Source organism: Microbacterium sp. ZW T5_45, assembly GCF_044987415.1.
Classification (GTDB): Bacteria; Actinomycetota; Actinomycetes; order Actinomycetales; family Microbacteriaceae; genus Microbacterium.
This window is the reverse complement of sequence record NZ_JBJDRJ010000010.1, coordinates 1-53,659: the sequence shown is the minus strand read 5'-3', so window position 1 is coordinate 53,659 and position 53,659 is coordinate 1. Positions and strand designations below refer to the sequence as shown.

Annotated in this window: 59 protein-coding genes and 2 tRNA genes (1 of these 61 cut by a window edge); 23 read left to right on the top strand and 38 right to left on the bottom strand. The window is 67.6% G+C overall.

What is annotated here, in order from left to right; genetic code table 11:
* A protein-coding gene (locus ACI3KS_RS07250) for a hypothetical protein (protein ID WP_404916707.1) crosses the window boundary here: on the bottom strand, window positions 1–706 show its 5' portion. The gene continues 353 nt to the left of window position 1, outside the view; the window shows 706 of its 1,059 coding nt (coding positions 1–706); its start codon is at window positions 704–706; its stop codon lies beyond the left edge, outside the window.
* Window positions 696–968, bottom strand: coding sequence for a hypothetical protein (locus tag ACI3KS_RS07245; protein WP_404916705.1), 273 nt, complete (start codon window positions 966–968; stop codon window positions 696–698). Before ACI3KS_RS07245 ends, ACI3KS_RS07250 begins: the two co-directional genes overlap by 11 nt.
* Between ACI3KS_RS07245 and ACI3KS_RS07240 the strand changes: the two genes are divergently transcribed.
* The gene (locus ACI3KS_RS07240) at window positions 967–1,287 is read left to right on the top strand and encodes a hypothetical protein (RefSeq protein WP_404916703.1); all 321 of its coding nucleotides are present in this window, start codon (window positions 967–969) and stop codon (window positions 1,285–1,287) included. The two genes, ACI3KS_RS07245 and ACI3KS_RS07240, sit on opposite strands and share 2 nt — an antisense overlap.
* Before the next feature lie 72 nt (window positions 1,288–1,359).
* Here ACI3KS_RS07240 and ACI3KS_RS07235 read toward each other — a convergent pair whose 3' ends face one another.
* From ACI3KS_RS07235 to ACI3KS_RS07225, 3 genes are read right to left on the bottom strand one after another with little or no spacing between them, the layout of a single operon-like run.
* Entirely contained in the window at window positions 1,360–3,714 is a 2,355-nt protein-coding gene (locus ACI3KS_RS07235; protein WP_404916701.1) for an ATP-binding cassette domain-containing protein, read from the bottom strand.
* Between the two features lie 22 nt (window positions 3,715–3,736).
* Entirely contained in the window at window positions 3,737–4,147 is a 411-nt protein-coding gene (locus tag ACI3KS_RS07230) for a VOC family protein (RefSeq protein ID WP_404916699.1), read from the bottom strand.
* Window positions 4,148–4,152: 5 nt separating this feature from the next.
* Window positions 4,153–4,590 carry a helix-turn-helix transcriptional regulator gene (locus tag ACI3KS_RS07225; RefSeq protein ID WP_404916843.1) on the bottom strand — a complete coding sequence of 146 codons (438 nt, stop codon included), beginning with the start codon at window positions 4,588–4,590 and terminating at the stop codon, window positions 4,153–4,155.
* 140 nt (window positions 4,591–4,730) lie between these two features.
* Here ACI3KS_RS07225 and ACI3KS_RS07220 point away from each other — a divergent pair, with 140 nt between their 5' ends.
* A complete protein-coding gene (locus ACI3KS_RS07220) occupies window positions 4,731–5,303 on the top strand; it encodes an HdeD family acid-resistance protein (RefSeq protein ID WP_404916697.1) in 573 nt (190 codons plus the stop codon).
* Window positions 5,304–5,419: 116 nt separating this feature from the next.
* Here ACI3KS_RS07220 and ACI3KS_RS07215 read toward each other — a convergent pair whose 3' ends face one another.
* Window positions 5,420–6,184: an SDR family oxidoreductase gene (locus ACI3KS_RS07215; RefSeq protein WP_404916695.1), complete on the bottom strand. Its 765-nt coding sequence runs from the start codon at window positions 6,182–6,184 to the stop codon at window positions 5,420–5,422.
* A 122-nt stretch (window positions 6,185–6,306) separates the two neighbouring features.
* On the opposite strand from ACI3KS_RS07215, the gene ACI3KS_RS07210 reads away from it, so the two are divergent.
* The 4 genes from ACI3KS_RS07210 to ACI3KS_RS07195 all read left to right on the top strand — a co-directional run bounded on the left by ACI3KS_RS07210 (window position 6,307) and on the right by ACI3KS_RS07195 (window position 8,979).
* Window positions 6,307–6,780, top strand: a complete 474-nt coding sequence (locus ACI3KS_RS07210) for an NfeD family protein (protein WP_404916693.1) — start codon at window positions 6,307–6,309, stop codon at window positions 6,778–6,780.
* A 9-nt stretch (window positions 6,781–6,789) separates the two neighbouring features.
* Entirely contained in the window at window positions 6,790–7,716 is a 927-nt protein-coding gene (locus ACI3KS_RS07205) for an SPFH domain-containing protein (protein ID WP_404916691.1), read from the top strand.
* Window positions 7,713–8,489 carry a glycerophosphodiester phosphodiesterase family protein gene (locus tag ACI3KS_RS07200; RefSeq protein ID WP_404916689.1) on the top strand — a complete coding sequence of 259 codons (777 nt, stop codon included), beginning with the start codon at window positions 7,713–7,715 and terminating at the stop codon, window positions 8,487–8,489. Before ACI3KS_RS07205 ends, ACI3KS_RS07200 begins: the two co-directional genes overlap by 4 nt.
* 106 nt (window positions 8,490–8,595) lie before the next feature.
* A complete protein-coding gene (locus ACI3KS_RS07195; protein ID WP_404916687.1) occupies window positions 8,596–8,979 on the top strand; it encodes an RNA polymerase-binding protein RbpA in 384 nt (127 codons plus the stop codon).
* Here ACI3KS_RS07195 and lnt read toward each other — a convergent pair.
* Genes lnt through ACI3KS_RS07150 form a run of 9 tightly spaced genes read right to left on the bottom strand, consistent with a single transcriptional unit; the run spans window position 8,976 to window position 18,687 of the window.
* Window positions 8,976–10,499 (bottom strand): apolipoprotein N-acyltransferase, encoded by a 1,524-nt coding sequence (gene lnt / locus ACI3KS_RS07190; protein WP_404916685.1) that lies wholly within the window; start codon window positions 10,497–10,499, stop codon window positions 8,976–8,978. The two genes, ACI3KS_RS07195 and lnt, sit on opposite strands and share 4 nt — an antisense overlap.
* Window positions 10,500–10,510: 11 nt before the next feature.
* On the bottom strand, window positions 10,511–12,985 hold the full coding sequence (locus tag ACI3KS_RS07185; protein ID WP_404916683.1) for a DEAD/DEAH box helicase: 2,475 nt from the start codon (window positions 12,983–12,985) through the stop codon (window positions 10,511–10,513).
* A complete protein-coding gene (gene tatC / locus ACI3KS_RS07180) occupies window positions 12,982–13,743 on the bottom strand; it encodes a twin-arginine translocase subunit TatC (RefSeq protein WP_404916681.1) in 762 nt (253 codons plus the stop codon). The genes ACI3KS_RS07185 and tatC overlap by 4 nt, the downstream gene beginning before the upstream one ends.
* A 57-nt stretch (window positions 13,744–13,800) precedes the next feature.
* Entirely contained in the window at window positions 13,801–14,046 is a 246-nt protein-coding gene (gene tatA / locus ACI3KS_RS07175) for a Sec-independent protein translocase subunit TatA (RefSeq protein WP_404916679.1), read from the bottom strand.
* A 26-nt stretch (window positions 14,047–14,072) separates the two neighbouring features.
* Complete coding sequence (locus ACI3KS_RS07170) at window positions 14,073–15,062, bottom strand: helix-turn-helix transcriptional regulator (protein ID WP_404916677.1); 990 nt, start codon at window positions 15,060–15,062, stop codon at window positions 14,073–14,075.
* The gene (locus ACI3KS_RS07165; protein ID WP_404916675.1) at window positions 15,059–16,045 is read right to left on the bottom strand and encodes a helix-turn-helix transcriptional regulator; all 987 of its coding nucleotides are present in this window, start codon (window positions 16,043–16,045) and stop codon (window positions 15,059–15,061) included. Before ACI3KS_RS07165 ends, ACI3KS_RS07170 begins: the two co-directional genes overlap by 4 nt.
* Complete coding sequence (locus tag ACI3KS_RS07160; protein WP_404916673.1) at window positions 16,045–16,977, bottom strand: hypothetical protein; 933 nt, start codon at window positions 16,975–16,977, stop codon at window positions 16,045–16,047. Before ACI3KS_RS07160 ends, ACI3KS_RS07165 begins: the two co-directional genes overlap by 1 nt.
* A gap of 10 nt (window positions 16,978–16,987) precedes the next feature.
* Complete coding sequence (locus ACI3KS_RS07155) at window positions 16,988–18,007, bottom strand: tRNA (adenine-N1)-methyltransferase (protein ID WP_404916671.1); 1,020 nt, start codon at window positions 18,005–18,007, stop codon at window positions 16,988–16,990.
* Window positions 18,004–18,687 (bottom strand): HAD family hydrolase, encoded by a 684-nt coding sequence (locus ACI3KS_RS07150; RefSeq protein ID WP_404916669.1) that lies wholly within the window; start codon window positions 18,685–18,687, stop codon window positions 18,004–18,006. Before ACI3KS_RS07150 ends, ACI3KS_RS07155 begins: the two co-directional genes overlap by 4 nt.
* An 89-nt stretch (window positions 18,688–18,776) precedes the next feature.
* Between ACI3KS_RS07150 and ACI3KS_RS07145 the strand changes: the two genes are divergently transcribed.
* Window positions 18,777–19,625 carry a PAC2 family protein gene (locus ACI3KS_RS07145; protein WP_404916667.1) on the top strand — a complete coding sequence of 283 codons (849 nt, stop codon included), beginning with the start codon at window positions 18,777–18,779 and terminating at the stop codon, window positions 19,623–19,625.
* Here ACI3KS_RS07145 and ACI3KS_RS07140 read toward each other — a convergent pair.
* Together ACI3KS_RS07140 and ACI3KS_RS07135 are read right to left on the bottom strand one after the other, a co-directional pair.
* Complete coding sequence (locus ACI3KS_RS07140) at window positions 19,615–20,442, bottom strand: undecaprenyl-diphosphate phosphatase (protein ID WP_404916665.1); 828 nt, start codon at window positions 20,440–20,442, stop codon at window positions 19,615–19,617. The two genes, ACI3KS_RS07145 and ACI3KS_RS07140, sit on opposite strands and share 11 nt — an antisense overlap.
* A 40-nt stretch (window positions 20,443–20,482) precedes the next feature.
* Window positions 20,483–21,775: a M20/M25/M40 family metallo-hydrolase gene (locus tag ACI3KS_RS07135; RefSeq protein ID WP_404916663.1), complete on the bottom strand. Its 1,293-nt coding sequence runs from the start codon at window positions 21,773–21,775 to the stop codon at window positions 20,483–20,485.
* A 114-nt stretch (window positions 21,776–21,889) separates the two neighbouring features.
* Between ACI3KS_RS07135 and ACI3KS_RS07130 the strand changes: the two genes are divergently transcribed.
* Window positions 21,890–21,972 (top strand) — tRNA-Leu (locus ACI3KS_RS07130).
* 99 nt (window positions 21,973–22,071) lie between these two features.
* Here ACI3KS_RS07130 and ACI3KS_RS07125 read toward each other — a convergent pair.
* The 3 genes from ACI3KS_RS07125 to ACI3KS_RS07115 all read right to left on the bottom strand — a co-directional run bounded on the left by ACI3KS_RS07125 (window position 22,072) and on the right by ACI3KS_RS07115 (window position 25,794).
* Window positions 22,072–22,761, bottom strand: a complete 690-nt coding sequence (locus ACI3KS_RS07125) for a DedA family protein (RefSeq protein WP_404916841.1) — start codon at window positions 22,759–22,761, stop codon at window positions 22,072–22,074.
* A gap of 99 nt (window positions 22,762–22,860) precedes the next feature.
* Entirely contained in the window at window positions 22,861–23,952 is a 1,092-nt protein-coding gene (locus tag ACI3KS_RS07120) for a VIT1/CCC1 family protein (protein WP_404916661.1), read from the bottom strand.
* 99 nt (window positions 23,953–24,051) lie between these two features.
* Complete coding sequence (locus ACI3KS_RS07115; RefSeq protein ID WP_404916659.1) at window positions 24,052–25,794, bottom strand: DEAD/DEAH box helicase; 1,743 nt, start codon at window positions 25,792–25,794, stop codon at window positions 24,052–24,054.
* A gap of 125 nt (window positions 25,795–25,919) precedes the next feature.
* On the opposite strand from ACI3KS_RS07115, the gene ACI3KS_RS07110 reads away from it, so the two are divergent.
* Window positions 25,920–26,747, top strand: a complete 828-nt coding sequence (locus ACI3KS_RS07110) for an SGNH/GDSL hydrolase family protein (RefSeq protein ID WP_404916657.1) — start codon at window positions 25,920–25,922, stop codon at window positions 26,745–26,747.
* Here the strand turns inward: ACI3KS_RS07110 and ACI3KS_RS07105 are convergent.
* Window positions 26,732–27,544, bottom strand: a complete 813-nt coding sequence (locus ACI3KS_RS07105; protein ID WP_404916839.1) for a TrmH family RNA methyltransferase — start codon at window positions 27,542–27,544, stop codon at window positions 26,732–26,734. The genes ACI3KS_RS07110 and ACI3KS_RS07105 overlap by 16 nt on opposite strands.
* Window positions 27,545–27,614: 70 nt before the next feature.
* On the opposite strand from ACI3KS_RS07105, the gene ACI3KS_RS07100 reads away from it, so the two are divergent.
* Together ACI3KS_RS07100 and ACI3KS_RS07095 are read left to right on the top strand one after the other, a co-directional pair.
* Complete coding sequence (locus ACI3KS_RS07100) at window positions 27,615–28,454, top strand: Sir2 family NAD-dependent protein deacetylase (RefSeq protein WP_404916655.1); 840 nt, start codon at window positions 27,615–27,617, stop codon at window positions 28,452–28,454.
* A complete protein-coding gene (locus ACI3KS_RS07095; RefSeq protein WP_404916653.1) occupies window positions 28,451–29,038 on the top strand; it encodes a histidine phosphatase family protein in 588 nt (195 codons plus the stop codon). Before ACI3KS_RS07100 ends, ACI3KS_RS07095 begins: the two co-directional genes overlap by 4 nt.
* An 81-nt stretch (window positions 29,039–29,119) precedes the next feature.
* Here ACI3KS_RS07095 and ACI3KS_RS07090 read toward each other — a convergent pair whose 3' ends face one another.
* On the bottom strand, window positions 29,120–29,932 hold the full coding sequence (locus tag ACI3KS_RS07090; protein WP_404916651.1) for an HpcH/HpaI aldolase/citrate lyase family protein: 813 nt from the start codon (window positions 29,930–29,932) through the stop codon (window positions 29,120–29,122).
* Window positions 29,933–29,942: 10 nt separating this feature from the next.
* The gene (locus tag ACI3KS_RS07085) at window positions 29,943–31,091 is read right to left on the bottom strand and encodes an acyl-CoA dehydrogenase family protein (RefSeq protein ID WP_404916837.1); all 1,149 of its coding nucleotides are present in this window, start codon (window positions 31,089–31,091) and stop codon (window positions 29,943–29,945) included.
* Window positions 31,092–31,212: 121 nt separating this feature from the next.
* Here ACI3KS_RS07085 and ACI3KS_RS07080 point away from each other — a divergent pair, with 121 nt between their 5' ends.
* The gene (locus tag ACI3KS_RS07080; RefSeq protein WP_404916649.1) at window positions 31,213–31,809 is read left to right on the top strand and encodes a TetR/AcrR family transcriptional regulator; all 597 of its coding nucleotides are present in this window, start codon (window positions 31,213–31,215) and stop codon (window positions 31,807–31,809) included.
* Here ACI3KS_RS07080 and ACI3KS_RS07075 read toward each other — a convergent pair.
* Genes ACI3KS_RS07075 through ACI3KS_RS07065 form a run of 3 tightly spaced genes read right to left on the bottom strand, consistent with a single transcriptional unit; the run spans window position 31,802 to window position 35,357 of the window.
* On the bottom strand, window positions 31,802–33,232 hold the full coding sequence (locus ACI3KS_RS07075; protein ID WP_404916647.1) for a dihydrolipoamide acetyltransferase family protein: 1,431 nt from the start codon (window positions 33,230–33,232) through the stop codon (window positions 31,802–31,804). The genes ACI3KS_RS07080 and ACI3KS_RS07075 overlap by 8 nt on opposite strands.
* Window positions 33,229–34,239 carry an alpha-ketoacid dehydrogenase subunit beta gene (locus tag ACI3KS_RS07070; protein ID WP_404916645.1) on the bottom strand — a complete coding sequence of 337 codons (1,011 nt, stop codon included), beginning with the start codon at window positions 34,237–34,239 and terminating at the stop codon, window positions 33,229–33,231. Before ACI3KS_RS07070 ends, ACI3KS_RS07075 begins: the two co-directional genes overlap by 4 nt.
* Window positions 34,240–34,241: 2 nt before the next feature.
* A complete protein-coding gene (locus ACI3KS_RS07065) occupies window positions 34,242–35,357 on the bottom strand; it encodes a thiamine pyrophosphate-dependent enzyme (protein ID WP_404916643.1) in 1,116 nt (371 codons plus the stop codon).
* A gap of 168 nt (window positions 35,358–35,525) precedes the next feature.
* Between ACI3KS_RS07065 and ACI3KS_RS07060 the strand changes: the two genes are divergently transcribed.
* Entirely contained in the window at window positions 35,526–35,999 is a 474-nt protein-coding gene (locus tag ACI3KS_RS07060) for an Lrp/AsnC family transcriptional regulator (RefSeq protein WP_404916641.1), read from the top strand.
* Here the strand turns inward: ACI3KS_RS07060 and ACI3KS_RS07055 are convergent.
* Window positions 35,971–36,870 carry an alpha/beta fold hydrolase gene (locus tag ACI3KS_RS07055; RefSeq protein WP_404916639.1) on the bottom strand — a complete coding sequence of 300 codons (900 nt, stop codon included), beginning with the start codon at window positions 36,868–36,870 and terminating at the stop codon, window positions 35,971–35,973. The two genes, ACI3KS_RS07060 and ACI3KS_RS07055, sit on opposite strands and share 29 nt — an antisense overlap.
* 67 nt (window positions 36,871–36,937) lie before the next feature.
* On the opposite strand from ACI3KS_RS07055, the gene ACI3KS_RS07050 reads away from it, so the two are divergent.
* Window positions 36,938–37,669 (top strand): 3'-5' exonuclease, encoded by a 732-nt coding sequence (locus ACI3KS_RS07050; RefSeq protein ID WP_404916637.1) that lies wholly within the window; start codon window positions 36,938–36,940, stop codon window positions 37,667–37,669.
* 140 nt (window positions 37,670–37,809) lie between these two features.
* Entirely contained in the window at window positions 37,810–38,667 is an 858-nt protein-coding gene (locus ACI3KS_RS07045) for a helix-turn-helix transcriptional regulator (RefSeq protein WP_404916635.1), read from the top strand.
* A 110-nt stretch (window positions 38,668–38,777) separates the two neighbouring features.
* Here the strand turns inward: ACI3KS_RS07045 and ACI3KS_RS07040 are convergent, their stop codons facing one another.
* A complete protein-coding gene (locus ACI3KS_RS07040; RefSeq protein WP_404916633.1) occupies window positions 38,778–38,930 on the bottom strand; it encodes an LPXTG cell wall anchor domain-containing protein in 153 nt (50 codons plus the stop codon).
* The gene (locus tag ACI3KS_RS07035) at window positions 38,927–39,589 is read right to left on the bottom strand and encodes a hypothetical protein (RefSeq protein WP_404916631.1); all 663 of its coding nucleotides are present in this window, start codon (window positions 39,587–39,589) and stop codon (window positions 38,927–38,929) included. The genes ACI3KS_RS07040 and ACI3KS_RS07035 overlap by 4 nt, the downstream gene beginning before the upstream one ends.
* 330 nt (window positions 39,590–39,919) lie before the next feature.
* On the opposite strand from ACI3KS_RS07035, the gene ACI3KS_RS07030 reads away from it, so the two are divergent.
* Window positions 39,920–40,234 (top strand): hypothetical protein, encoded by a 315-nt coding sequence (locus ACI3KS_RS07030; protein WP_404916629.1) that lies wholly within the window; start codon window positions 39,920–39,922, stop codon window positions 40,232–40,234.
* 6 nt (window positions 40,235–40,240) lie between these two features.
* Here the strand turns inward: ACI3KS_RS07030 and ACI3KS_RS07025 are convergent, their stop codons facing one another.
* Window positions 40,241–40,444 (bottom strand): DUF6458 family protein, encoded by a 204-nt coding sequence (locus tag ACI3KS_RS07025; RefSeq protein WP_404916627.1) that lies wholly within the window; start codon window positions 40,442–40,444, stop codon window positions 40,241–40,243.
* A 243-nt stretch (window positions 40,445–40,687) separates the two neighbouring features.
* Between ACI3KS_RS07025 and ACI3KS_RS07020 the strand changes: the two genes are divergently transcribed.
* The 4 genes from ACI3KS_RS07020 to ACI3KS_RS07005 are packed head-to-tail and all read left to right on the top strand — an operon-like array spanning window position 40,688 to window position 43,135.
* Window positions 40,688–41,152: a peptidase inhibitor family I36 protein gene (locus tag ACI3KS_RS07020; protein WP_404916625.1), complete on the top strand. Its 465-nt coding sequence runs from the start codon at window positions 40,688–40,690 to the stop codon at window positions 41,150–41,152.
* 36 nt (window positions 41,153–41,188) lie between these two features.
* Complete coding sequence (locus ACI3KS_RS07015; RefSeq protein ID WP_404916623.1) at window positions 41,189–41,815, top strand: RNA polymerase sigma factor; 627 nt, start codon at window positions 41,189–41,191, stop codon at window positions 41,813–41,815.
* Window positions 41,796–42,779 (top strand): hypothetical protein, encoded by a 984-nt coding sequence (locus tag ACI3KS_RS07010; RefSeq protein WP_404916621.1) that lies wholly within the window; start codon window positions 41,796–41,798, stop codon window positions 42,777–42,779. Before ACI3KS_RS07015 ends, ACI3KS_RS07010 begins: the two co-directional genes overlap by 20 nt.
* Complete coding sequence (locus tag ACI3KS_RS07005; protein ID WP_404916619.1) at window positions 42,779–43,135, top strand: hypothetical protein; 357 nt, start codon at window positions 42,779–42,781, stop codon at window positions 43,133–43,135. Before ACI3KS_RS07010 ends, ACI3KS_RS07005 begins: the two co-directional genes overlap by 1 nt.
* Before the next feature lie 19 nt (window positions 43,136–43,154).
* Here ACI3KS_RS07005 and ACI3KS_RS07000 read toward each other — a convergent pair whose 3' ends face one another.
* Window positions 43,155–44,132, bottom strand: coding sequence for an oxidoreductase (locus ACI3KS_RS07000; RefSeq protein WP_404916617.1), 978 nt, complete (start codon window positions 44,130–44,132; stop codon window positions 43,155–43,157).
* Between the two features lie 47 nt (window positions 44,133–44,179).
* Here ACI3KS_RS07000 and ACI3KS_RS06995 point away from each other — a divergent pair, with 47 nt between their 5' ends.
* Window positions 44,180–44,590, top strand: a complete 411-nt coding sequence (locus ACI3KS_RS06995) for a MerR family transcriptional regulator (protein WP_404916615.1) — start codon at window positions 44,180–44,182, stop codon at window positions 44,588–44,590.
* Between the two features lie 21 nt (window positions 44,591–44,611).
* Here ACI3KS_RS06995 and ACI3KS_RS06990 read toward each other — a convergent pair.
* Both ACI3KS_RS06990 and ACI3KS_RS06985 read right to left on the bottom strand, forming a co-directional pair.
* A tRNA-Ile gene (locus ACI3KS_RS06990) sits at window positions 44,612–44,686 on the bottom strand.
* A gap of 8 nt (window positions 44,687–44,694) precedes the next feature.
* Window positions 44,695–45,252 (bottom strand): gamma carbonic anhydrase family protein, encoded by a 558-nt coding sequence (locus tag ACI3KS_RS06985; protein ID WP_404916613.1) that lies wholly within the window; start codon window positions 45,250–45,252, stop codon window positions 44,695–44,697.
* 141 nt (window positions 45,253–45,393) lie between these two features.
* Between ACI3KS_RS06985 and ACI3KS_RS06980 the strand changes: the two genes are divergently transcribed.
* Window positions 45,394–45,879, top strand: coding sequence for a Dps family protein (locus ACI3KS_RS06980; protein ID WP_404916611.1), 486 nt, complete (start codon window positions 45,394–45,396; stop codon window positions 45,877–45,879).
* A 74-nt stretch (window positions 45,880–45,953) separates the two neighbouring features.
* On the opposite strand, the gene ACI3KS_RS06975 is transcribed toward ACI3KS_RS06980, so the two are convergent.
* Genes ACI3KS_RS06975 through ACI3KS_RS06955 form a run of 5 tightly spaced genes read right to left on the bottom strand, consistent with a single transcriptional unit; the run spans window position 45,954 to window position 50,807 of the window.
* Entirely contained in the window at window positions 45,954–47,420 is a 1,467-nt protein-coding gene (locus ACI3KS_RS06975; RefSeq protein WP_404916609.1) for an amidohydrolase, read from the bottom strand.
* Entirely contained in the window at window positions 47,417–48,058 is a 642-nt protein-coding gene (locus ACI3KS_RS06970) for an FMN-binding negative transcriptional regulator (protein ID WP_404916607.1), read from the bottom strand. The genes ACI3KS_RS06975 and ACI3KS_RS06970 overlap by 4 nt, the downstream gene beginning before the upstream one ends.
* 9 nt (window positions 48,059–48,067) lie before the next feature.
* Entirely contained in the window at window positions 48,068–49,081 is a 1,014-nt protein-coding gene (locus tag ACI3KS_RS06965; RefSeq protein ID WP_404916605.1) for an Fpg/Nei family DNA glycosylase, read from the bottom strand.
* Window position 49,082: 1 nt separating this feature from the next.
* Window positions 49,083–49,568: a ribose-5-phosphate isomerase gene (locus ACI3KS_RS06960; RefSeq protein WP_404916603.1), complete on the bottom strand. Its 486-nt coding sequence runs from the start codon at window positions 49,566–49,568 to the stop codon at window positions 49,083–49,085.
* Window positions 49,569–49,622: 54 nt separating this feature from the next.
* Window positions 49,623–50,807, bottom strand: a complete 1,185-nt coding sequence (locus tag ACI3KS_RS06955; protein ID WP_404916600.1) for a ferrochelatase — start codon at window positions 50,805–50,807, stop codon at window positions 49,623–49,625.
* 125 nt (window positions 50,808–50,932) lie between these two features.
* On the opposite strand from ACI3KS_RS06955, the gene pepN reads away from it, so the two are divergent.
* Entirely contained in the window at window positions 50,933–53,485 is a 2,553-nt protein-coding gene (gene pepN / locus ACI3KS_RS06950; RefSeq protein WP_404916598.1) for an aminopeptidase N, read from the top strand.
* Window positions 53,486–53,659: the final 174 nt, after the last annotated feature.

Genomic DNA, 53,659 nt, shown 5'->3' with positions numbered 1-53,659 from the left:
GAACGGCGTCCACGATCTGGTCTTGACGTACGACCGCTCGTGTCGGTGTGGGTGTGGGTGTGGGTGTGGGGGGAGGATCCCAGCCACCCTCGCCAGACGAGGCCGTCGTGCACTCATGGCCAGCAAGCACTGGCAGCGACGACGTGTCCGCTGCCGCGCGTCCCGATTCGATCGCGTAGTCGATCTGCCAGTCATCGCCCACCCTCGTCACGGCATAGGTGCCCGCAGCGAAAGGCATGTACCCGTCGTCACCCGAAGATCGCCCCGCGGCGACGACGATGAATGGGCCATCGGGCCGGTAGATCGTGCCAGTCGACAGGAACAGGAAGGAGCGCTCGACCACGACATATCCGGTATCGCATCCATTCACCTCGATCGTTGTGACGCTCGTATCCGAGAGGACGAACGCGCCGAGCGCCGAGAACGCGCTCGCTGCGACTCCGAGAAGAAGGGCGAGAATGCGGACGGAAAGAAGAGATCCCGACAGCCACACCCCGATCGTCGCCGCGATCGTGCCGAGAAGGGTGCAGCCGACGATCAGAGCGTGTCCATCGAACGGGCCGAGCAGCACGGTCGCCGCACCAGCCGACACCTGCTCGACAGTGAGGACGACCAGCAGGAGTCCGACGGCCGCAGCGAGGACCACCGCGACGATCCGCGGGAAGACCCGCGGCCGCCCCGTCTCGGCCGTCAGCTCAGCCTTCACCTGGGCGTCCCCACGCCCCGCCTCCCGGCGGGGTCGGGCACGTCGCATCCGTGGTTATGGCGCCGCTCTCCGCCCGCAGCGCGGTTCCGTCCGGTATCGCGACGAAGGTGACCACCACACCTTGCTGCGCATCCACCGACGGCAGAAAGCCCCGTGTGAAGTTCTCGTATCCGGCGTCGAGCGGCTCCGGCTGAGCATGTGTCGCTGTCAGACCCGGCGTCGGGTTCTCGAGCATCCAGTTGAAGACCTCGACGGGCGTCATGCCAGGGACGGTCCAGTACGCGGATGCCGTCATCGTCGGCGAGCACACCCACTCCTGGTACGAGCTGAAACTGCCACCGCTCGAGGCCGCATCCGTTCGGGTCGTCCCCTCGGGCACGGGAGTCGTCTCGATCCATTCCTCCGCCCGTGCCCGCGCCTCGGCCTCCGCCGGCGAGATCGTGGATATCGCCTCCGGGCTCGGTGATGGGGCCGCTGCCTCTTCGTCTGTCGTGGCCGCCGGCGCTGCGATCGATCCTGACGCGCAACCGACGAGGACGGTGGCCGCCACAGCGACCCCCATGATCCAGATCCCCCCGTGAATCCTCATCGTCGGATGCTAGCGCATATGTCGACTGCGGTCGGGGCAGGTTCGAGGCGGGTCATGTTCGTCGTCACGCACCCACATACGCTGCGAGGTGCTCCCCCGTCAGTGTCGATCTCCCGGCGACGAGATCTGCGGGTGTCCCCTCGAACACCACACGACCGCCATCATGGCCCGCACCGGGACCCACGTCGATGATCCAGTCGGCATGCGCCATCACCGCCTGGTGGTGCTCGATGACGATCACGGTCTTGCCGGACTCGACGAGCCGGTCGAGCAGCCCCAGGATGTTGTCGACGTCCGCCAGATGAAGGCCAGTGGTGGGCTCATCGAGCACGTACACCTCGCCCTTCTCCCCCATCTGGATCGCGAGCTTGATCCGCTGCCGCTCGCCGCCCGACAGGGTCGACAGCGGCTGCCCCAGCGAGAGGTAGCCCAGACCGACGTCCTCCAGGCGGCGCAGGATCGCGGCCGCCGCCGGCAGCTTGGCCTCACCGTCGGAGAAGAACGCGTGAGCCTCCGAGACCGGTAGATCAAGAACCTCCGTGATGTCCTTGCCGCCGAGCTTGTACTCGAGGACCGCGGCCTGGAATCGCTTCCCGCCACAGTCTTCGCACGGCGTCTCGATCGTGTCCATGAAGCCGAGCTCGGTGATGATGACGCCGGCCCCCTTGCAGGTGGGGCAGGCACCCTCCGAATTCGCGCTGAACAGCGCCGGCTTGACGCCGTTCGCCTTCGCGAAGGCCTTGCGGATCGGCTCCAGCATGCCCGTGTAGGTCGCGGGATTGCTGCGCCGCGAACCCTTGATCGCGCTCTGATCGATCGACACGACGCCGTCGAGCGACGACACCGAACCGTGGATCAGCGAGCTCTTTCCCGACCCCGCCACGCCCGTCACAACGGTGAGCACCCCCTTCGGGATGTCGACGTCGACGTCGACGAGATTGTTCGTCGTGGCGCCGCGCACCTCGATCGCGCCGGAACCGGTGCGCACGGCATCCTTCAGCGACGCCCGATCATCGAGGTGCGTGCCCGTGCGGGTTCCGCTGGCCTTGAGGGCATCGACGGTTCCCTCGAAGCAGATCTCTCCTCCCGCGCTGCCGGCACCCGGTCCGAGATCGATCACGCGATCAGCGACCGCGATCGTCTCGGGCTTGTGCTCGACGACGAGAACCGTGTTGCCCTTGTCGCGGAGCTGCAGGAGCAGCGTGTTCATCCTCTGGATGTCGTGCGGGTGCAGACCGATCGTCGGCTCATCGAACACGTACGTGACGTCGGTCAGTGACGAGCCGAGGTGACGCAGCATCTTGATGCGCTGCGCCTCTCCTCCGGACAGCGTGCCCGATGGACGTTCGAGCGACAGATAGCCGAGGCCGAGCGTGACGAACGCATCGAGGTTCGACCGGAGCGCCTCGAGCAGCGGAGCGGCACCGGGAAGATCGAGGCCGCGCACCCACGCCGCGAGATCGGTGACCTGCATGCGGCACGCGTCAGCGATGCTCACGCCGTCGATCTTCGATGACCGTGCACCCTCGGTGAGTCTCGTGCCATCGCATTCCGGACACACCGCGAACGTCGCCACCCGCTCGACGAAAGCCCGCACGTGAGGCTGAAGGGCGTCGAGATCCTTCGACAGCATCGACTTGGTGATCTTGGGGATGAGTCCTTCGTAGGTCATGTTGATGCCGGAGATCTTGACCTTCGTGACCTCGCCGTAGAGGAACAACTGCCGCTGCTTCTCGGTGAACTGCGAGATCGGCTTGTCACCCGGATAGAACCCCGACTGCGAGAAGCCCTTCACCATCCAGCCGTCGGCGGTGTACCCCGGCACCATGATCGCGCCCTCGTCGAGCGACTTGGATTCGTCGACGATCTGCGAGAGATCGAGATCGGACACCGCTCCCCTGCCCTCGCAGCGCGGGCACATCCCGCCGAGGTAGATCGCGTCCTTGACGATCTTCTTCTCTCCGCCCGGACCGGTCATCACGCCGCTGGCCTTCTGCGTGGGGATGTTGAACGAGAACGCGGTCGGCCCGCCGATGAACGGCTGACCGAGTTTCGAGAACAGGATGCGCAGCATGGCGTTCGCGTCGGTGACGGTGCCGACGGTCGATCGCGGGTTGGCGCCGAGACGCTCCTGATCCACGATGATCGCGGTCGTCAACCCCTCGAGGACGTCGACGTCGGGTCGCGGAACGGACGGCATGAAGCCCTGCACGAAGGCGCTGTAGGTCTCGTCGATCATCCGTCGCGACTCGGCGGCGATCGTGTCGAAGACCAGCGAGCTCTTGCCGGAGCCCGACACTCCGGTGAACACGGTGAGCCGTCGTTTGGGGATGTCGACGCTCACATCCTTGAGGTTGTTCTCTCGCGCGCCCTGCACGCGGATGAGGTCGTGGGTGTCGGCGGGGTGTGCAGCAGTCATCGACGTCCTTCTGTCGGAGCCGTCAGGCGGCCTGGTTGATACGGAGCAGATTGCCAGCGGGGTCGCGGAAGGCGCAGTCTCGCACGCCGTACGGCTGATCCATCGGTTCTTGGACGACGTCGGCACCGGCGGAGACGAGACGCTCGAAGAGAGCGTCGAGGTCGTCGCTCGCCAGCGTCAGCGCGCCATAGCTGCCCTTGGCGATCAACTCGTGGATCGTACGGCGCTCGTCGTCGGTGAGGCCGGGGTCCGTTGCCGGCGGATGCAGCACGATCGAGGTCTCCGGCTGCCCCTCGGGACCCACGGTGAGCCAGCGGAGCCCCTCGTAGCCGACATCGCCGCGCACCTCGAATCCGAGGGCATCGCGGTAGAACCCGAGAGCCTCGTCGGCGTCGGTGTGCGGAAGGAACGCGTAGTGGATGCTGATCTTCATGCTGCTCACCCTAGGTTCGCCCCGCTGCGGGGCGCTTCTCGATTCCTGATCGGTCTGGTCACGAGCTTCACCTGGAATGGCGGGATGCCGTCCAGATCGGCTGCACGCTCACGGTACACGCGGGGTGGGACACCGACCAGCTCCGTGAATCGCGTGCTGAACGTGCCCAGCGAGGAGCACCCGACTTCGAAGCACACCTCTGTGACGCTGAGATCACCGCGGCGCAGCAGGGTCATGGCGCGTTCGATCCGCCGGGTCATCAGATAGGAGTACGGAGACTCGCCGTAGGTCTCGCGGAACCGCCGGCTCAGATGTCCGGCGGAGAGGTGCACCCCCGCGGCGAGTGACTCGACATCGAGGGGCTTCGCGTACTCCCGATCGATACGATCCCTCACCCGGCGCATGAGAACGAGTTCGCGCAGCCTTGCGTCGTCGGCGGACATCACCGACCGATCATCCCATGTCGTCTCATCTCGGCGGATGACGGCACGATGCAGAATTTGGTATATCCATATGCCACTCGATGTCGGTCCTCGCTACTGTGAGGGGCATCCGTCGCAGGATCCTCCCAGAAAGGGCCATCATGTCCGACACCCCCACGCCGCTCGCATCCGCCTTCTCCGCCATCCGCACCTCGCTCGCGGTGTCCGGTGCGGTCTCGCTCATCGCGGGCATCATCCTTCTCGCCTGGCCGCTGAAGACCGCGATCGTCGTCACCTGGATCTTCGCGGCGTACCTCGTCGTCGCCGGCATCGTGTACATCGGTCTCGGCATCTTCTCCCGCGCGAAGGGAGGATGGGCCCGAGTCGGCCACATCGTGCTCGGCGTGCTCTACGTCATCGCTGCCGTCATCGCCTTCGCCAACCTGAGCGAGGCGGCCGTCACGCTCGCCGTCATCACGGTCGTCTTCATCGGCATCAGCTGGCTGGTCGACGGAGTCGTGTCGCTCACGCTGCTCGGGAAGGACGGCTCTCGCACCTGGACGCTGCTCTACGCGATCCTCAGCATCATCGCCGGCGTCTATGTGCTGTTCAACGTCCTCGCGGCGGGGATCGTGCTGTGGGTCTTCCTCGGCGCGTCGCTCGTCGTGCTCGGTCTCGTGCAGATCATCCGCGCCATCACGCTCGGCAAGGAGGCGAAGGCAGCCGTCGCCTGAGGTCCCTTCACGCACGTGAGACCGTCGATCCTGCGTGAGTCGGATGCTGCGGGCATCCGACTCACGCAGAGTTCTCGGTCTCAGTCAGAAAGTCGGCCTCGTGCAGGGAGGCAGTCTCACTCGGAGGCGAAGCCGCTCACATCGCCGACCAGGCGCGTGTTGTCCGCCGGCACCGGGTCGATCGCGGCCTGTGCGACCTCGGCGGCGAACTCCGACACGTTGTAGAGCTTGCCTGCCGACTCGCGGCGCTCGGAGATCGCGCCGGGGTTCGCGCGCTCGAGGAGCGTCGCGGTGATGGTGCCCTCGATCATGTCGCCGGAGACCACGGTGAAGCCGACGCCCTTCTCGGCGAGACCCGGGATCAGTTCGCGAAGAGCATCCTCACCGGCGCGCTTCGAAAGGGCGACCGGCAAGTACTCGGGCATGGTGGGCGTGGTGCGGATGAAGTGCGCCTGATGGCTCGTGACGAAGACGACCCGCGCCCCGTCTCCGAGCAGCGGCGTCGCCGCGTTCAGGACGTTGAGCTGCGCATCGCGGTTCAGGGTGAGCGCGTAGTCCTCGGCCATCCCGGACTCCATGCCGCCGGAGGCGTTCAGCACGAGCACGTCGAGGCGGCCGAACTCGGCCTCGACCTGGGCGAACATCCCCGCGACCGACTCCGGGTCGGTCAGGTCGGCACCGACGACGAGCACACGCCGGCCGAGCTCGCGCAGTTCGTTCGCGAGCTTCTCGGCGCGCGGCGCCTTGTTGCGGAAGTTGATGACGACGTCGGCGCCGGCCTCGGCGAAGTACCGCACCGTGTCGGCGCCGATCCCCCGTGACGAACCGGTGACAAGAGCGACCTTGCCGTCGAGAGAACCAGCAGGAAGAACGTCGGACACAGGTGACTCCTCATGATGCGTGAAAGCCGCGATCACGCGGCCTTCCCAGCCTACCAACGGGCCTTCGCAGAGCCGGGTCCGCGTCGTCCCTGCGTGGTAGGTTGACGGCTAGGGAGGGCCTCATGGACGACTTCACGACATTCCTCACGTTCATCGATCAGTGGGCGTGGATCGGATGGCTCGTCCTCATCGCCGCGTTCCTCGTGATCGAGATGCTGACGCTCGACTTCACCTTCCTGATGCTGAGCCTCGGCGCCGCCGTCGGTCTCGTCACGGATCTCCTCGGCATCCCGATCTGGCTGCAGGTCCTCATCGCGGCAGCCGCCGCAGGTATCTTCATCTTCTTCCTTCGCCCGCCTCTCCTGAAACGGCTCCGGCGCGGCGAGGACCCGACGAAGTCGAACGTCGAAGCACTGATCGATCTGCGCGGCCTGGCGCTCGACGACATCACCCGGGTCTCCGGGCAGGTCAAACTCAGCAACGGCGACACCTGGACGGCACGCAGCGCAGCACCCGTCGCGATCCCGCGCGGATCGCACGTCGCGGTCAGCGAGATCAACGGCGCCACCGCCATCGTCCGTCCCGTCAACGACTAGGAGCAGATCATGAACGGCGCACTGTCCATAGGTTCGGTGATCGTGTGGATCCTCCTCGCGGTGATCGTCATCTTCGTCGTGGTGACGATCGCGCGGTCGATCCGGATCATCCCGCAGGCGACGGCAGGCGTCGTCGAGCGCCTCGGCCGCTACCACAAGACCCTCATGCCGGGTCTGAACATCCTGGTGCCGTTCATCGATCGTCTGCGACCGCTCATCGACATGCGCGAACAGGTGGTCTCCTTCCCTCCCCAGCCCGTGATCACCGAGGACAACCTCGTGGTCTCGATCGACACGGTCGTCTACTTCCAGGTCACCGACGCCAGAGCAGCGACCTACGAGATCGCGAACTACCTCGGCGCGGTCGAGCAGCTCACGACGACGACCCTCCGCAACGTCGTCGGCGGGCTGAACCTCGAGGAGGCGCTGACGAGCCGCGACAACATCAACGGCCAGCTGCGCGTCGTGCTCGACGAGGCCACCGGCAAATGGGGCATCCGCGTCGGACGCGTCGAGCTGAAGGCGATCGACCCGCCCGTCTCCATCCAGGACTCCATGGAGAAGCAGATGCGTGCCGAGCGCGACCGCCGGGCTGCCATCCTCACCGCGGAGGGCTCCAAGCAGTCGCAGATCCTCGAGGCCGAGGGTCAGCGACAGGCGGCGATCCTGCAGGCCGAAGGCGACAAGCAGGCGGCCGTCCTGCGTGCGCAGGGTGAGGCCGAGGCAATCCAGAACGTGTTCACTGCGATCCATCAGGGACGCCCGGATGACAAGCTCCTCGCCTATCAGTACCTCCAGATGCTCCCCAAGATCAGCGAAGGCCAGTCCAACAAGTTGTGGATCATCCCGAGTGAGCTGACCGAGGCGCTGAAGGGCATCGGCTCGGCGTTCGCTCCGAAGCCCGGCCAGCCGCCGACCGGCACCCCCGGCGCGTGACTCACCCGTACTTCGAGAAGGCGCAGCGTCCGCGGGTCCTCGCGCATCGAGGGCTCGTCACCGCGGAGGGTGAGGAGTCGGGGGTCTGGGAGAACACCGCGGTCGCGTTCGCCGCCGCACACGCGGCGGGCGCGGAGTACATCGAGACCGATTGTCGGGTCACCGCCGATGGCGACGTCGTGCTCTTCCACGATGAGACGCTCGAGCGTCTCGTGGACGATGGGCGCGAGGTCGCAGCGGTGACGACGAAAGAACTGCGGAGCATCTTCGCCGACCACGGTGGGCTTCTGACCGTCCGCGAGGCGCTGGAGACGTTCCCCACGATCCGGTTCAACATCGACGTGAAGACGGATGCCGCGGCAGAGCCCGTGGGGTCGATCATCGCTCCGCACGCACACCGCGTGCTCGTGACGAGCTTCTCGGATTCGCGCCGCCGACGTGCCGTCGACGCGGTACTGGCGGCAGGTTCCGAGATCCGTCCCGCCACCTCCGCGGGGAGCCGTACCATCGCCGCGGTCCTCGCGCTCACTACCCTCCGCCTCTCCCCTGCCGCGGTTCTGCGTGATATCGACGCACTGCAGGTACCCGAGAGGCAGGGCGTCATCCGCGTGCTCACTCCTGCGCTTCTGCGCGTCTGCCGGTCGCTCGGGGTCGAGGTCCATGTGTGGACGATCAACGAGCCCGACGACATGGAACGGATCATCTCCGCCGGCGCGGACGGAATCGTCTCCGACCGCGCCGACGAGGCGATCCGGGTACTGCGCCCCGTCTGACACGTTCGCGCTGGGATTCCGCTGTGAATCCCACGGGGAATCCGCCGCTGTGGATGAAGCGCACAGCCTGGAGCGTTATACCTGACAGCGACGAGAGGACCACACAATGGCAGATCGCAGCCTGCGCGGCATCCGACTCGGCGCCCAGAGCCTACAGAGCGAAGAGGGCGTCGTTTTCATGGAGCGCCGTGAAACCACCTATACCTGTGACGCGTGCGGCCACGTCACGAACCTGATGTTCGCGGCCGACGCCGAACCGCCCCAGACCTGGGAGTGCCGCACATGCGGTGCCGAGGCCCGACTGAACGTCGACGGCCAGGCCGTCACGCTCGAGGCGACCGATCAGAAGGCCGCCCGCACGCACTGGGACATGCTCATGGAGCGCCGCACCCGTGCGGAGCTCGAAGAGCTGCTCGAGGAACGCCTGGCGTTCATCCGCAGCCGCCGGGGAGCCGGCGAAGACCCCACGCGCCACAAGATCGGCGCCTAACGCCCCCGGGCGCGCCACCACCCGATCAGAAGCGCGCCCAGTCCGCCCCAGAGCAGCAGCTGCTGGATCCACGGGGTCAGGACCACACCCGCTGTGAGGCCGGTGCGGAGTTCGACATCTTCGAGCATCGCACCGGCCTCGTCCGCGTCCAGGCTCGTGACGGTCGATCCGTCGGCGCGGATGATCTGGCTGGTGCCGACTGTCGAGATGTTCACGACGCTGCGGCCCGTCTCGATCGCCCGCATGCGCGCGAACGCGAGCTGCTGCAGATTCTCGTCGGTGCCTCGGAAGTCGGCGTTGTTCGTCTGGAACACGAGCACCTGCGCCCCCTCCTCGATGCTCTCGTGGACGAGGTCGTCGTAGATGACGTCGAAGCAGATCGCAAGGCCGACGGCGATGCCGTCCACATCGACGATGGGAGGGTTCTCGCCCGGCGTGTACTCGCGGCCGATGAGCCCGATCAGGTCGGGGGCGAGCGCGTTGTAGAACTCCCGGTCCGGGACGTATTCGCCGAACGGCACCGGATGACGCTTGTCGTGGATCTGCTCGGCCGTGCCGTCCTGCTGCCACAGCATCGAGGTGTTGAAGAAGAGGTCTCCGCGACCGGTGGCCGTGTTCGCGAGCAGGGGTGCATCGATCCGGTTCGCGACCTGGGTCATCCGTCGTGCGACGGTGTCGTATTCGAACGGATCGGCATCGATCGAACCCTCGGGCCAGACCAGCAGATCGACGTCCTCACCGTAGAGAGCTTCCGTCGCCTCGGTCTGCGCGTCGATGAGAGAGAACGCCTCCCGTTGATCGAAGTACCCGTTCGGACCGTTGCCCTGCACCGCGGCGATGCGCATCGAACCGTTCGCGGTGGTGGGGAACAGAGGTGTGAACAGCAGCACGGCGGTCAGCGCGACCGGGACGATGAGCCGTAGCGGCCTCCGCCACATGCGCATCCGCGTCGTCTCGATGATCACCGCCACGAGCATCACCATGACGAAGCCGAGCCCGGTGACGCCGATCCAGGAGCTGACCGGAGCCAACGGACTCTCAGCCTGCGTCATGCCGATCCGTGCCCACGGGAAGCCGCCGTACGGCCAATTGCCGATGAACAGCTCCCGGCCGATCCAGATCGCGGCGACGATCGCCGGGAGGAGGACCAGACGTGCGGTCGTTCCGGGGAACGCCTTCGGGAGCCACCGGTAGGCCAGTGTCGTGAGTATCAGGGCGACCGCCGTGAGACCGCCTTCGACCACCGTCAGCGCCGCCCACGGGATCGGACCGAGATAGCGCGACGTGAAGGAGACCAGGATGCCGAACATGATCAGCCCGTACACCGCGCCGACGAGAAGCGCGCCCCCGGCCCGGCGACCGATCAGTGTGAGCAACAGCAGTGCGACCGCGGGGAACGCGAGGATCCACACCGCGGCGCCGGGGTAGGCGAGCGCCATCATCAGACCGGATGCCGCCGCTGCCGGCATCGCCGCCCACAACGGGACGAGCGGGCGCGGGCGCGCGGGACTGTGCGACATCGTGCGCATCCTCACATCGATGAGTAGGCGACGATGCCTCGACGAACGCCGTCGAGAGCCTGCCGAGCGGTACGGGCCAGGGTCGCGTCTTCGGCGACGATCGACAACTGATCGAGCAGGTCGATGGTCTGCTTCGTCCAGCGAACGAAGTCGCCGGCCGCCATGTCGGCATCCACGAGCACGCGATCGAGCATCCCGCCGCGCGCCCATGAGTGCATTGCGCCCGCCAGGCCGGAGGCCAGCGGCTCAGAACCCGGAAGCTGGTGGTCCTTCTCGAGGTCGTCGAGCTCCGCCCACAGCGTGGACGTCTTCTGATAGGCGATCCGGAACGCCCCGCGCGGCAGGTTCCGCTCTCCGGAGTTCGCCTCGTCCCTACGCGGTTCGTACACCAGACAGCACGCCATGGCGGCGAGAGACGGCGCATCGAGATTCCGCCACAACCCTTGACGCAGGCTCTCCGCCACGAGGAGGTCACGCTCTCCGTAGATGCGGCGCATCGTGCGTCCGGCATCCGTCAGCCGCAGTCCCCCGCCGGCGTCGTCGTCCCCGCGCTGCAGGTAGTCCAGCGTCTCGAGCACCTCCACGACCCGGTCGAACACGCGCGCGACCGTACCCGTCCGGGTCTCGATCTGACGGCGGATGCGGTCGGTCTGACGCTTCAGCTTCCAGTAACGCTCTGCCCAGCGGGCGTGCGCCTCACGATCGGGACAGCGATGGCAGCCGTGCCGCTGCATCTGGGTACGCAGCGACTGGATCCGCTTCATGCGCTTGTCGCGGGCCGCCCTTGGGGCCTGGGAGTCCTGTCGGTTCTTCTTCTCGAGGTCGCTCAGCTCACGGCGGATGGCCGAGTACTCGGCGAAGTCACCGTGGTCGCACTGCATGGACGCGAGATAGCCCTCGAGCGAGGCATCCGCTTCCCGGACCTGACGCGCGAGCCCGACGACCGCCCGGTCGGCCTGGAACTGGGCGAAGGACGACTCGAGGATCTGTCGCGCACGCTCGCGACCGAAGAGATCGATGAGGTTGACCGCCATGTTGTAGGTCGGGCGGAAACTCGAGTTGAGCGGGTAGGTGCGACGCGACGCGAGAGCGGCGACCGCCTGCGGATCCATGCCCTCGGTCCATTGGACGACGGCGTGGCCCTCGACGTCGATGCCACGGCGTCCCGCCCGACCCGTGAGCTGGGTGTACTCCCCCGACGTGATGGCGACTCTGGCCTCGCCGTTGAACTTCTCCATCTTCTCGAGAACGACCGTGCGAGCCGGCATGTTGATGCCGAGCGCGAGCGTCTCCGTCGCGAAGACGACCTTGACCAGTTTGCGCTGGAACAGCTCTTCGACGACCTCTTTGAAAGCAGGGAGGAGCCCTGCGTGATGCGCGGCGACGCCGCGTTCGAGATTCTCCAGCCACTCCCAGTAGCCGAGAACACCGAGATCCTCATCCTGCAGCGAGCGGGTGCGATCCTCGACGATGGCACGGATCTCGGCGCGCTCTTCCGTCGAGGTCAGACGCAGACCGGAGCGCCGCACCTGCTGGACTGCGGCATCGCAGCCGACTCGGCTGAAGATGAAGAAGATCGCGGGGAGCAGATTCGCTCCGTCCAGCAGATGCACGACGTCGGGCCGGTCCATCCGCTCGATGCGTCGGGCGTTCGGACGATGCCCCCCGCGCTGCGGACGATTCGCCTGGCGTCCGGCGTGCCGATTGCTGCGGTACGACTGAGCCTGCCGATTGCTCTCGAACCGTTGACCGGTGAAGGAACGCATGCGCACGAGCTCCTGATTCACCTGTGCCGTCGCGACGCCGGCTCGATCGTCGAACAGCGGCAGGAAATCGTCGCGCACGAGCACATGCTGTTCGAGCGGCACCGGCCTGATCTCCGAGACGATCACCTCGGTGTCGCCGCGAACCGTGTCCAACCAGTCGCCGAACTCCTCGGCGTTCGACACCGTCGCGCTGAGCGAGACGAGGCGCACGTGCGACGGGAGGTGGATGATGACCTCTTCCCACACCGCACCGCGGAAGCGGTCGGCGAGGTAGTGCACCTCGTCCATGACGACGAACCTCAGGTCGCGCAGCGCCGGGGAGTCGGCGTAGATCATGTTGCGCAGCACCTCGGTCGTCATGACGACGATCCGGGCGTTGCCGTTGATGTTCGTGTCGCCCGTGAGCAGCCCCACGTCGTCGGGCCCGTAGACGTCGACGAGCTCTCGGAACTTCTGGTTCGAGAGCGCCTTCATCGGTGTCGTGTAGAACGCCTTGTCACTCGGCGTCTGCATCGCCAGGTGGATCGCGAACTCGCCGACGATGGTCTTTCCCGCTCCCGTCGGGGCGGCGACGAGCACGCTGTTCCCGTTCTCGAGGGCGTGGCAGCCGGCGATCTGGAACTCGTCGAGATCGAATCTCTGACGCGCGGCGAACGCGCGCGTGTGCGGATGCTCTGATGCCTGACGCGCGGCCGCGTATCGCTCTGCCGGCGAACTCATGCGGAGTCGGTGGCGATGGTACCAGCGGCCAGATCGCGCTTGCGCTTGCGTCGGTCGAACAGCATCGACAGGAAGGTCGCTGCGAAGTAGAGCACGATCATCGACACCATGAGCAGGAGCATCGAAAACACGTCAGCCGGTGGCGTCGTGACGGCGGCGAAGATGGTGCAGATCAGTACTGCGATCCGCCAGCCCTTGAGGATCTCCCGACCGGAGACGATCCCCGCGAGGTTCAAGGCGACGAGGAAGACCGGCAGCACGAATGCGATTCCGACCACGAGAAGGAACTTGAACACGAAGTCGTAGTAGCCGGAGTAGTCGTAGAACTGCGCCATCCCTGTAGGCACGAAGGTCGCCATGATCTCGATCACATGCGGCAGCACGAGGAAGGCGACGGTGCAGCCGCCGAAGAACAGCGGGATCGCGGCCCCCAGAAAGCCCCAGGTGTACTGGGTTTCCTTCTTGGTGAGACCGGGCATGATGAACGCCCACACCTGCCACAGCCACACGGGTGCGGAGATGATCAGGCCGATGGCGAAGGCGATCCGCATGCGCAGATCGAAGCCGCTCGTGACGGTGGTGAAGTTCAGGGCCGTGTATTCACGGCCGGACTCCTCAGCGATCGTGTGGATCGGCACCGAAAGCAGATCGATGATCGGCCCGGTGATGATAAAGGCGATGACCATGCCGACCACGAGCGCCGCAGCAGCGATCATGAGCCGTTTCCGCAGCTCTCTCAGGTGCGCCGACAGCGACATGCGGCTATCGTGACTCGGCGTCGTTCCCTGATCCGCGGATTCCAACGCGGACACGCGTTATGCGGAACGTGGCGGCTGGCCGGGGTCGGCCTCACGAGCGAGCGGAACATCCGTCGCGGACGCAGATGCGGCCGGTGCAGCCGAGTCGTCGGTGTCGTCGTTCTTCATCGCCTTCATCTCGCCCTTGAAGACTCGAGCGGACTGACCGAGGCTCTTGGCGAGCGCCGGCAGCTTCGCCGCGCCGAAAAGCAGCAGGATGACGGCGAGGATGATCAGCAGATGTGGCCAACCGAAAGCGCCCATGATTCTCCTTCGTCGTTTTCTCAAGTCTAACCGGCGTCGGCCGCATCGGGGTACCGGTACAGCGCGAGTCCCGCATCCGCCCATTCCCGGGCGGCAGCGCGCGCCAGACCGGGTTCGACGACCTCGAGCGCTCCTCCGAACCGTGCGGCGATGCGCTTCACGCTGCGCGGATCGGCCATGCGCAGGCGCACGACGACGTCGTCGCCGTCGGCGCTGGCGTTATCGGCGGTGAGGAAGGCACCGAGCAGCGGAGCGAGTCGCGACGGCAGCCGGACCACGACCTCGCCGTCCTCGGCGTCGGTCGAGAAGGCGTCGGGGACGTGCTCGCCGTGGTGCGTGATCGGGATGTCGGTCAGCCGCGGATCGCTGACACGGTCGAGATGGAACGTGCGCATTGCCTGACGCAAGTGGCACCAGCCCTGCAGGTACCACTGCGCATTGGTGATGAGGATCTGCACCGGGTCGACCGTGCGTGTGGTGGGTTCGGCATCCGGCGCCTGATAGGTGAACGAGAGCGCCACACCCTCCTGAAGTCCGCGCGCGACCGCCTCGCGGACCTCGTCGACGCGGCTCGGAGCGACGACCACCTCGGCCGGAGCATCCGCCGCACCGCGCGACAGCTTCGAGATCAGTCCGCTGACGAGACCGGTGTCGGACACCGCCGGCACGGCGGCGACCATCTGCAGGCCGGCGAGCAGGGCCGCAGCCTCTCGCGCCGTGAACCGGGGGACTCGCCGCAGAGCCACGTCGTTCGTGATCTCGATGACGTCCTCATCGTCGAGCAGGTCCCAGTTGATGTCGAACATCTCCTGAGGTTGCTGCCAGAAGCCGGAATCGCCCGGAAGGCCGATCACGGTCAGCTTCTCGACCATCCGTCGCATCTCCTCTCGGGAGACGCCGAACTCGGCGGCGGCCTCGTCGAGCGACACCTGGCCGTGTTCGAGCAGGTACGGAACGAGGGTCAGATAGAGCCGCACCCGATCGGATGCGAGCAGGGGCTTGCGCGCGCGACTCATGCGGGTGCCTCCGAGTTCGCAGCGCTGACGGCTCGCAGGCGCCGGATGACCGCGTCGCGAAGCGTCTCGGGCTCGACGACACGCACCTCCGGCCCGTAAGAGGCGAGCTCGTCGGCCAAGATGTGCAGGTCGACGAACGGCACTCGGATGCCCTGCGGCGCGGGTGTGGCGCGACGACCGAGCCGAAGCGCAGCCTCGGTGCCCGGCGTGACCTCGAGCAGGGCGGAGTTGCGTGCGGCGACCTCTTCGAGGCCGGCGATCGCGCGCTCCCCCGCACCCTCGCGCAGCCGCGGGTCGAACTCCTCGTCGGTGATGGTGACGGCGCCGACGATGCGGCTGAGCAGGAACATCCGATCGTCGTGGACTCCGAGGTCTACGCCGAAGACGTGCCAGCGCGCCTCGTAGTCGACGAGAGCGAGCGGCTGGATGCGGCGGCGCCGTGCGCTCGGATCCCCGGGCTTGAGGTAGTCGAACCCGACGACGCGACTCTTCTCGATCGCCTCCTGCAGACCGGTGAACGACGGATCCTGCGCGGTGATGCGCGGCGCGAAACCGATGATGGGCTCGTCGCCGTCGATGCCCAGCGCGCGGATCTTGCGCACGCCAGCCTGAGCGTCGCCGGAGCCGGACTCCGCGCTCCACACGCTGCCGGCCAGCTGCAGAACAGCGAGCTCCGCCGCGGTGAACTCGATGTCGTCGGGCAGGTCGTATTCCGCCTGCGGAATGCGATAGCGGGCCTCGCGCAGGTCGTTCGGGTCGGCAGCATCGCCGATCGTCTCGACCGGGATGCCGAGGGCACGCAGATCGTCCTTGTCCCGCTCGAACATCTTCTCGAGCGCGTCCGCTCTCGTGCCGGCATCCGCTCGCTGGCGGTATCCGGAGACGTTGTCGAGGATCTGCTGCTTCGTGAGCCCCACCTCCGTCGCCATCAGAGCGACGACGAGGTTCGTCAGCCGCTCCTCCGCCGGGATGCGGGCCGCCATCACTGCCCCGGAGTCGTCACAGCACCCAGGATGTCCACGACGTAGGCGGTGGCACTCGCGCCATCGGCCGCGGGGGTGACCACGAGAACCTGCGAACCGACGGTCTCACCCAGGAGGGCTTCTGCCACGGTCGGAGCCGTGGACTGCAGATCGAGGATCGGCGTCGTGCCCCAGCTCGTGTTCTGGACCTTCTTGTCGTCCCAGCCCACGGCGGTGACGTTGAGGATGAGCGCCTGTGTCTCGTCGACCTTCGCGCCGTCGCCCTTGATGAGGGTCTGCTGGACCAGCTCGGTAGGGGCGTCAGCGTCGGGGATGATCACTCCGGGCGTGCCATCGGGGGCGCGTACGACTGTGGGGAGACCGCGCGCGTCGTTGAACTGCAGCGAGCCCTCGGCCTTGGAGAGATAGGTCTGCAGCACGTCGATCACGACGATCGCCCGGTCGTCGGCGCCGAGACCGACGCTCGAGGCCGAGGCTGCTCCGAAGTCCTCGGGGGTCAGGGAGGCGACCACGCGGGAGCCGCCCGTGATGCACTCGAACACGTCGGCCATGCCGGGCGACTCGGCGGCCCAGTTCGCAATGTTCGACAGGCTTCCGGATCCGGACTCGTAGGTCGTCGCGAACACCTGCTCACCGGTGCTGCCGCTGTAGATCGACATCTGCAGCTGCATGACCTGCTGATCGTCGACCACCGGGGCGCCGTCGCCGACGATGACATCGGTATACGCGCTCTCGGCGTTCTCGACGGGCGAGTAGATCGTGACATCAGGCGCATCGCCGAGCTCACCGGTCACGGTCACCGCGTTCTCGATGCCGTTCGCGTGCGAGGTGCGATCGCACGCGGCACCGGCGAAGTTCGCCGACGCGGAGCATCCGGTCAGAGCGATGGCGGCAAGGCTGAGAGAGGCCAGAACGGCGGACGTTTTACGCACGCTCTCCAGTCTATTCCGTCGCCGACGTCGAATCGCGCGAAGCGGTGGCCTGCCGCGCGCCGTCGGCCGCCTTCGCGGCCTCGCGCACCCGCTTGCGCAGGTTCTTGTCGCTGATCTCGCGGTCTCCGACAGCGCCGGGCGTCCACAGCTCGACGTCTTCGTCGCCATAGCTGCTCTTGGATGCACGACGCTTCACCGTCGGTGCGATCGCACCGGGAGCGAGACGTCGCGCCGTCAGCAGGAAGCCCGTGTGGGCGACCATACGGTGATCGGGACGCACCGCAAGACCTTCCACATGCCAGCCGCGCACCATCGTCTCCGAGGCGTCCGGCTCCGTGAACAGGCCGGTACCGCGGATGTACTCCGCGACACGCGACAGCTGCGTGGCCGTGGCGATGTAGCAGAGCACCACTCCCCCAGGGGTGAGAGCGTCGGCGACGACGTCCATGCACTCCCACGGGGCCAGCATGTCGAGCACGACGCGGTCGACGGATCCGGGTTCGAACTGCGTGGGAAGCTCCTCCGCGAGGTCTCCCACGACGACCTCCCAGGTGGAAGGGGTGTCGCCGAAGAACGTCGCGACATTGCCCCGTGCGACCTCCGCGAAGTCCTCGCGCCGCTCGAACGACACCAGACGACCCGCAGGTCCGACCGCGCGCAGCAGCGACAGTGAGAGCGCGCCCGAGCCGACGCCGGCTTCGACGACGACGGCTCCGGGGAAGACATCTGCCTGCATCACGATCTGCGCGGCGTCCTTGGGATAGACGATCGCCGCGCCTCGCGGCATCGACATCGCGAAGTCGCGAAGCAGGGGACGCAGCGCGAGATAGTCGTGACCCGAGCTGTTCGCGACGACGGAGCCGTCGGGCAGCCCGATGAGATCGCGGTGCCGCAGCACACCGTGGTGCGTGTGGAGTTCGCCGTCGGCGCGCAGCGTGACGGTGTGGAGCCGCCCCTTCGGGCCGGTCAGCTGCACGCGGTCTCCCTCACGGAAGGGGCCACTGGGGCGCTGGGCTCCGGGTTCGGTCATCGGGTGGCTCCTGTCAGAGTGGTCTGGCGGATGAACAGATCGGTGAGGTCGGTCGCCGTGCGGCCTTCGAGGGTGGGCCACAGCTCGTGCGCACCGACGTCGTCGAGTGAGACGATGTGGGGCACTCCCAATGTCACGGCTCCTGAGGCGAGGCCTGCGCGCAGCCCCGTGGGAGAGTCCTCGATGACGACGGCGTCGGCGATGTCGATGCCGAGCAGGCCGGCAGCGTGCAGATAGGGCTCCGGGTGCGGCTTCGGGTTGGTCACATCGTCTCCGGCGACGACCGTGTCGAAGGCGGTGAAACCGATGAGATCCACCACGCTGAGCGCCATACGCCGCAGCGACATCGTGACCAGGCCGGTGCGGATGCCGGCCTCGCGGAGGTCCTGAAGGAGCTCCCTCGCGCCGGGGCGGAACGGCACTCCCTCCGTGCGCAACAGCTGCTGAACGGCATCCGTCAGGTGCGCGATGATCTCCTCGGCGGCCATCGCGACACCTGCGCGCTGGAGGATCACCGCACTGTCGATGAGACCGTTCCCGACGAGCTGGAGAGCATCTTCGTGGGTCCACGTTCCGCCGAAGGATTCGACGAGCGCCGTCTCCGCCGCCATCCAATACGGTTCGGTGTCGACGAGTGTTCCATCCATGTCCCAGAGGACCGCGCTCGGCTTCCTGCTCACCGAACCATGTTAGCCGTGGCGCCGCCTCGGCCCTGCCGGGCCGACTAGCCTGGAAGGATATCCGTCCGACTCATCGAAGGGAGATCACGATGGATGTTCTCGGTTCACGGATCATCATCGCGGCCTTCGATGGCTGGAACGATGCGGGGGAGGCTGCCAGCGGTGCGATCGCCGCTCTGCGCGAGATGAGCGAGTACGACCTCGTTCACTCGGTCGATCCCGAGTTGTACTTCGACTACCAGTACACGCGTCCGGCGACCAGGATGGATGCCGATGGGCGCCGCCGACTCACCTGGCCCGAGGCCGGTCTGTGGCGTCCGCGGGATCCCGGCCCCGGCCCCGAGCTCTGGCTGCTCACGGGTGTCGAGCCCGCACGCACCTGGCAGGCGTTCGCCTCCGAGTTCATCGATGTCGCGCTCCGCGACGACGTGACGGGGCTCGTCACCCTCGGGGCGATGCTCGCGGACGTTCCGCACACCCGGCCGATCTCGGTCTTCGCGTCGAGCCAGAACGATGAGATGCGCGAGTCGCAGGCCCTGGAGAAGTCGACGTACGAGGGACCGGTCGGCATCCTCAGCGTCTTCGAGCACTTCGCCGAGAACGCCGGCATCCCCACGGCCAGTCTCTGGGCCAGCGTCCCGCATTACGTCGCGAGTGCGACGCCCTCACCCAAGGTCACCCTCGCGCTGCTCGATCGCCTCGAGGAGCTGACGGGTGTCGACGTGCCGCGCGATCGCCTTCGGACGGATGCCGCCGCATGGGAGGCGTCGATCGACGCGGCGGCCGCTGACGACGAGGACATGACCGAGTACATCCGCCAACTGGAGCGCACGCGCGACACCTGGGACTCGCCCGACGCGTCCGGTGACGCGATCGCGCAGGCGTTCGAGCGCTACCTGCGCCGTCGCGGCGAGGGCCCCGGCGACCTCAAGCGCTGATCACTCCGGTTCCGAGCAGGATCAGCAGCGCGGTTCCGAGCAGGATCCGGTAGATCACGAACGGCAGGAAGCTGCGCTTCGAGATCCAGTTCATGAAGAACGCGATCACGCCGAGCGCGACGACGAAGGCGATGCCTGTGGCCGCGAGCGTCTCGCCGAAGGAGAAGTGCTGGTTCGGCTCGTCCCAGCTCTTGTAGACCTGGTAGAAGCCGCTGCCGAACACCGCGGGGATCGCGAGCAGGAACGCGTAGCGGGCGGCGGCTGCGCGCTCGTAGCCGAGGAAGAGTCCCATCGTGATCGTTCCCCCCGAGCGGGAGACACCGGGGATCAGCGCGAGCGCCTGAGCGAAGCCGTACGCGACGCCGTGCGGGTAGGTCAGCTGATCGAGTTTCCGGCGCTTGGCGCCGACGTGATCGGCGACGCCCAGCAGCACACCGAACACGATCAGCATGATCGCGACGATCCACAGGGAGCGCAGCACGCTCTCGATCTGATCCTGGAAGAGCAGCCCGAGCAGGACGATCGGGATGCTGCCGATGATGATCAGCCAGCCCATGCGGGCGTCAGGGTCGTTGCGCGGGATCCTGCCTGCGAGCGAGCGGAACCAGGCCGACACGATGCGGACGATGTCACGCCAGAAGAACACCACGACGGCCGCCTCGGTGCCGATCTGGGTGATGGCGGTGAAAGCTGCTCCCGGGTCCTCTCCGGACGGGAGGAATCCACCGATGATGCGCAGGTGCGCGCTGGAGGAGATCGGCAGGAACTCGGTGAGTCCCTGGACGATGCCGAGGATGAGCGCTTCGAACAGGTGCATGGGGGCCTTCGGGTCGTGCCGGCGCAGCCGGAGCGGATGCTCAGTACGAGCGCAGCAGATCGGCCAGCACCCGCTGGCCGAAGACAAGAGAGTCTACGGGGACACGCTCATCGACTCCGTGGAACATTCCTGTGAAGTCCAGATCCGCCGGCAGCCGCAGTGGGGCGAATCCATAGCCGGTGATGTCGAGGGTGGCGAGAGCCTTGTTGTCGGTGCCGGCCCCGAGCAGATACGGGATCACCGGGACGCCGGGGTCGTGCTCACCGATGCTCGCGACCATCGCCTCGACGAGGCCGCCCTCGAACGGCGTCTCCATACCGATGTCCTGCACGACGATCTCGATCGAGATGTCATCGCCGACGATCTGGTGGAGCTCGGCCAGGACGTCATCCTCGGTGCCGGGGATCACCCGGACGTCGATCAGGGCCTCCGCACGCTCCGGGATCACGTTGTGCTTGTACCCCGCGGTCAGCGCCGTCGGGTTCGTCGTGGTGCGGAACGTCGAGCGCAGGAACGCCTCGGCCGGTCCCGCCGCAGCGGCGAGAGCATCCGGATCGTCCGTCGAACGCCCGGTGAGCTCGCCGAGACCGGCGAGCAGGGCCTCGGTCGTCGGGGTGAGCAGGATCGGCCACCGGGTGCGCCCGATCGCGGCGACCGCTTCGGAGAGCTTCGTGACGGCGTTGTCGTCGTGCAGGCGACTGCCGTGGCCGGCCCGCCCCTTGGCGACGAGGCGGATCCAGATCATCGCCTTCTCCCCCACCTGCAGGAGGTAGGCGCGGCGGTCGTCGACGGTGATCGAGTAGCCGCCGACCTCGCTGATCGCCTCGGTCGCGCCGGCGAACCACTCGGGCTTGTCACGGACGACGAGCGCCGACCCTTCGACCCCACCGTTCTCCTCGTCGGCGAAGAACGCGAGGATCAGGTCGCGCTCTGGTCGCTCCCCCGCCCTCAGGATGTCCGCGACAGCGGTGAGGATCATCGCGTCCATGTTCTTCATGTCCACCGCGCCTCGACCCCACAGCATCCCGTCACGCACTTCGCCCGCGAACGGGTCGACGGACCAGTCCTCCGCCATCGCCGGGACCACATCGAGATGGCCGTGGACGACGAGCGCCGGCTTCGTGCGGTCGCGTCCGGGTACGCGAGCCATGACGTTCGTCCGGCGGTCGATGGGCTCGTAGTACTCGACGTCGAGGCCGAGCTCCTCGAGGTACCGGCCGACGTACTCGGCGGCCTCGCGCTCGCCCTTGGCGTTGCCGCCTCCGAAGTTCGACGTGTCGATCCGGATGAGGTCCTGAGCGATGCGGACGACCTCGGGCAGCTGCTCTGTCATGGGATCCAGGCTATCGAACGGCCGTGGCGCGCCCGGGAATCGCTGTCGGTTTCGGTGTGCGCTCAACCGCGTGCTAATGTAAATCTTCGTTCGGCAACGAACAATCCAACACCTGCGCGGGTGGCGGAATGGTAGACGCGCTAGCTTGAGGTGCTAGTGCCCGATAGGGCGTGGGGGTTCAAGTCCCCCTCCGCGCACAGACAAGAGGTCTGGGAACTCCGGTTCCCAGACCTCTTTCTCGTTGTGCGAGCGCACCGGCTGGAGAGCGGCGGCCATCGTCGGCTGGATGCGGGATGCTAGTCCCCTTCGGGCTGCAGGTCGCGTCCGCCAGCGGCATCCCGCAGACGCCGACGGATGCGCGAGGCGATGAACCACAGCACCAGGAGGGCGATCGCCCCGACGGCAATGTTCGAGATGAGCCCGCTCCACTGCTCCAGCACCGGCTTGATCGTCGGGCCGAACGCGTAGCCCAGACCGATCCAGATGCCGTTCCATATCGCCGAGCCGAGGGTCGTGTACAGAGCGAAGCTCCAGACCCGCATCCGCTCGATGCCGGCGGGGATCGAGATGAACGACCTCACAAGGGGGACGCAGCGGCCGAACAGCACCGCTCGCGCACCCCAGCGCGCGAAGAACGCCTCGGCCTTGTCGAAGTCGGCATGGTCGAGCAGCGGAATGCGTCCGACGAGGCGTCGGGTGCGGTCGCGACCGATCGCCGCACCGATCGCATACCAGATCAGCGCACCCACGAGGACTCCGACCGTCGCCGCCGCCCATGCACCCCAGAAGTTCATCCGTCCCTCGTACGCGAGGAATCCGGCGACAGGGAGGATCGCTTCCGAGGGGATCGGCGGGACGAACGTCTCGATCAGCACGGCGAGTCCGACTCCGAGCTCGCCGAGCGAGTCGATCAAACCGAGCACCCACCCGACGAAGCCCTCGTACTCCGGGGCGGCGGATGCGGAAAGGGGAAGGGTCTGGCTCATCGTGTCCTCGGTCGTGGGGATCGCGGTGGTCCCCGACACCGTACCCTGCTCCCCTGGCACGCTCCTGCGAGCGTGCCGAGAGCGCGCGCGAGATCGGTCCTAGACCGCGCCCACGCCGAACACGAGGCCGAGCACGTACGTGACCGCTGCGGCACCGAACCCGATCGCCAGCTGGCGCAGGGCCCGGCGCAGCGGAGGTCCGCCCGAGAGGATGCCGACCATCGCTCCGGTCGAGAGCAGCGCGATGCCGACGAGCACGAGTGCGACGACGACCGCCGTCGTCCCCTGCAGCCCGAAGATCCACGGCAGCACGGGGACGATCGCGCCGGAGGCGAAGAGCAGGAAGCTCGAGATCGCCGCTGTCCAGTCGCTGCCGACGATCTCGTGATCGTCGCCCTGCACACGCACCGGTCCGGTGACCGCGCGGGCCGCGCCGGCGCGCGCGGCGTCCACCACTCGCCGTGCGCGGACGAGCGCCTCCTCTGCCTCCATGCCACGAGCACGATAGACGAGCGCGAGCTCGTTCTCATCGATGTCGAGATCGCCCGCAGTCGCGTCGGCATCTTCGTTCGCCTCGGTCGCGGCGAGCAGCTCACGCTGCGACCGCACCGAGACGAACTCCCCCGCCCCCATCGACAGTGCGCCGGCGAGAAGCCCTGCGATGCCACTGAAGAGCACGAATCCGCTGCTCACCCCGGTCGCACCGATCCCCAGCACCAGTGCGAGGTTGCTCACCAGGCCGTCGTTGGCGCCGAAGACCGCGGCGCGGAACGATCCCGACAGCCGACGTCGGCCGCGCGCGGCGAGTCCGCGGACGACCTCGTGATGCACCTTCTCGTCGGCGCGCATGGCGGGGGTGGCCCAGACCTCCGCGTCATACGGCGAGCGGGCCTCGGCGCTCTGCGCGAGTGCGAGGACGAAGATGGATCCGAACCGCCCGGCCATCCAGCCGAGAGCCCGCGAGCGGATGCCGGCGGGTGGGAGTCGTTTCGGCTCTCCGCCCAACAGATCGAGCCAGTGCTGCTCGTGTCGGCGCTCGGCGTCTGCCAGGCCGAGCAGGATCTGCTGCTCCTCACCGGTGCGACGGGCGGCGAGCTTCTGGTACACGAATCCCTCGGCGCGCTCTTCGACGAGGTAGCGGGCCCATCGTCGACGGTCAGCGGCAGTGGGCTCTGTCGTGGGCGCAGTCATAGGAATCCTTGATGTCGAGGCGGTGATTCCACGCTAGCCCGCGAGGCGCGCACGACAACTCGAAAACCATAAGTTGCCAGGTTTTCGGGGTTCCGAAGCTCAGGAGCGCACGCGCTTGCGCAGCACGTCGATCCGCGACTGCAGCTGGGTGACCGTCGCCTGCGCCACCGCGGGGCCGCCGCAGATCCGGCGGAGCTCGGCGTGCACCGATCCGTGCGGCTCGCCCTTCTGCCGCGCGTAGAGGCCGACCAGGCTGTTCAGCAGCTGACGCTGCTCCTTGAGCGTGCGGTGGAGGGGGGCGGGCAGGGTCGTCGTGTCATCCGGCCCTGCCTTCGCCTCGCGAGCTTCGCGCAGCTTCGACTGGCGGGCCTGTCGCTGCATGAGCAGATCGTGGACGTGCTCGGGTTCGAGGAGTCCGGGAAAGCCGATGAACTCCTCCTCCTCGGGGGTGCCGGGTTCGGCGAGCTGACCGAACTCCTGCCCCTCGAAGACGAGCCGATCGAAGTGCGCCACGGACGACAGCGCCTGATAACTGAACTCCTGCTGCAGCGCGTCGGATGCCTCGTCCTCGCGGTTCGCGCTCTCCAGCAGCGAGTCCTCGAGACCGTCGTCATCCTTGGACTGCCGATCGAGGGCGTGATCACGTTGCTTGTCCATCTCGTTCGCGAGGCCCATGAGCACGGGGACCTGCGGGAGGAACACGCTGGCCGCCTCGCCGCGTCGTCGTGCCCGCACGAACCGGCCGATGGCCTGGGCGAAGAACAGCGGAGTGGATGACGACGTCGCGTAGACGCCGACCGCGAGCCGCGGGACGTCGACGCCCTCCGACACCATGCGCACCGCGACCATCCATCGGTCGTCGCTCGCGCTGAACTTCTCGATGCGTTCGGATGCCGTCGCGTCGTCGGAGAGCACGATGGTCGGCTGCTGCCGGGTGATGCTGTGCAGGATCTTCGCGTAGGCGCGCGCGACCGTCTGGTCGGTGGCCAGCACGAGGCCACCGGCATCCGGCACGTGATGACGGATCTCAGTGAGACGGCGGTCCGCGGCCGACAGCACAGCTGGCATCCAGTCGCCCTCGGGATCCAGCGCCGTGCGCCAGGCCTGCGAGGTGACGTCCTTCGTGTTGTCCTGCCCGAGATGGGTCTCGAGCTCGTCGCCACTGGTCGTGCGCCAGCGCATCTTGCCCGCGTACATGTGGAACAGCACGGGGCGGACGACGCCGTCGGCGAGAGCACGGCCGTATCCGTAGTTGTAGTCGGTGTGCGAGATGCGCGCACCGGACTCGTCGGGGTGGTACTCGACGAACGGGATCGGCGCGGTGTCGCTGCGGAACGGTGTGCCCGACAGCAGCAGACGGCGCTTCGCGGGACCATAGGCATCACGGATCGCGTCGCCCCAGCTGAGCGCGTCACCCCCGTGATGCACCTCGTCGAGGATGACGAGGGTCTGCGCATCCTCGGTGAGATGACGGTGCACGGACGACTTCGCGGCGACCTGCGCGTAGGTGACGACTGCGCCGTGATAGTGCCGTGCCGGTGCCCAGTCGCTGTTGCGGAAACGGGGGTCGAGACGGATGTGCACGCGGGCGGCCGCGTCGGCCCACTGCGTCTTGAGGTGCTCGGTCGGGGCGACGACGATGATGCGGTTGACCTCGCCGATCTTCATCAGTTCGACGGCGAGGGTCAGCGCGAAGGTCGTCTTTCCTGCGCCGGGGGTGGCGGCGACGAGGAAATCCCGCTGATCGGCCTGGAAGTACTGCTCCAGGGCTTCTTGCTGCCACGCCCGGAGCTTGCTGGCGGTACCCCATGGAGCGCGCTGGGGAAAGGACGGAGAAAGCATCGATACAACGATAATCGCTGCCTCCGACACCGTCCGCGCGCTCCCTCGTTCTGTGGATGGCGAGTAGGCTCAGACACTGCGTCGCCGCGATCCGCGGACGGCGCGCGTTCGCGAAGGAGAGCGGGATGACCGACCAGGATTCGACCCGGACCCCCTATGTGGCCAACGAGAACCCGCACCCGTGGCGACGTTTCGTCGCAGTGGGCGACTCGTTCACCGAGGGCGTCGGCGATCCCGATCCCTCGGTGGCCGGCAGCCATCGAGGGTGGGCCGATCGGGTGGCGGAAGTCCTCGCCCGCCAGGTCGACGACTTCGCCTACGCGAACCTCGCCGTGCGCGGCAAGCTGATCGCCCAGATCGTCGAGGATCAGATCGAGCCGGCGATCGCGCTGCGCCCCGATCTGATCTCGATCTGCGCCGGCGGCAACGACGTCATCCGCCCCGGTACCGACCCCGACCACATCTCGGAGCAGTTGGAGGACGCCGTCGCGCGGCTCTCCTCGACGGGCGCCGCCGTGCTGCTCTTCACCGGCATCGACACGGCCTTCACTCCCGTCTTCCGACCGTTCCGCGGCAAGGTGGCGATCTACAACGAGAACGTCCGGGCGATCGCCGAACGCCATGACTGCATCGTCGCCGATCAGTGGTCGCTGAAGACCGTACAGGATCCTCGTTTCTTCGACGACGACCGCCTGCACTACAACGCCCTCGGGCATCACGAGGTCGCACGCATGGTGCTGCGGGCGCTGAACGTGCCGAACGAACTCGAGGCGATGCAGCCCGAACCCTTCCCCGTGCGAACGTGGCGGGAGGCTCGCGCCGAGGACCTCGGGTGGGCACGGGAGCACCTCGTGCCGTGGGTGCTGCGACGTCTGCGTCACCAGTCGTCGGGCGATCTGGTCGTAGCGAAGCGTCCGGAGCCCTCCCCCGTGGTGATTCACAAGGGCGACTGAGGGCGTAGTTCCCAGAGCGCGACGGATGCGGCCGCAGCCACGTTGAGCGAATCGACGTCGCCTCTCATCGGAATGGTCACCACGACGTCCGCGCTCGAGAGCGCCTGACGACTGAGCCCGTCTCCTTCTGAGCCCATCAGCAGCGCGACCTTGGACGGCCGTGCGGCGGAGTACTCGTCGAGCGGCACCGCCGCGTCGGACAGAGCCAGAGCGGCCAACTCGATGCCCGCCCGGTGAAGTTCGGACACCGCGTCATCCCAGCCGTCGATGCGCGTCCACGGAACCTGGAAGACGGTGCCCATGCTGACCCGCACGCTTCGCCGATACAGCGGGTCCGCGCAGCGCGGCGAGACGAGCACGGCGTCGGCACCGAGGGCCGCTGCCGCGCGAAACGCCGCGCCGACGTTGGTGTGGTCCCCGATGTTCTCCAGCACCAGCACGAGCCGCGCGTCTCCGACGAGCTCGGCCACCGAGGGCAGGGACGGTCGGTGCATCGACGCCAGCGCACCGCGATGCACCGCGAACCCTGTCACCGTCTCGGCGACGGCATCCGGAACGACGTAGACGGGCACGCCTCGCTCGCCGAGCAGAGCGGCGATCCCGTCGAGCCATCTGCGCTGCACCATCACCGCGCGGGGCGCGTGTCCGGCCGCGACAGCGCGCTCGATGACCTTGGCCGACTCGGCGATGTACAGGCCGCCGGCCGGCTCGATCTTCGCCCGCAGCGCGGTGTCGGTGAGCGACCGGAAGTCGTCCAGTCGCGGGTCGTCCGCGTCGGCGAGTTCGAAGATCTCCATGGTGATCCACTCTGGCACGCGCGTGAACCTCCACCGGCACGGGCACCGTAGACTCGGTGCGGGAGGTGCGGTGGCAGGCACGACAGGTGAAGGACTGGACGCGCGTATCGCGCACGCAGCGGAGCTGCTCCGCGGCAGGCGCATCGCCCTCCTCACCGGCGCCGGCATCTCGACGGACTCCGGGATCCCCGCGTATCGCGGAGAGGGTGCGCGCACCCGTTCGGATCCCATGACGATCCAGCGCTATCTGAGCGATGAAGCCGCGCGGCGCCGGTACTGGGTCGGCGGGCATCTCGGCTGGCGGGCCTTCGCCGCCGCAGAGCCCAACGCAGGACACGACGCTCTGGCTTCGATGGAGAGCGCCGGCATCGTCACGGGAGTGATCACCCAGAACGTCGACGGACTGCACCTGCGCGCCGGTAGCTCGCACGTGATCGAAGTCCACGGAACGATGCGCCGGGTGCTCTGCCTGCACTGCGGTCAGGTCTTCGACCGTCGGGACATCGCGACCCAGATCGAGCAGAGCAACCCCTGGATCGCCGTCCCTGAGAACGTGCGTCTCGCACCCGACGGCGACGTGCTGCCCGAAAGCACCGACGGATTCATCGTGCCGGTGTGCACCGTCTGCGAAGGGATGCTGAAGCCGGACGTCGTGTTCTTCGGCGAGTTCGTCCCGCAGGACAGGTTCAAGGCAGCCGAGTCGCTGCTGAGGGCGAGCGATGCGTTGATCGTCGCCGGATCCTCCCTCGTCGTGAACTCGGGTGTGCGGCTTGTGGAGCGCGCCCGGCGGCGCAGCATCCCGCTCATCATCGTCAATCGTGAGCCGACTCGCGCCGACCCGTGGGCGCACGTGACGCTCGCAGCGGGCACGAGCACGGTTCTCCCCGCACTCCAGGAGCTTCTCTCGTGACTCTTCTCACTCTCGTCCGCCACGGCCAGACCGACTGGAACCTCGCCCGACGCATCCAGGGCTCGACCGACATCCCGCTGAACGAGAAGGGCAGAGCGGATGCTCTCACAGCGGCGGCCGCGCTCGGTGGGACGGCGCATCACGTCATCTTCGCCAGTCCGCTGGTGCGCGCCCGCGAGACCGCAGAGATCATCGCCGCCGAGCTCGGTCTCGACGGACCGGAGCTCGACCACGACCTGCGCGAACGCGAGTTCGGCGAGGGCGAGGGGATGCTCGTGCCCGACTACATCGAGAAGTACGGCGACTGGCACGCTCCCGTGCCGGGCGCCGAGACGCTGGAGGAAGTCGGCGAACGCGCGCTGGCGGCTCTGGATCGGATCGCCAGGGCGTCTCGCCGACGCTCCGCGCCCGAGGCCGAGTCCGTGATCGTCGTCGCCCACGGCGGCGTGATCCGGGCGCTGATCGACCACGTCTCCGGGGGGACGCTGCCGCGCCCAGGAGATGTGCTGGCGAACGGCTCGGTGCACCGCTTCGAAGCGTCGCCCGGCTCGCTGCGATTGCTCGATCAGGCGCAGCTCGTCTGACGCGCCGGTCCCTGAGCGAGCGGAGCGAGACGAAGGGTCTTCGTGGCGGATCATCCTTCGTCCCGTCGCCGCGCTCCTCGCTCAGGAACCGGAGGACCGCTCCAGGATCGAGCGGGCGTGCCGAAGGACGGGTTCGTCGATCATCCGGCCGTCGAAGCGGAACACGCCACGTTCTGACTCGGCTGCGGTGAGCACCTCACGAGCCCAGGCGACCGATGCCTCATCGGGGCGGTACGCCTTCCGGATGGTCGCGACCTGCGAGGGATGGATGCAGGCGGTCGCGCGGAAGCCCGAGGCCGCGGCATCCGTCGCCGCAATCGAGAGGCCGTCGAGGTCTGCGATCTCGACGTGCACGGCATCGATCGCGGCCTTCCCCTGCGCCGCGGACTCGATGAGCACCCGCGAACGCGCGTAGCGCGCCACGTCGCGATACGCACCGGAAGCCGTCCGGCTGGAGGTGCCGCCCATCGAGGCCACCAGGTCCTCCGCGCCCCACATCATCGCGGACACCAAGGGATGAGCGGCGATCCGATCGGCCGCATGCACCCCCCTGGCCGTCTCGCACAGTGCGATGAGAGAGATCCCGTCTTCGAAGGCGTCCAGCGCCTCGGCGGACTCCGCCTTCGCGACCATCACGGTGCGGTAGGGCGTGTCGGCGAGAGCCCGAAGATCCTCGACGAATGCGTCGGTGCCCGGGGCGTTCACACGGACGATCACGCGCTCGGCGGCGAGGTCCGACGAGACGATATGCGCGCGGGCGGCCTGCTTCGCGTCTGGCAGCACCGCATCCTCCAGATCAAGGATCACGGCATCCGCCTTGGCGAGTGCCCCCGAGAAGCGGTCGGGCCGGTCGGCGGGGCAGAAGAGCAGAGCGGGGCCGAGCGAGAAGGTCATGCCGATCACGCTATCCGTTGAGTCCGAGCGCCCGTGCGATGACGAGCAGCTGCACCTCGGTCGTCCCCTCTCCGATCTCGAGGATCTTCGAATCGCGATAGTGACGGGCGACGGGGAACTCGTTCATGAAGCCGTTGCCTCCGAAGATCTGCGTCGCGTCTCGCGCGTTGTCCATCGCCGCCTCACCTGACACGAGCTTCGCGATCGCCGCCTGCTCCGCGAAGGGCTTCCCCGCGTCGCGCAGACGCGCCGCATGGTGCCATGCGAGACGAGCGGTGTGCACACGCGCCCGCATGCGCGCGAGCGTGAACTGCGCGTTCTGACGCGTGCTGAGCGCACTGCCGAAGACCGTGCGACTGCGGGCGTAGTCGACAGCGGCCTCGAGACAGCCCTCGGCCGCGCCCGTCGCGAGGGCGGCGATCGCGATGCGCCCCTCGTCGAGAATGCTGAGGAAGTTCCGGAATCCACTCCCCCGCGTGCCGAGCAGATTCGCCTCCGGGACTCTCGCTCCGGCGAAGGTCAGAGGATGCGTGTCAGAGGCGTTCCACCCGACCTTGTCATAGGCGGGTTCGACCGTGAATCCCGGCGTGCCGTTCGGGACGATGATCGTGGAGATCTCCTTGCGTCCGTCGGTCGTTCCGGTGACCGCGGTGACGGTCACGAAGCGCGTGATGGATGTCCCGGAGTTCGTGATGAACTGCTTGGTCCCGTCGACGACCCACTCGCCGCCATCGAGATGAGCGGTCGTCCGCGTGGCACCGGCATCACTGCCGGCCTCGGGTTCGGTGAGGCCGAACCCCGCCAGTGCGCGCCCGGCGAGCAGGTCGGGGAGGAACTCCTGCTTCTGCTCTTCGGTGCCGAAGCGGAAGACCGGCATCGCTCCGAGACTCACGCCCGCTTCCAGCGTGATCGCGATCGACTGATCCACCCGGCCCAATGCCTCGATCGCCAGGCCGAGAGCCATGTAGTCGCCGCCCTGGCCTCCGTACTCCTCAGGGAACGGCAGGCCGAACAGCCCGAGCTCGCCCATCTGCGCCACGACGCCCATCGGCAGCGTGTGGGTGCGGTCCGCTTCGTAGGATCGCGGGGCGACCACCGTGTCGGCGAATTCCCGCACCATCGCCGCGAGCTCGCGCTCCTCGTCCGTGAGGTCGTCCATCATCGGTCCTCCTCGCCGCTTCTCGTCATCGAGAGCGCTGTCGACACATGGTGGCGAACACCTCGACTTCTCGGTTAGTGTTCACTCACCCGATGATTCAGGTTAGCGAGGATTAACTGAGATGACAAGCCCGCTCACCTCCCGTGATCGCGCCAAGGCGGAACGCGCGGAGGCGCTGCTGCGCGCCGCGGCGTCGCTGTTCGCGGAGCGCGGCTACAACGGCGTGAGCCTCGAGGAGATCGGCGCGGCGGTCGGCGTCTCGGGCCCCGCGGTCTACCGCCACTTCGCCGGCAAGCAGGCTCTGCTCGGGGCTGTGCTCGTCAAGGTCAGCGAAGAGCTCGTGCACGGTGGCATCCGGGTGGCGGACACGTCCGACAGCGATATCGCGCGTCTGCACGCCCTGATCGCCTTCCACGTCGACTTCGCGCTGGGCAATGCCGACGTGATCCGGGTGCACGACCAGGATGTGGCGCATCTGTCGGATGCCGACCGCTCCGAGGTGCGCCGCCTGCAGCGCACCTACATCGAACGCTGGATCACCGCGCTGGGTGCCGTCGCCCCAGATGCCGGGAACGACGAACTCAGGCTGCGCGTGCAGGCCTGCTTCGGACTGATCAACTCGACGCCGCACTCGACGAAGAGCTCCACGCGCCGGCAGACGGCCACCGCGGCGATCCTCACCGCGATGGCCGAAGCCGCCATTCTCGCCGCTAGCTGAGCAGCATGGCCCGGCCGGGCTGCTCCAGGACCCCGGCGACGCTTCGAACGAATCGAGCCCCTTCGGCGCCGTCCACGATCCGGTGATCGAACGACAGACTCAGCGTCATGACATCACGCAGTGCGATCTCGCCGCGATGCTCCCATGGCTGTCGACGGATCGCGCCGATCGCCAGGATGCCGCCCTGTCCCGGCGGCAGGATCGGTGTGCCCGCGTCGACACCGAAGACTCCGATGTTCGAGATCGAGAAGGTGCCGCCAGCCAGGTCCGCGGGGGTGCTCCGGCCTTCGCGCGCCGTCTGTGCCAGCGAACGGATCCGGTCCGACAACTCGACCAGGGTGAGCGCCTGCGCCTCGCGGATGTTCGGCACCACGAGGCCGCGCTCGGTCGCTGCCGCGATCCCGAGGTCGACGTAGCCGAATCGGATGATCTCGCCGGCGGCATCGTCCCAGCGTGAGTTGAGCTCAGGGGTCGCGGCGAGAGCCAGGCAGACGGCCTTCGCCACCACGGCGAGCGGCCCGATCCGGTGGTCGCGCAGCGACGGGTCCGCGCGCAGGGACTCGAGCAACTCCATGGTTGCCGTGACGTCGACCGTGTGGAACACCGTGACGTGCGGGGCAGTGAACGCGCTCTGCGCCATCGCAACGGCCGTGTGCTTGCGCACGCCGCGAACCGGAATGCGGGTCTCGCGACGGTCCGGCTCGACGAACGAAGGTACGGGCGACGTCGCATCCGGCACGTGCGCGGAGATCCCGATGCGTTCGGCGAAGGCGTCGACGTCGTCCCGAGTGATCCGCCTGTCCCCCACGGATGCCGCGACGAGAGTCAGGTCCACGCCGAGGCGCTTCGCGTGAGCACGCACCGGAGGCGTCGACCGAGGGCGCTCGACATCGAGGTCGAGGGTCGCTGTCGGACGAGCGTCATGCGGCGCAGCATCCCGCACAGCGGCTTCGAGCACCGCGGTCTCGGCCGCCCCGACGCCGACACCGGAGCGGCGGCGAGCCCGGCGCGCAGGACGACCGGCAGCACTCGCCGCGGCTCCATAGCCGACCAGGTTCGGTTGAGGCGTGTCCTCATTCCTCGCCGCGCCGTCGTCAGCCGGCGGTGCTGCGACATCGGATACCGCCTTTGCGGCCGCGGCCGTGGGCACAGCATCCGTCCTGCGCACGCTCCCGTCATCTGCACCGGCGACGTCGAACGCGATGAGCGGCGCACCGACGGCGACGGTCTCTCCCGCCTCGGCGTGCAGTGCCCTGACCGTGCCCGCATACGGAGACGGCAGCTCGACGACCGCCTTCGCGGTCTCGACCTCGGCGAGCGTCTGATTGAGGGCGACCGGATCGCCGGGGGCCACCAGCCACTGCACCACTTCCGCCTCGGTCAGTCCCTCGCCGAGATCGGGCAGTCGGAACTCGGCGATCATGCGTCCGCTCCCGTCAGGGTGCCGGGCCGGTCGAGCACCCGATCGACCGCATCCAGGATCCGGTCGAGATCCGGGAGATGGTGCTTCTCCAACTTCGACGGCGGATAGGGGATGTCGTGTCCCGTGACCCGCAGCGGGGCGGCCTCGAGATGTTCGAAGCAGAGTTCGGTCAGACTCGCGATCACCTCGGCGGCGACCCCGGCCTCGCGCGACGCTTCGTGCACGACGACGACGCGACCGGTACGACGCACTGACGCGGACACCGTGTCGTAGTCGACGGGCGAGAGCGAGCGGAGATCGATCACCTCGAGCGACACCGACTCGTCCGCGGCCGCCTCCGCGGCCTGCAGCGCGGTTCCCACCATCGCCCCATAGGTCACGATCGTGGCGTCCGTTCCCGGACGCACGATCTGGGCTATTCCCATCGGGGGTGCATCTGCGAGCGGTATGTCGAGATCGACGTCGCCCTTGTGGTGATAGAGCCGCTTCGGCTCGAAGAAGATGACCGGGTCATCACAGGCGATCGCCTGACGGAGGCTGCGGTAGGCGTCCGTCGGATTCGACACCGCGACGACGCGGAGACCCGCTGTGTGCACGAAGTAGGCCTCCGGCGACTCGGAGTGGTGCTCTGCGGCCCCGATTCCTCCCGCCCAGGGGATGCGGATCGTGATCGGCATCCGCACCCTCCCCTGCGTGCGGTAGTGCAGCTTGGCGACCTGCGAGACGATCTGGTCGAACGCCGGATACACGAAGCCGTCGAACTGGATCTCGACGACCGGACGATATCCGCGGAACGCGAGTCCGACGGCGGTGCCGACGATGCCGGACTCGGCGAGCGGCGTGTCGATGACCCGCTGCGCGCCGAACTCGTCGAGCAGGCCGTCCGTGATGCGGAACACTCCCCCGAGCCGCCCGATGTCCTCGCCGAGGAGCACGACCTTGTCGTCATCCTGCATCGCGCGCCGCAGTCCGGCACCGAGGGCTTTGCCCAGCGTCATCTCGACCATGGTCAGTCCTCGTCCGCGAATCCGGCCAGGTAGGCCGCGTAATCCTCGCGCTGGCGCTGCAGCCCCGTGTGCGGCTCGGCGTAGACGCCGTCGAAGACCGCGAGCGGTGGGCGCGTCACCATGCCCAGGCATGCGGCGCGCATCTCGGCGGCAGCGGTGGCGGCCGCTGCGTCGTCGGCCGCGGCTCGCTCGTCGTCGCGCTCACCGAGACCCCGCAGGTAGGTGTCGACACGGTCGATGGGATCGCGACGCCCCCACTCCTCCAGGGCATCCTGTCCACGGTACCTCGTGGGATCATCAGCCGTGGTGTGCGGGCCCATCCGATAGGTCACCGTCTCGATGTAGGCCGGCCCCTTGCCCGACCTGGCGTGCGCGAGCGCCCAGCGCATCGCCGCCATGCACGCGAGGACGTCGTTGCCGTCCACCCGCAGACTCGGGATGCCGAAACCGGGAGCGCGCCCCGAGATCGGGAACTGCGATTGCACGGCGACCGGCTCGGAGATCGCCCAGTGGTTGTTCTGACACACGAACACGACGGGCGCACCGTAGGAGGCTGCGAACACCATGGCCTCGTTCACGTCGCCTTGACTCGTCGCGCCGTCGCCGAAGTAGGTCACGGCGACCTCGTCCGCACCGTCATGCAGGATCCCGAGCGCGTACCCGACCGCGTGAAGCGTCTGTGCGCCGATGATGATCTGCAGCGGTGCGACGCCCAGCGCGTCGGGATCGAATGCGGCTCCCTCCTCGCCGCGCCAGGTGCGCACATAGTCATGGGGACCCGCCCCGCGCGCATAGATCACCCCGGTCTCGCGGTAGCTGGGGAAGACGTAGTCCCTCGGCTCCAGGGCCCGGGCCGTGCCGATCTGCGCGGCTTCCTGGCCCTTGCAGGGTGCCCAGAGCCCGAGCTGCCCCTGACGCTGGAGGGCGAAGCCCTCGGCATCGATGCGTCGCAGCACGATCATGTCGCGCAGCAGATCGCGGAGCTGCTCGGCATCGACGTCTGCGACGAACGGGTCCAGCAGGGCGTTCGGCACGCGGGTGCCGCCCGGCGCGAGGATGCGCTCGGCGAGTTCGAGATCCTGCGCGGTGTCGACGATCGGGGTGAGTTGCGGTGACATCTTCGTCCTCCTCTGTCGTGGCGGCCCTTGTGGGACCCTGCACGTGCTCCGGCGCCATCGCCGGTATATCTGAGCGTACGTCTGCTCATCACGTCGCTCAAGCATTCGAGGATGCGCTGAGCATGTTGCCAATCTGACGGGCGGCCGGCAGTGCTACTGTTTGGCACTATGCCCGGAATGGACCGTATCGACCTCGAGATCCTCTCCGCGCTCGCCGAGGATCCGCGGACCACCATCGTCTCCCTCGCCGAATCGCTGCGTCTGTCGCGGAACACCATCCAGGCGCGGATGACGCGGCTGGAGCAGACGGGCGTCTTCCTCTCCTACGAGCGCTCGTTCTCCCCCGAGGTCCTGGGCTTCCCGCTGCAGGCCTTCATCAGCATCGGCGTGCGTCAGATCGAGCTGCCGCGCATCACCGCGGAACTGGCCCGCATCCCCGAGATCATCCAGGCGCACGGGCTCAGCGGATCCGTGGATCTGCTCGCCCGGGTCGCCTGCCGTGATGCGCGCCATCTCTTCGACACCGACGCCAGGATCCTGTCGATCGAGGGAGTGGAGCGCACCGAGACGTCCCTCGCGATGGGCGAGGTGATCCCGTTCCGGGTCGCGGGTCTCATCGGCCTCGCGCGACGGGAATCCTGAGGAATCGGCGAATCGCTCCTGCCGCTTCGGCCGGCGTCTCGTAATGGATGAGATGTCCGACGTGGGCGATCTCGACGAGCTCGGCGTCGGCGAACAACGTGGCGAGCACACGCTCGGCCTCGATCGGCGTGATGTCGTCGCGCTCGGCGGCGATCAGCAGGGTGGGGACGTCGATGCGACCGGCGAACTCTCGGACGTCGTGCGAGACGCTGGCGACGAAGGCGTCACGGAGCACGTCACGATCGGCGAACCTCGAGAAGTAGGTGTCGTGCTGATCGTGCACGAACCGGCGGATCGCGGGATCGGTGGTCTTCGCCATGGCGATGCTCATGACTCTGACGATGAGCGGATTCCGCAGCAGCGCGGTGCCGATCCTCTCGGGAAGCCGAGCGCCGAGCGCGTAGTACAGCACGGCGAGGCGGGTCATGACGCCCTTCGGCCCCTCCAGAGCGGGTGCGCCGATCGGGTTGATGAGGATGAGGCGGGGTGTCTGCAGGCCGGCGGCGACGGCGGCTGAGGTCACGATCGATCCGAACGAGTGTCCGAGGATCACCGCACCCGGAGCGACGGCATCGGTGAACGCGGTGAGCCATGCGGCGTACTCGTCGAGGTCATAGGCGCGACCGGGCGCGGGCGCGGTCTCGCCGAACCCAGGCAGGTCGGGCGCGATGACCCGCGCCTCCGGGAGGAAGGCGAGCACCGACTCGAGACCATGATGGTCACCCCGGAAGCCGTGCACGGCGATGATCGTCGTGGCTGCGTCGTCCGGCCCGTACTCCCAGTACGCCGTCTGCACGTCGCGCACCTCGATCGTGTGCCGTGACACCGGAAGTCGGCGCAGGCGATCGGCATACGGAGAGGGCACGGTCATCCCACGAGTCTACGGACTCGTCGTGAGTGCGCCGCGCGATGTCCGAGGCGGTGCATACGGTGAGAGCATGTCCGCCGCGTTCGATCCTCCGCACTGGCTCACACGCGTGGGCGTCTTCGATCTGGAGACCACGGGCGTCGACGTCACCCACGACCGGATCGTGACGGCTCACGTCGGCGTGCTCGATTCGACAGGACACGAGTTCGTCGCCAAGGACTGGCTCGCCGACCCCGGCGTCGAGATCCCCGAGGGAGCGACGGCCGTGCACGGCATCTCCACCGAGCGGGCCCGCCGAGAGGGACGCGCGGCGTCCACCGTCGTCGCCGAGGTCGTCGGCGCGCTCAGGTCTCTGCTCTCGCAGGGTGTGCCCATCGTGGCGTACAACGCGGCATATGACTTCTCGCTTCTCGCACACGAGTGCCGCCGCCATGGCATCGAGGCCCTGGTCGCCCCCTCGCCGATCATCGATCCGTACGTCATCGACAAGGCGTACGACCGATACCGGCCCGGCAAGCGCACCCTCGAGATCGTCGCTGCACACTACGAAGTGCTGCTGGAGGGGGCGCACGACGCGTCGGCGGATGCTGTGGCCGCGGGGCGCGTCGCTCAAGCACTCGGTCGCCGCTTCGCGCTCGCGGCAACGCCCCATCAGCTGCATGTCCAGCAGATCGGCTGGGCCCGCTCGCAGGCCGCGAGCCTGACGGAGTACTTCATCCGGATCGGGCGTCTCGACGCCGACGACGTGCTCGATGGCGGATGGCCGGTCAGGATGCCCGCGATCACCCCCGCGGAAGGCTGATCGCAGACTGTCCGGAGAGACGGGTACACTCGCCTTCACCCCCGATCAGCAGTGTCTTCGAGAGAGGAAGAACCCTGCGTTTCTGTTCCCGTGACGTTCAGCGGGTCGAGAGCACCTGGAAGCAGTTCGTCCCCTCGGCCGTGCTGCACGAGGTCGACCCGAACCGTTTCCGCTTCGACTGGCACTCCGCGGGTTTCCCCGGTCTGACGTTCGTCCGATATGACCTGTCCGCGGAGATCCGGTCCACCGCCGAACCGGTGGATCAGCTTCTGGCGTGCCGTGTGTCCGGCTCCGATGCGCAGGTGCGCTCGGACACGGACGACCTCGACGCCCGGCATCCGTGGTTCACCGACGGTGCACGCGTGCACGCCCGCTGGGGCGAGAGCGCACGCGTGAGTGCGCTGATCTTCGACCGTGCGACGCTCGAAGCGTATGCACGTCGAATGACAGGCGACGATCGCCTGTCATTGCGCGTCACCGAACTGTCGCCGAGAACGCCGACGGCCGGCAACGCATGGAACCGGATGTTCTCGTATCTCGAAGACACCATCGATGCGGATGACGCCGACACGCCCGCCGTTCGTGCAGAGCTGCAACGGCATGCCTTCGCCCTCACGCTCGCGACGTTCCCCACCACGATGGACGACTCGCTCCGTGCCCCCGCGCAGACCCGGCCGGCCCCCGTGACAGTGCGGCGCGCGCTCACCTACATCGCCGAGAACGCGCACCGCCCGATCACCGTCGACGATGTCGCGGATGCCGTGCACATCTCGACGCGGGGTCTGCAGTACGCCTTCCGACGCGCTCTCGACATCACGCCGACCGAAGCCCTTCGTCGTGCCCGCATGGACGGCGCACACCGAGAGCTCCAGAGCACCGAACGGTCAACGATCGCCGACATCGCACGTCGATGGGGGTACGCGCATCCTTCACGGTTCGCTGCCGCGTACCGGGCGGAGTTCGGGGTGCCGCCCTCGGTCACCGCCACCCGTCGCTGATCCGGATTCGCGCGCTGGCGGGGCGAGTTCTGCTGAGGAGGGATCCGAGCACCTGCAGCTCGGATCCCTCCTCACGTGTCAGTCCGCCGTGACGGAGCGCTGACAGCCGATCATTCGCCCGGGCGGATTCGACGACGGAGCATCAGCGCACCGAGGATGGTCGCGGCACCGCCGACGCCGATGGCGATGACCGGAACGTCGGACCCGGTCGAAGCCAGACCGGTGGTCGCGTGAGCAGACGTGTTCCGAGCGGTCGCGCTCATGGTTGCGGTGCTGCCCGGAACGGAGGGGCCGTGGGATGCGACGGGCCAGTGGCGTCGGTGGGATCCGTCGGGTCCGTGGGATCAGTGGGGTTCGTAGGATCAGTCGGATCGGTCGGGTCCGTAGGATCGGTCGGGTCCGTGGGATCGGTCGGGTCCGTGGGATCGGTCGGGTCCGTAGGATCAGTCGGGTCCGTGGGATCGGTCGGGTCCGTAGGATCAGTCGGATCGACGATCACGCAGTCGCCCGGAAGCGTTCCCGAGAACGCGAAGTAGTTGTTCCCGTTCTGCGCCTGGGCCAGGATCGTGGTCGCATCGCCCTGGATTCCTGAGATGCGGACGAGATCGGATGACTCACGGACGAGCAGCAGCGTACCGGTACCGATACCGACCACGCCATCGACCGTGACCAGATGCCCCCTCTGCGGATCGAGGGTCAGCCCCTCTCCGAACGGCTGCTGCAGTTCTGTACCGCTCGGCGACACGATCAGGCTGTTCCACTCCATCCACTGCGTGCCGGTCAGCGTGTCGCATCCGCTCGAAACCGGTTGGTTGTACGGAAGCCCCGCTGCGTGTGCGGGTATGGTGCCGAGCACTGCCAGACAGATTCCGGCGAACGTGGCCACCCCTCCGAGGGCAGCACGCTTCTTCGTCGTATTCATGAAAAGTCTCCCCAGACTTTGTATGCGATTCGTCGCAACAGCGTCGCCGTCGAGGTCAACGCAGCCGCCGATCCGGTGGGAGCGGAGGCTCGCGCACATGCGGTCGCGACAGACCGACAGTAAGAGCGGACGCTGAGCGACGGGACGAAGTGGGCACCCGCGACCCCTGGCGGGGGCTTCTCCCTCGGGTTCGCGTAATGAAACGCGGATCCATCGATCTGACTAACCCGACGGGAATGTAGTGACACCGCGCGAACAGAGTGTTCGCATCTCCCGCGCGTCGCGGACCCATGCCGCAGCCCGGTCCCGACGGAGCCGTAGCTTTCGAACATGGGTTCTCTGTACTACGGCGATTCGACGCCGATCCAGATCGACGATCGCGCGTTGGCTCACCTCAAGGTCGTCGTCGCCACGAAGCTTCGACGCAACGAGAGCTTCACGCTGTCATGGACTCATCCCGAGGGTCAGCCTGAAGGTCGCTCGACGATCTGGCTTCACCCCTCGATTCCGCTGCGCTTCGTGTTCGACGAACCGGAGGCGCCGAACCTCAGCCGCCGCTGGATCGAGGCCCTCGCCCATTCTGCGAACTCGAGCGGCGGCATCACCCTCGTGGGTGAGCTCCTGGACACTCCCGAGCCGAGCTGAAGCTGTTCAGATCACTTCGTCGTCCGTCACCACCGGTCGGCGCCCACGGCGACTGGCGAGCAGGATCAGCCCGATGATGAATGCGATCGCTCCCGCTCCCATCAGGATGTAGCCGACCATGTCGAGATCGATCCAGTCGAGCCTGATGTCCAGCGCGAAGACGAGGATCGCTCCGATCACGAACAGAACGATGCCGGTGCCGATGGTCATGGTCTTCCTCCTCAGGTCGATGAACCCACTGCTCACGACCATTCCGCCGTCGATCTGTCCAGGCATAGGGGCTTGACACGGGCGCTCGGGCCGTCTGCGTCACCGCGCGAGAAAGAGCGCCGGTACACCGGAATACATCTGTAAGGAAATAGTCCCGGGCACGAAAGGGGCGATGGTCCGCGCGAATACGACCTCTCCTAACACCCGAGAGTGGGAGAGCAACCCTCTCCTGAACGGACCGTGATGAAGCCCCGAATTCTCGCGCTGCTCGCCGCGGCGACTCTGCTGCTCGGCGCCCCCTCTCCTGTGCACGCCGACGACTCGAGCCCGCATCCCGATGTCGCTTACGCCATGGCTGCCGTGCCGGGCGGCGTCATGCTCGATGAGGACACCGTGATCTGGCCGGCGCTCGGGATGACCCTCTCCGCCGAGTCGCCGGAATCGGCAGTCAGCCGGACCGTTGGATCCTGCGGCACGGGTCTCTTCTGCGCGTACTCCGGCACCGACCAGTCCGGAACCAAGCTCTCGTTCAGCGCCTGCACGACCGTCAGCACCGCCGCGCTGAGCAGCGTCCGGTCTGTCGCGAATGCACGCAGCTCGGGGAACGTGCAGGCGCGGAACAGCTCAGGCACCGTGCTCGCCACGGCGGCCGCAGGGTCAGCGGTGAACGTCGGTGGGACCACCGTGAGTCTTCGGTGCACCCTGTGACATGACTGCTCATGCGACGTTCGAGGTGATGGGAAGATGGATACCATGTTCCGGTCCGGCCTCGCGCGTCGCATCGCACTCGCGGTGCCGACGCCGGAGCCCGACCTCGAGTCGGCGACGGCCGGTGCACCTACGGGTGCACCCGTCTCACCGGCCCACGTCGACTCTAAGGACGTCGCATACCGGCGCCTGTTCGATGAGCACTGGCCCCGCGTGCACCGACACATCGAATGCTTCCTCGACGATCGGGAGGACGTCGAGGAACTCACCGCCGAGGTGTTCGTCGCCGCATGGCGAAAGCTCGATCCGCGTAACCCGATGCCGCTGACATGGTTCCTCCGCACTGCCAACAACAAGCTGCGCGACAGCATCCGGCGCACCCGATCGCGGGAGCGCGTGATCGACGCACTGACTCGAGGACTGCGCCCGGAGCACGCCACCCTCGATCCTGCGGAGCGGCTGGCGGTGCGCTCGGCGCTCACTTCGCTGAGCGCACGCGAACGCCAGGTGGTCGTCCTCACCTATTGGGACGGCCTGTCCGCCGGCGAGGTCGCCGACGTCCTCCGCACCAGCCAGGCGGCCGTGTGGACGACGCTCACGAGGGCTCGAAACAAGCTCCGGATCGAGTTGGAAGGAGGAGATCATGTCGACCCTGAGCGATGAAATGCTCGATCGGATGTTCCGTGCCGCTAATCCGGCAACTCGTCCCGAGACGAGCGGACTCACCGCCGCGGAGATCGCGGTGCGGGAGAAGATCATCCGCGGCGCTCGGCCTCGAACCTCCCTTACTCGGCGCGGATGGGCGCTCGCCGGTCTCCCCGCGGCAGCTGCCGCAGCCGCGGTCGCGGTGCTCGTGGCGGTGAACGTCCTGAGCCCCGGCCAGCAGGCATCCGCGCTCGGTCCCCCACCACTGGACTACGCGCCCGCGGGCACGCTTTCGTCGGTGATCTCCACCGCAGAAGGTCAACTCCTCTCCGCACCCGATGTCGCTCAGGAATCGCGCGTGTCGACGGTCGGTTGGGCATGGAATGTCGACATGAGCGAGAAGCAGATCGAGATCGTGCCCCAGGACGTCGTTCTGGAGTGGACGCCAGGTGGCACTGCCCGAACGGTGATCACCGCCGGCGTCGCGTACTGGACTGCCGACGAGCGCCCCGACGGTCTGGACGGGAGCCCCTATAAGCCGGGAGAGGTGATCGACACCATCGACTCGGTCGTGGACGAGTCCTGGGTGCCGGCATCCGTCGCCGAGCTGAACGGCGTCGAGGGTCTCGAGCCCGCTCTCGCCGCGTTCGGTGCCGGCGGGGATTCTTCATCGGGTGAGGTGCTCGCCGCGATCACGGGGCTTCAGCAGTACTGGACGTTGGACGACGCCCAGCAGGCGGCGCTGCTCGACATCCTCGTGGACGCTGGTGAAGTGACCGTGCGTGGCGAGACCGAAGACAGACTCGGCCGCCCGGTGATCGGTCTGACGGTGTCATCGAGTGTTCCCGAGCGTGTGGAGACCCTGTTCATCTCGACCGAGACCGGTCGTCTGGCCGGAGTGGAGAGCGAGCTGGTCGGGCCCCTGGATGGATTGCCAGCCGGTGTGATCTCGTACACGATGTGGGACGCCGACGACGACTGATGGCACGTGGCGCCCAGGATCGGATGATCGGGCAGATCGCCACGCGAGATCGTACGAGATGCGCCGAAGCCGTCGACCGAGATCACCTCGCACGGTCTCGTTGCCGCGATTCCCGAGCTCGCGGCGCTCCCCCGGCCGCCCGCTGCGAGGGCGAAGCCCGCGGTGCCGCGGCGACGCCCTTCGACCCGGAGCTGGCGCTCGATCTCTGGCACGATGCGAGGGGCGAGTCCGTGCGGAGTGGCGGACGCATCCGCTTCGAGGTGGATCCGCAGAGCGGCGAGGCGACCTACCTGATCAAAGTCGGCGAGGGGCCGTGGGAGTATTTCGACAGCGGCGGCATCCCGCAGGGCATTTGATCGCGCCGCGCCAGATCCATCAGAAGGCGTCGATGCCCGTCGCCTCGACGGAAAGTGCCCACAGGCGATCTGCGGCCTCTGGATCGAGGGCCCACTCCTTGACCCCGCCGACGGTCATGTCGGAGAAGTCAGCCGGCACGACGCCCTTGATCGAGCAGTCCTCGCAATATACGCCGCCCCGGTCGACGAGTTCGGGTGCGGTCGCGGCCCACAGGCCGGTCGAGGCGCCCTGAGCCGGGGTCTTGAACCGGGGATTGGGCGTGCCGTCGACATCCATCCACTGGCGTGCGATCAGCTCCTCTCGCGGCATGTGGCGCTGCAGGTCGGTGAGGATTCCGCCGGGGTGCACCGAGTACGCGTGGATGCCGCGCGCTGCGGCGCGAGCATCCAGGCCGACCGCGAACAGCGCGTCCGCCGTCTTCGACTGACCGTACGCCACCCACGGGTCATAGGCGGTCTCGGCGAAGTTGACATCGTGGAACCGCACCGGGGACCGGAAGTGGGCCCCCGAGGAGTATGCGATCACGCGCGCACCCGGCGTCAGCAGTTCGGCCACGCCACCGACGAGAGCGAAGTGCCCGAGGTGGTTTGTGCCGAACTGCGACTCCCAGTGCTGCGGGGTGAGCTGGAAGGGAGACGCCATGATGCCTGCGACGTTGATGATGAGGTCGATGGGGGTCGCATCGGCGCGGACCAGTTCGGTGAACGCCGCGACGGAGTCGAGGTCGCCGAGGTCCATCGCGCTCACTCGTACGCCCGGCACGTCCGAGAGTGCCGCGCCGGCCGCGTCGGGACGGCGGGCCGGAACGATGACCTGCACTCCCGCATCCGCCAGAGCCCTGACCGTCTCGAGGCCGAGCCCGGAGTATCCGCCGGTCACGATCGCCGTCTTCTTGTGGAGGTCGACATCGGCGATGACTTCTGCGGCTGTTGTGCGATACCCGAAAGACGTCGTCATCGGCTGTTGGCGGGCGAGCATGTCGATCATCGTGGTCATGTCCGACACCATATGACCTAGAGTTCACTCAAAGTCAAGGAGAACGCATGGCCCGTGTACCCTTCCACGCCGATCAGGCGCTCAGTATCGGCGAGCTCGCGGACGCCACCGGTCTCAGCGTCCATACTCTCCGCTGGTACGAATCCCGAGGTCTCTTCCCCCGAGACGTACCACGAACCAGCGGAGGCCGCCGGTCCTACGGTCCCGAGACGGTCGGCTGGCTGACTCTGATCACCCGTCTTCGTGAGTCGGGTATGCCTGTGGCTGAGATGGCGAAGTACTCTGCCCTGGTACGCGAAGGCGAGGGGAACGAGTCCGAACGCCTCGCTCTGATGGAGGCGCATGCTGCTGCGCTCGACGATCAGATACACGCGCTGGTGGCATGCCGCGACGTGATCGGCGGCAAGGTCGACGCCTATCGGGCAGCGCTCATCGCACGCGGTGTGCTGGCTTCCTGAAACGAACATGAAGCTCAGAAGTAGGGCGGGCGGGACTTGAACCCGCGAATCGTTGGGTTATGAGCCCACTGCCTTAACCAGCTTGGCCACCGCCCCGTACGAGATCAGCCTACCGGCCCGTCCGGATGCTGTGGTGTCGCGGCCTCGTGCGTCTGCAGGTGACCGAGGTAGGTCTCGGCGTTCGTGATGAGACCCGCTCGTTCCTCATCGGTCAACGCGCGACGGACCTTGGCTGGCACGCCGGCGACCAGCGAACCATCGGGCACTTCGGTGCCGCCGAGCACCACCGCTCCCCCGGCGACGAGGCAGCCCGCACCGATGACCGCGCCGCTGAGCACCACGGCACCCATGCCGATCAGGGATCCGTCGCCGATCGTGCACCCGTGTACCACTGCATTGTGACCGATCGATACGTTCGCCCCGATCACGACCGCGTGGCCGGCATCCACGTGCACCGACACGTTGTCCTGCACGTTGCTGCCCGGGCCCACCACGATCGCTGCAGAATCCGCCCGCAGCACGGCGTTGTACCAGACGCTCGCTCCGGCTGACAGGGAGACGTCTCCGATGATGCGAGCGCCGTCCGCGACGAACGTGCCATCGGCGATCGACGGCGCTCGATCCGCGAGGGCGAGGACGGATGCTCCGGCAGCGATGCTCATAAGGCGAGACTACCCTCATTTCCGCATGTTTCCGCGGGTTTCGACGGGTGATAAGCCCAGCCTTCACTTGCTTGCGGAATGTTCCAGGCTGAGTAGCGTTGTCCTCAGCAACACAGATCAGACCACTCGGAGGAGCCCAAGATGAGCAAGGCACAGACCGTTTCCACCACCGCGAGCGACCCGACGGTTGCAGCCGCAGCCGCGCAGTTCCTCTCTCCCGTCGTCCTCGGCCTGCAGGCGCTGACCGTCAACGGCAAGCAGGCGCACTGGCACGTCCGCGGGGCGAACTTCGTCGGAGTCCACGAGCTCCTCGACACGATCGTCGAGCACGCCGGCGGCTTCGCCGACACCGCCGCGGAGCGCATCGTCGCCCTCGGCCTGCCGATCGACGCTCGCATCAGCGCCGTCGCCGAGAAGGCGTCCGCGACCTCGGTCCCCGCTGGATTCACCCAGTCCGATGAGCTGATCCGCGCCGTGATCGCCGATATCGACGCGATCCTCGTCGACACCCAGGCTGCCATCGATGGGCTCGACGAGGTCGACCTCACCAGCCAGGACGTGGCGATCGAGATCAAGCGCGGACTCGACAAGGACCGCTGGTTCCTCGTCTCGCACATCGCCGCCTGAGTCGAACCGCATGACGGAGGGGCTGCCGGATCGGATCCGGCAGCCCCTCCGTCGTCTCCGCAGGCTCCGTCGTCTCAACCGACGTAGGTGACCCGACCGGCGAGCAGTGTCGCGACGATCGGCATCCGCCGCAGCGCCTGTCCTCGAGTCGTGAGCGGATCGGAGCCGCAGATCGCGATATCGGCGGGGTCGCCGGGACGCAGCGATGTCCGGGTGCTGGCGGCCAGAGCCTGATCGATGGTGAGCCGTTGTTCCGGATGCCAGGGCTCGCGGTCGTCATCAGTGCGGTCCACCGCCGCCGAGATGGCCTGCCACGGGTCGAGCGCCGACACGGGCGCATCCGATCCGAACCGAAGCTCCACGCCGGCGTCACGCAGCGCAGCGAGCGGATACCCGATCGACGTCTGCTCCGCCCAGTGGGTCGCGACGAGATCACGATCGTCCAGCGCATGCTGGGGCTGCACGCTCGCCGCGACTCCGAGTCGAGCGAACCTCACGAGGTCCGCATGCCGCACCAGCTGCGAATGCTCGATCGAGCCGAACGCTCCGGTGGCGGTGAACGCGTCGAGCGCGGCGGTCACCGCGCGATCGCCGATCGCGTGCACCGCGACTCCCAGTCCTGCGCCGGTCGCCGTCGTCAGCAGGTCGATGAGATCGGTGGGCGACACGGTGAGGATGCCGTAGTCCCCGGTGTCTCCGGAATAGTGGTGTGAGCAGGCCGCGGTACGCGTGCCCAGCGACCCGTCACTGATGACCTTGAGCGGCCCCACCGTCACCAGGTCGCTGCCGTACGACTCCCCGGTCCGCAAGCCCTCAGCGATCGCGCGTTCGAGATCGTAGGGGTACACCGCGAACTCGACACGGTGAGCAGCGAACCCGGCGCCTGCTCTTCGGTGCCAAGCATCCGCGTTCCACGCCATATCGAAATCGACGAGACCTGTCACGCCCCTGGCAGCGGCTCGCTCCCCCGCGCGACGCACCGCCGCGTCCGCATGGGACGGATCCACCGCATTGAGACGGCGGGAGATCTCGAAGGCGTCCTCTTCACGCAGCACTCCGTCGAGGGCCTCGAAACCCTCGCGGCGCAGGGCGGCGGAGTTGAGCCAGGTGCTGTGCACGTCGGCGTTGATCAGGTAGGTCGGGACATCGCCTGTCGCGCGATCGATGACCTCGAGCGAGGGGGCGTCCTTCCAGAGCGCATCGCGGAAGCCCGCGCCCACGCGTCGTCCATCAGGCAGCGGAGCGACATCGCGCATCCGTTCTGCGGCGTCGACCGCAGAGGCCGCTCCGACCAGCGCGACCCGCCCCTCGGCGAGTGCCCACTGGACGGTGTGCACGTGGTTGTCCCACAGCCCCGGCACCGCCCACGCGCCCCCGGCGTCGAGAACCTCGCCGTGCGGGCGGAGCGCGCCCGTCGGCGCGATGTCGGCGATGACGCCCGACTCGATGAGAATGTCGACGGGCTCCTCATCGATGAGGAACTCCCTGCCTGCGCCCGCGATGCGGACCCCGCTGATGGTCCCGATCGTGCCGCCGATCATCGACGTCCCTCGGCGAGGGCCTCGTGCGCGCGACGCATCTCGGCGGCGAGGGCGGGCTGCGCGTACGGACCGTCGCCCTCCAACTCCGCGATGACCGTCTCCACCACGTCGACGGGCTTGTTCTGGCTCAGTTTGCGCTTCGCCGTGATGCGGGTCGGGCGCAGACGGAAGCCGACGGTGCCCGCCTCCAGACGCGACACGAACGCCTCGTCGTTGGGACGCTCCCACATGAGCCGGGGATCCGGCATCCGCTCTTCGAAGCGTGCGACGAGGCGATCGAGCACCTGAAGGTTCTCATCGCGGGAGAGGATCTCGGGCACGCCCGCCAGATGGACCGCCACATAGTTCCAGGTCGGCACCGCGGGCACGTCGCCGTACCATCCCGGCGAGATGTAGCCGTGCGGCCCCTGGAACACGATGATCATCTCGCGATCGCCCATGCCGTGGATCGCGTCGTCCGGACGACCGACATGGCCCACGACCGTCAGGTCGTCATGGGTCTCGTCGAGAAGCACCGCATAATGCGATGCGACCAGGCCATCGGGCCCTGCGCTCATGATCGTCGCCCAGGGATTCGCGTCGATCACGCGGCGCATCTCGTCGACGTCGGCCAGGGTGAAGCTCGGATTCTGACGCATGGAACGAGCCTATGCCTGGCAGCGAGGGCACCAGTACAGCTTGCGGGCGCCGATCTCCTCCAGGGCGATCTCGGTACCGCACACGCGGCAGGGCAGGCCGGCACGGTGGTACACCCAGTGCCGGTCGTCGCGACTGGCCATCGCGGCCCGGTACTGCTCAGGCGAGAGGTCGTCCATCGTCATCATCTGACCGGTCTCGACGCCGATCGCCAGCAGCCGCACCCAGTCGTGCCACAGCGCCCGCACGACGTCCTCCGGCACGGAGCGGCCCGGGGTGTGGGGGTTGAGACGCTGACGGAAGAGCATCTCGGCACGGTAGACGTTGCCGATGCCGCTGACGACCGACTGGTCCATGAGCAGCAGTGCGATCACCGTGGACTTCTTGCGCACGGCGCGGACGAACCGCTCCTCGTTCTCCACCGGGTCGCCGACGAGCGGATCGGGACCGAGCTTCGCGACCGTGGCGAGCATCTCGTCTGGCGTCTGCAGCACACAGGCTGTAGGCCCGCGAAGGTCGGCCGCGGTGAGCTCGGTCATGAGACGCAGACGGACCTGGCCGACCACCGGCGGCGGCCACTTCGCACCCTCGTCCGACAGCCCCTTGGTCTGCTCCGACATCCGCACGTGCACGCGTGCACGACGGGGAGCGCCGATGGACGACAGCGAGTTCTCTCCCGCGTCATCGAGGATCGGATCGCCAAGAGCCTGGTCGCCGAGATCGGTGCCGCGCTGGTTGGTCTGCCCCATCCGGCCGTTCGCCGAGGCGATGGTCGGATCGACGAGGATCGAGCCGGCGAAGTCCCACGCACCGTAGAGCCCGAGGTGCACGCGCAGCCACAGATCCCCCTCGGTCTCGAGGAACATCTGCTTTCCGACCGCCTGTACGCTCACGGCCTCGCGACCGTCGAGCAGCGCGGCTCCCTCGGCGAACCGGCCCTGCGGGCTGGAGGCCGACATCACCCGCCCGATGAAGTTGCGATCGAACTGACGAGCGATGCGGTGGACGGAGTGCCCCTCGGGCATGTCAGGCCCGGGGGTCCGGCAGCAGCGATCCGTCGCGCTCGTAGTCGGCGATCTGGCCGATGCGACGGACGTGACGCTCCTCGTTCGAGAACGGGGTGGCGATGAAGGTGTCGATGAACGTCGTCACCTCGTCGAAGGTGTGCTGACGAGCGCCGATCGAGATCACGTTCGCATCGTTGTGCTCGCGGGCGAGCTCTGCCGTCGAGACGTTCCACACGAGCGCGGCCCGGATCCCCTGCACCTTGTTCGCGGCGATCTGCTCGCCGTTGCCGGACCCGCCGAAGACGATGCCGAGCGCCTCGACACCCGCACTCTGATCAGCGACGACAGCCTGGGCCGCGCGGATGCAGAACGAGGGGTAGTCGTCGACCGCGTCGTACTCGATCGGCCCGTGGTCCACGACCTCGTGCCCGGCCGAACGCAGGTGCTCCTGCAGCTGCGTGGAGAAGTCGAGGCCGGCGTGATCGGTGGCGATGTGGATGCGCATGATCTCCATCCTAGAAGTGAGGGAAGCGTCGACGATGCCGAGTGACGTGGAGGTTCAGGGAGCGATTCCTGCGGCCGCCGGCTTGAATCCGGCGCGGATGTTCTCGCAGCATCCGGGGCGGCACACGTCGAAGGCTCCGGGCAGCGACGTGACGTGCGGCCGATCCTCGTTGGGGCGCCCTTCCAAGCGCTCCTGGATCAGATCGACGATGCCCGCGACGAACGACGGCGCGACGCCGGGGGTCGGCGTTCGGGTGAAGGCGAGCCCTGCCTCCTCAGCGGCCTCGGCCGCCTCGGTGTCGAGATCCCAGAGCACCTCCATGTGGTCGCTCATGAATCCGACGGGGACGACGGCGACCGCCTTGCGCCCGCGACCGGACAGCTCGCCGATCACATCGCACACGTCAGGCTCGAGCCACGGCTGCGAGGCGGGGCCGGAGCGGGACTGGTAGACGAGCTCCCACGCGACATCGGATGCCTCGGGCACGCTCTCGCACACGCGATCCATCACCCACGCCGCGACCGCGAGGTGCTGGGCGGCGTAGGCGCCCCCCTCGCCCCACTCGATGTCGCGGGCGCCCGAGCGCTCGGCATCCGCCGTGGGGATGCTGTGGGTCGAGAACAGGATCTGAATGTCGGATGCCGCGATCCCCTGGGCGAGGAAGCCCTCGACGGCCTCGCGGACGCCGGTCTCGAACGCCTCGACGAAGCCGGGGTGGTCGTAGAAGGGACGGATCTTGTCGATCGTCACGGTGTCGCCGAGTCCGGTCTCCTCGAGGACCCTGGCGAAGTCCTCACGGTACTGACGGCAGCTAGAGAACGAGCTGTAGGCGCTCGTCGCGAAGGCGAGAAGAGTGGTGTGACCGTTGTCCGCGGCCTCGGTGACGACCTCCTCGAGGTACGGCGCCCAGTTGCGATTGCCCCAGTAGACGGGCAGGTCGATGCCCCGACGCACGAGCTCCTGCTGCAGCGCATCCTTCAGGACGCGGTTCTGCCCGTTGATCGGGCTCACGCCGCCGAAGTGCCGGTAGTGGTGTGCGACCTCTTCGAGCCGCTCGTCGGGGATGCCGCGCCCTCGCGTGACGTTCCGCAGGAACGGGATGACATCGTCCTGCCCCTCCGGTCCGCCGAAGCCGGCGAGCAGGATGCCGTCATACGCAACGGGGGTCGTCACATACGGCGCGCCGTCCGCTGCCGCGGACGACGCAAAGGGAACGATTGTCGGATCGGTCGCAGTCACCCCTCCATCCTTTCACCATCCGGGAGGAGGAGGTGTCCATTGCTGGCGTAGGCTGTCATGGTTGTCGTGGGTGCCAACTGCGCCCCGACCGCGACAACGTCCCCTCACCCCTGGGAGTACAAGCAGTGCCTGGAGAGAACCTCACCCGCATCGAAGCGCAGGAGCGCCGCGACGTCATCGACACCCAGTCGTACGAGATCGCCCTCGATCTCACGAAGGGCGCCGAGGTCTTCGGCTCTCGGAGCGTCGTGCGGTTCACCGCCGCGCCAGAGAGCTTCACCTTCATCGATCTCATCGCTCGCGATGTGCGGGAGATCTCGCTCAACGGAGAGCAGCTCGACCCCGATGAGGTGTACGCCGACTCGCGTATCGCCCTCACCGGCCTGCAGGACGAGAACGTCCTCGTCGTCGATGCGGACTGCGAGTACACGAACACCGGCGAGGGCCTGCATCGGTTCGTCGATCCGGTCGACGACGAGGTGTACCTCTACTCGCAGTTCGAGGTCCCCGACTCCCGCCGCGTCTTCGCGGTCTTCGAGCAGCCCGACCTGAAGGCGACGTTCCAGTTCACCATCACCGCTCCCTCCGCGTGGAAGGTCGTCTCGAACTCCCCCACCCCCGAGCCGATCGTCCACGACGACCCGAACATCGCCACGTGGGGCTTCGAGCCGACGCCGCGCATCTCCTCGTACATCACCGCTCTGATCGCCGGCCCGTACGAGTCGACGTTCTCCGAGCTGACGAGCGCTTCGGGTCGTGTGATCCCGCTCGGCGTGTACGGCCGCAAGAGCCTCTGGCAGCACCTCGATGCCGACTACATCTTCGACAAGACCCGCGAGGGCTTCGCGTACTTCGAGTCGAAGTTCGGCGTGCCGTACCCCTTTGCGAAGTACGACCAGTTGTTCGTGCCGGAGTTCAACGCGGGTGCCATGGAGAACGCGGGTGCGGTGACCTTCACCGAGACCTACGTGTTCCGCAGCAAGGTCACCGACGCCGTCAAGGAGCGTCGCGTGGTCACGATCCTGCACGAGCTCGCGCACATGTGGTTCGGCGACCTCGTCACGATGAAGTGGTGGAACGACCTCTGGCTGAACGAGTCGTTCGCCGAGTGGGCGTCGACCATCGCGACGGCCGAGGCCACGGAGTGGACCGAGGCCTGGACGACGTTCAACGCCATGGAGAAGACCTGGGCCTACCGCCAGGACCAGCTCCCGTCGACGCATCCGATCGTCGCCGAGATCAACGACTTGCAGGACGTCCTGGTCAACTTCGACGGCATCACCTATGCGAAGGGCGGATCGGTGCTCAAGCAGCTCGCCGCCTGGGTGGGCATCGAGGCGTTCTTCACCGGTGTCTCGCAGTACTTCCAGAAGCACTCCTGGGGCAACACCGAGCTGAGCGATCTGCTCACCGAGCTCGAGGCGACGAGCGGCCGCGACCTCAGCACCTGGTCGAAGAAGTGGCTGGAGACCGCCGGCGTCAACACGCTCGAGCCGGTGATCGCCGAGGAGCACGACGGAACGATCTCGCGCTTCGCCGTGACGCAGACCGCACCGGCCGACTATCCGACGATCCGCCCGCACAGGCTTGGCATCGGGTTCTACTCACTCCGCGACGGCGCGCTCGTCCGTTCGCACTACGTCGAGGTCGATGTCGACGGCGACCGCACCGAGATCCCAGAGCTCAAGGGACTCACGCGCCCCGACCTCATCCTGCTCAACGACAACGACCTCGCGTACGCGAAGATCCGCCTCGACGAGAAGTCCCTCGCCACCGCGATCGCGCACCTCGCCGACATCCACGATCCGCTCGCACGCTCGCTCGTGTGGGGAGCCGCCTGGGATCAGACGCGCGACGCCGAGACCGCGGCATCCGACTACATCGATCTGGTACTCGGGAACATCGGGCGCGAGACCGAGTCGACCACAGTGCGGACGACCCTGGCTCAGCTGCGCACCGCGGCGGCCCTGTACGTCACGCCCGCCGACCGGGCAGCCGCCCGCCAGAAGGTCGCCGACGGCCTGTGGGAGCTCGCGGAGGCCGCTGAGGCGGGCAGCGACAGCCAGCTGCAGTTCGTGACGGCGTTCGCCAATTCCCTCGTCACCCCCGAGCACGCCGGCATCGTCGGGCGTCTGCGCTCAGGCGAGGAGACGCTCCCCGGCCTCGAGATCGATGCCGACCTGAACTGGCAGCTGCTGGTCGGGCTCGCCACGATCGGGGCGACGGATGCCGCGACCATCGACGCCGCGCTCGCTGCGGACAACACCGCGAAGGGCGGCGAGTTCGCCGCCCAGGCCCGCGCAGCCCTGCCCGACCTGGAATCGAAGAAGGCCGCGTGGGCGTCGCTGATCGAGCGCGACGATGCGCCGAACACGATCGTCCGCTCCGCCGCGCTCGGCTTCGTGCATCCCGCCGGCGTCGACGTGCTCGCGGACTTCGTTCCCGCGTACTTCGACATGCTGATCCCGGTGTGGGAGTCCCGCACCTACCAGATCGCGCAGTACCTGGTCGTCGGTCTGTTCCCCACCGCACTCGCGAACCTGACGCTGCGCGACACCACACGCGGCTGGCTCGCGGAGCACCAGGATGCTGCGCCCGCGCTGCGGCGTCTCGTGCTGGAGAACCTCGCCGACGTGGAGCGTGCGCTCGCCGCGCAGTCCCGCGACGCCGAGGACTGACCGGACGACAGCGAGAAGGGCTCAGGTCGATGCGTTTCGCGTCGACCTAGGGCGGCCCGCGTGTCGTGGAGTGTTGTTCTCATTTCCGTTCTGGTTAGGCCGCTTTGGCGGCGGTGGTCCGTGTCAGATGGGCCATCGCTTCGGCTGGAGTGGCGTAGCCCAGGGCTTGATGGC

Bases quoted from the DNA above. Each gene is read 5' to 3' on its own strand.
- ACI3KS_RS07240 (WP_404916703.1), top strand. From the start codon at position 967: ATGCCAGGGACGGTCCAGTACGCGGATGCCGTCATCGTCGGCGAGCAC.
- ACI3KS_RS07245 (WP_404916705.1), bottom strand. From the start codon at position 968: ATGACGCCCGTCGAGGTCTTCAACTGGATGCTCGAGAACCCGACGCCG.
- ACI3KS_RS07235 (WP_404916701.1), bottom strand. From the start codon at position 3,714: ATGACTGCTGCACACCCCGCCGACACCCACGACCTCATCCGCGTGCAG.
- ACI3KS_RS07230 (WP_404916699.1), bottom strand. From the start codon at position 4,147: ATGAAGATCAGCATCCACTACGCGTTCCTTCCGCACACCGACGCCGAC.
- ACI3KS_RS07225 (WP_404916843.1), bottom strand. From the start codon at position 4,590: ATGTCCGCCGACGACGCAAGGCTGCGCGAACTCGTTCTCATGCGCCGG.
- ACI3KS_RS07220 (WP_404916697.1), top strand. From the start codon at position 4,731: ATGTCCGACACCCCCACGCCGCTCGCATCCGCCTTCTCCGCCATCCGC.
- ACI3KS_RS07210 (WP_404916693.1), top strand. From the start codon at position 6,307: ATGGACGACTTCACGACATTCCTCACGTTCATCGATCAGTGGGCGTGG.
- ACI3KS_RS07205 (WP_404916691.1), top strand. From the start codon at position 6,790: ATGAACGGCGCACTGTCCATAGGTTCGGTGATCGTGTGGATCCTCCTC.
- ACI3KS_RS07195 (WP_404916687.1), top strand. From the start codon at position 8,596: ATGGCAGATCGCAGCCTGCGCGGCATCCGACTCGGCGCCCAGAGCCTA.
- lnt (WP_404916685.1), bottom strand. From the start codon at position 10,499: ATGTCGCACAGTCCCGCGCGCCCGCGCCCGCTCGTCCCGTTGTGGGCG.
- ACI3KS_RS07185 (WP_404916683.1), bottom strand. From the start codon at position 12,985: ATGAGTTCGCCGGCAGAGCGATACGCGGCCGCGCGTCAGGCATCAGAG.
- tatC (WP_404916681.1), bottom strand. From the start codon at position 13,743: ATGTCGCTGTCGGCGCACCTGAGAGAGCTGCGGAAACGGCTCATGATC.
- tatA (WP_404916679.1), bottom strand. From the start codon at position 14,046: ATGGGCGCTTTCGGTTGGCCACATCTGCTGATCATCCTCGCCGTCATC.
- ACI3KS_RS07170 (WP_404916677.1), bottom strand. From the start codon at position 15,062: ATGAGTCGCGCGCGCAAGCCCCTGCTCGCATCCGATCGGGTGCGGCTC.
- ACI3KS_RS07165 (WP_404916675.1), bottom strand. From the start codon at position 16,045: ATGGCGGCCCGCATCCCGGCGGAGGAGCGGCTGACGAACCTCGTCGTC.
- ACI3KS_RS07155 (WP_404916671.1), bottom strand. From the start codon at position 18,007: ATGACCGAACCCGGAGCCCAGCGCCCCAGTGGCCCCTTCCGTGAGGGA.
- ACI3KS_RS07145 (WP_404916667.1), top strand. From the start codon at position 18,777: ATGGATGTTCTCGGTTCACGGATCATCATCGCGGCCTTCGATGGCTGG.
- ACI3KS_RS07140 (WP_404916665.1), bottom strand. From the start codon at position 20,442: ATGCACCTGTTCGAAGCGCTCATCCTCGGCATCGTCCAGGGACTCACC.
- ACI3KS_RS07135 (WP_404916663.1), bottom strand. From the start codon at position 21,775: ATGACAGAGCAGCTGCCCGAGGTCGTCCGCATCGCTCAGGACCTCATC.
- ACI3KS_RS07125 (WP_404916841.1), bottom strand. From the start codon at position 22,761: ATGAGCCAGACCCTTCCCCTTTCCGCATCCGCCGCCCCGGAGTACGAG.
- ACI3KS_RS07120 (WP_404916661.1), bottom strand. From the start codon at position 23,952: ATGACTGCGCCCACGACAGAGCCCACTGCCGCTGACCGTCGACGATGG.
- ACI3KS_RS07115 (WP_404916659.1), bottom strand. From the start codon at position 25,794: ATGCTTTCTCCGTCCTTTCCCCAGCGCGCTCCATGGGGTACCGCCAGC.
- ACI3KS_RS07110 (WP_404916657.1), top strand. From the start codon at position 25,920: ATGACCGACCAGGATTCGACCCGGACCCCCTATGTGGCCAACGAGAAC.
- ACI3KS_RS07105 (WP_404916839.1), bottom strand. From the start codon at position 27,544: ATGGAGATCTTCGAACTCGCCGACGCGGACGACCCGCGACTGGACGAC.
- ACI3KS_RS07090 (WP_404916651.1), bottom strand. From the start codon at position 29,932: ATGACCTTCTCGCTCGGCCCCGCTCTGCTCTTCTGCCCCGCCGACCGG.
- ACI3KS_RS07085 (WP_404916837.1), bottom strand. From the start codon at position 31,091: ATGGACGACCTCACGGACGAGGAGCGCGAGCTCGCGGCGATGGTGCGG.
- ACI3KS_RS07080 (WP_404916649.1), top strand. From the start codon at position 31,213: ATGACAAGCCCGCTCACCTCCCGTGATCGCGCCAAGGCGGAACGCGCG.
- ACI3KS_RS07075 (WP_404916647.1), bottom strand. From the start codon at position 33,232: ATGATCGCCGAGTTCCGACTGCCCGATCTCGGCGAGGGACTGACCGAG.
- ACI3KS_RS07070 (WP_404916645.1), bottom strand. From the start codon at position 34,239: ATGGTCGAGATGACGCTGGGCAAAGCCCTCGGTGCCGGACTGCGGCGC.
- ACI3KS_RS07065 (WP_404916643.1), bottom strand. From the start codon at position 35,357: ATGTCACCGCAACTCACCCCGATCGTCGACACCGCGCAGGATCTCGAA.
- ACI3KS_RS07060 (WP_404916641.1), top strand. From the start codon at position 35,526: ATGCCCGGAATGGACCGTATCGACCTCGAGATCCTCTCCGCGCTCGCC.
- ACI3KS_RS07055 (WP_404916639.1), bottom strand. From the start codon at position 36,870: ATGACCGTGCCCTCTCCGTATGCCGATCGCCTGCGCCGACTTCCGGTG.
- ACI3KS_RS07050 (WP_404916637.1), top strand. From the start codon at position 36,938: ATGTCCGCCGCGTTCGATCCTCCGCACTGGCTCACACGCGTGGGCGTC.
- ACI3KS_RS07040 (WP_404916633.1), bottom strand. From the start codon at position 38,930: ATGAGCGCGACCGCTCGGAACACGTCTGCTCACGCGACCACCGGTCTG.
- ACI3KS_RS07035 (WP_404916631.1), bottom strand. From the start codon at position 39,589: ATGAATACGACGAAGAAGCGTGCTGCCCTCGGAGGGGTGGCCACGTTC.
- ACI3KS_RS07030 (WP_404916629.1), top strand. From the start codon at position 39,920: ATGGGTTCTCTGTACTACGGCGATTCGACGCCGATCCAGATCGACGAT.
- ACI3KS_RS07025 (WP_404916627.1), bottom strand. From the start codon at position 40,444: ATGACCATCGGCACCGGCATCGTTCTGTTCGTGATCGGAGCGATCCTC.
- ACI3KS_RS07020 (WP_404916625.1), top strand. From the start codon at position 40,688: ATGAAGCCCCGAATTCTCGCGCTGCTCGCCGCGGCGACTCTGCTGCTC.
- ACI3KS_RS07015 (WP_404916623.1), top strand. From the start codon at position 41,189: ATGGATACCATGTTCCGGTCCGGCCTCGCGCGTCGCATCGCACTCGCG.
- ACI3KS_RS07010 (WP_404916621.1), top strand. From the start codon at position 41,796: ATGTCGACCCTGAGCGATGAAATGCTCGATCGGATGTTCCGTGCCGCT.
- ACI3KS_RS07005 (WP_404916619.1), top strand. From the start codon at position 42,779: ATGGCACGTGGCGCCCAGGATCGGATGATCGGGCAGATCGCCACGCGA.
- ACI3KS_RS07000 (WP_404916617.1), bottom strand. From the start codon at position 44,132: ATGACCACGATGATCGACATGCTCGCCCGCCAACAGCCGATGACGACG.
- ACI3KS_RS06995 (WP_404916615.1), top strand. From the start codon at position 44,180: ATGGCCCGTGTACCCTTCCACGCCGATCAGGCGCTCAGTATCGGCGAG.
- ACI3KS_RS06985 (WP_404916613.1), bottom strand. From the start codon at position 45,252: ATGAGCATCGCTGCCGGAGCATCCGTCCTCGCCCTCGCGGATCGAGCG.
- ACI3KS_RS06980 (WP_404916611.1), top strand. From the start codon at position 45,394: ATGAGCAAGGCACAGACCGTTTCCACCACCGCGAGCGACCCGACGGTT.
- ACI3KS_RS06975 (WP_404916609.1), bottom strand. From the start codon at position 47,420: ATGATCGGCGGCACGATCGGGACCATCAGCGGGGTCCGCATCGCGGGC.
- ACI3KS_RS06970 (WP_404916607.1), bottom strand. From the start codon at position 48,058: ATGCGTCAGAATCCGAGCTTCACCCTGGCCGACGTCGACGAGATGCGC.
- ACI3KS_RS06965 (WP_404916605.1), bottom strand. From the start codon at position 49,081: ATGCCCGAGGGGCACTCCGTCCACCGCATCGCTCGTCAGTTCGATCGC.
- ACI3KS_RS06960 (WP_404916603.1), bottom strand. From the start codon at position 49,568: ATGCGCATCCACATCGCCACCGATCACGCCGGCCTCGACTTCTCCACG.